Consider the following 55603-nt stretch of genomic DNA (forward strand, 5'->3'; position numbering starts at 1 on the left):
AGCGTGAACTGCTGCAGGTGCTGCTGGACAACGTCCCGCAAGAACGCCGCGACGAAGCCAACAGCCTGCTCAACGGGCCGCAGATCAGTCCGCAAGGCAAGACCGACGTAGTGACCAGCCAGGACCAGGTCGACGACCTGCTGGCCAGCCTGGGCTTCTAGCCGGGAGCCGCGCCGCCGGACAGGGACTCCGGCGGTGCATTTTCCGGGTGGTGCCGCCCGCGCATGAAGGTAGTCCCTAAGGGCGCAAAGCTCGCCTCGTGGATAGACTCCCCTCCAAAACAATAATCAGGGGCCGTGCAGCGTGAATCATGGCGCGCAATGCGCGCCAGGCAACGGATGCCCATAGAAGGCGATCCGGGCCGGCACAAGGAGATTGATCATGGCCAGATCCGTATTCCGCCTGGGCGGCATGTGGCGGTTGTTGCGGCGGCTCAATCGCGGCGACGCGACCCTGTCGGAACGTACGCTATCCATCAGCCCGGCCGTTTGGCCGCTGTACGGTTTCATGGCGCGCATACGCAGCCGCATCATGACCGTACGCCAATCCAGCATCGAAATCGCGCTGAACGCCGCCCGCACGCAGTTCCAGGCGGGCCATTGTTCGATCCTGGCACAGGAGCAGGCGCTGGCCGCGGAAGCGCTCGCGGCCAGCGGCGCGCAAATCGCCGCGTTGTCGACGTCAACCTCCACCCATGCGCGCGAGATTGCCGAGGTGTCAGGGCAAAATCTGCACGCGGCGCAGCAGGCGCTGGCCGAACTGTCCGACGTCAAGGCGCGGGTGGAGCGCATGACGCGGGAGATGGCTTCATTCACCGAGGTGGTCGGTCAACTGACAGACCGCGCCCACTCCGTTGGGGACATCAGCAAGCTGATCAAGGAGATCGCCTTGCAGACTCAACTCCTGGCCTTGAACGCCGGGGTCGAGGCGGCCCGGGCGGGGGATGCGGGGCGGGGATTCGCCGTGGTTGCCAGCGAGGTCGGGCGGCTGGCCGAGCGTGTGAACTCGGCTACCAGCGATATCGGCCGGCATACCGCCGAGATGTTGGAGCTGGTGGAGACGACCCAGCATCAGACCGGCACATTGCGCGAGGACGTCAACGCGTCCGGCGCAGTGCTGGATCGGACATGCTCCGGCTTTGAGCGTTTCGTGCGGGACTTCGACAGCATGAACCGCCAGGTCGGCGACGTTGTCCAGGCCATAGGCGAGGTGGACTCCACCAACCACGGTATGAGCGAGGAGGTGGGGCGGATAGCGGCGTTGAGCGCCGACGTGTTGAATCGCGTCGGCAACATGTCCAGCGAAATCGACCGCATCCGTCGCCAGACGGAGAGCGTGCAGGAGGTGCTGGCCGACATGCGCACCGGCAATACCGCCTTTGACGGCCTGTCCCAGGCTGTCGAAGCCTTCCGCGACGCCGCTGTCAACCTTCTGGAAGACGCCAGAAGCCGTGGTGCCGATGTGTTCGACCGCCATTACCGGCGCATTCCCGGCAGCGAACCTGCACGCTACCACACCAGTTACGACCGGCAGATCGATGAGACCGTGACGCAGTTGCTTGATAGCGTGCTGGATGGCGTGCCGGGCGGAATCTACACGATCCTGGTGGACGGCCGGGGTTACGCGCCGGCCCACAATCGCCGCTTTTCGCAAGCGCCTACCGGGGATCCGAAGCAGGACATCCTGCGAGTGCGCAACAAGCGCATCTTCGATGATCCGGTGGGCTTGCGCCTGGCGACCAATACCGGCGGGATGCTGCTGCAGACCTATTCCCGCGATACGGGCGAAATCGTCAATGACATTTCCATCCCGGTCTATCTGGGGTCGGAACATTGGGGCGCGGTGCGGATCGGCCTGGACTTCAACCGCTTCCAGGCGGCGGCCGGAGAGGGCGAGGCAGACCGGCTGGCGGTCGCCACAGGCCACTGACGTGGCTGGCCTGCCCGGGCCTGGGGGCGTTCCGGGCGGGCCTGGAGCGCGCCGCCTGAAACGCATCCGGGAATAGCGCCGCTTTCCCCCCGTTTCTTGGCTTATCGCCAGACCCCGGGGCCTCCTAGAATCTCGGCGGGCAGCTCGTAATTTCAGAATCCGCGAGCCGCAACGACACCGCAGAGCATGGCCGAAGAAAGCGACCTCGAAAAAACCGAAGCCGCCTCTCCCAGGCGCCTGGAAAAGGCGCGCGAGGAGGGGCAGATTGCGCGTTCCCGCGAGTTGGGAACGTTCATGATGCTGGCGGCGGGCGTGGGCGCCATCTGGGTGGGCGGCAGCTCGCTCTACCGGACCCTGAGCGGCGTATTGCGCAACGGCCTGGCGTTCGATCAGCGCATCGTTCTCGATCCCGGCGTGATGGTCGAGCGTGCGGTGGAGGGTTTCGGCCAGGCCCTGCTGGTGCTGTTGCCGATTTTCGGGCTGTTGGCTGTCATCGCCGTGTTGTCCAGCGTGCTTTTGGGCGGCATCGTCATCTCGGGCAAGCCCCTGCAGTTCAATTTCTCCAAGCTCAGCCCCATTTCCGGGGTGAAGCGGATGTTCTCGTCACAGACGGTGGTGGAGCTCATCAAGGCGCTGGCCAAGGCCGCGCTGGTCGGCGGCGTGGCGGTCTGGGTCATCTGGCGCTACCACGACGACATGCTCAGCCTGATGCACGTGGCGCCATCGGCGGCGCTGATCAAGGCGCTGACGCTGGTGGCGATGTGCTGCGCCTTCATCGTGGCGTCGCTGATGATCATTGTCATGCTGGACGTGCCGTGGCAGATCTGGAGCCACCTGAAGAAGCTGCGCATGTCCAAGGAAGACGTGCGCCAGGAACACAAGGAAAGCGAAGGCGACCCTCACGTGAAGGCGCGCATCCGGCAGCAGCAGCGCCAGGCGGCGCGCCGCCGCATGATGGCAGAGGTGCCGAAGGCGGACGTGGTGGTCACCAACCCCACGCACTACGCCGTGGCCCTGAAGTACGACGAGGAAAAGAGCGGCGCGCCGCGGGTGCTGGCCAAGGGTACGGGCCTGATCGCAGCCAAGATCCGCGAGCTTGCCGCCGAGAACCGCATCCCCACATTGGAAGCGCCGCCCTTGGCGCGCGCATTGCATCAACACGTGGAGCTTGGGCAGGAAATCCCGTCCGAACTCTACACCGCGGTGGCAGAAGTGCTGGCGTGGGTCTTCCAGCTGCGCTCCTGGCGGGCCGGTTGGGGCGCCGAGCCGACGGCCCCGACCCGGTTGCCCGTGCCGGTCGAACTGGACCCGCAAGCCAAAACCGCAGCACAAGGAGCTTAAGGAATGAGCGCTTTGCTCACCATGTTGAAAAGTAACGGGGCCACGCATGCGCGGCTGCTGGCAGGGCCCATCCTGATCGTGATGGTGCTGGGCATGATGGTTTTGCCCCTGCCCACGTTCCTGCTCGACCTGCTGTTCACCTTCAACATCGCGTTGTCCGTGATGATCCTGCTGGTGGCCATGTTTACGCGCAAGCCGCTGGATTTCGCGGCATTTCCGGCCGTGCTGCTGTTCGCCACGCTGCTGCGCCTGTCGTTGAACGTCGCTTCCACCCGCGTGGTGCTGCTTCATGGCCACACCGGGCCCGACGCCGCGGGCAAGGTCATCGAGGCCTTCGGCCACTTCCTGGTCGGCGGCAACTTCGCCGTGGGGATCATCGTCTTCGTGATCCTGACCATCATCAACTTCATCGTCATCACCAAGGGCGCGGGCCGTATCGCCGAAGTGGGCGCGCGCTTCACCCTGGACGCGATGCCGGGCAAGCAGATGGCGATCGACGCGGACCTGAACGCGGGCCTGATCGGCGAAGACGAGGCGCGCAAGCGACGCGCGGAAGTCTCCCAGGAATCCGACTTCTTCGGCTCGATGGACGGCGCCAGCAAGTTTGTGCGCGGCGACGCCATCGCCGGCCTGCTGATCATGGCGATCAACATCATCGGCGGCCTGATCGTGGGCGTCGCCCAGCATGACATGTCGATGGGTGATTCGGCGCGCGTCTACACGCTGCTGACCATCGGCGACGGCCTGGTGGCCCAGATCCCGGCGCTGGTGATCTCGACCGCGGCGGGCGTGGTGGTGTCGCGGGTATCCACCGACCAGGACATCGGCCAGCAGATTCTCAGCCAGCTGTTCTCCAACCCCAGCGTGCTGTTCCTGACCGCCGGTATCGTCGGCATCATGGGCCTGATCCCCAATATGCCGCACGTTGCATTCCTGACCCTGGCCGGCGCGCTGGCCTGGGGCGGCTGGATGCTGTACAAGCGACAAACCGCGGCAGCGGCCGCGGCGGCCGAGGTGCCGCCACAGGCGATTACTCAGGCACAGGCCGCGGCGGCCGAGGCCAGTTGGGACGACGTGTCCATGGTGGACCAGCTAGGCCTTGAGGTCGGCTACCGCCTGATCCCGCTGGTGGACCACGCCCAGAATGGTGAACTGCTGCACCGCATCCGCAGCCTGCGCAAGAAATTCGCGCAGGACGTAGGCTTTTTGCCCCCGGTCGTGCATATCCGCGACAACCTGGAGCTCAAGCCCAACGATTACCGCATCCTGCTGTCCGGCGTGGAGGTCGGTCACGGCGTCGCCATGCCTGGCCAGTGGCTGGCCATCGACCCGGGCGGCGTGACCGTGCAGATCAAGGGCACGCCCACGACCGATCCCGCCTTCGGCTTGCCGGCGCTGTGGATCGACGGCAGTCTGCGCGATCAGGCGCAGGTGGCGGGCTACACAGTGGTTGATGCGGGTACCGTGGTCGCTACCCATCTGAATCACCTGATGCATCGTCACGGTTCCAATCTGCTGGGCCGCCAGGAAGTGCAGCAATTGTTGGACCGCATTGGACGCGATGCGCCCAAGCTGGTCGAAGATCTGGTGCCCAAGACCCTGTCGCTCACGGCATTGCAGAAGGTATTGCAGGGCCTGCTGTCGGAAGAGGTGCCGATCCGCGATATGCGCACCATCATCGACACCTTGTCCGAGCACGGTCCGCGCCTGGCGGCGCTGGCCGCGGGTACGGGCAGCCAGCCCGACATCAACGAACTGATCGCGCTGACGCGCCGTTCGCTGGGCCGCGCCATCACGCAGCAATGGTTCCCTGGAGAGGGCGAGCTGCGGGTGATTGGCCTGGACGTGAAGCTTGAGCGTGTGCTTTCGCAGGCGATGACGACCAGCGGCGGCCTGGAACCCGGGCTGGCAGATACCTTGCTGCGCGAAGCGCAGGCTGCGGTCGAACGCCAGGAATCGCAGGGCAACGCGCCGGTGCTGCTGGTGTCTCCAGTCTTGCGTGCGCCTTTGTCGCGCTTCCTGCGGCACCATCTGCCGCAGCTGGGCGTGTTGTCGAATACGGAAATACCCGATGAGCGCATGGTGCGTGTGACCGCGCTGATCGGCGGAGGTAATGGGGCATGAAGATAAGCCGATTTTTTGGAGCGAATAGCCGCGATGTGATGCGCCAGGTCCGGCAGGTGCTGGGCCCGGACGCGCTGATCGTGTCGAACCGCAGCGTCGATGGCGGTGTGGAGGTGCTGGCCACCGTCGAAGGCGCTTTTGACGATGCCGGCCATGAGGCCGCGCCGCGCCAGGACGCCGCGCCCGTCCGGCCGCCCGAAGCGCTGCCGCCTGCGGGCATGCGCTTCGATCTGCCTGAGCAGGCAGGGCGCGCGTCCACGCCTGTAATGCCGCAGGGCGGATATGCGACGCCGTCGCGTTCGATCGCCGCATACCAGACCGCCTACGCCTCTTCGACGCAGCCTGAAGATGAGACACCCCAGGTTGCTCCGATAGCGCCCCAGCCGGTGGCGCCCGTGCGGGTTGAATTGCCATCGCTGCCGCCGTTGCGCCAGGTCCCCGCAGATCAGTCCGCCGCATCCGCTGCCGCGCCTGGCGCTCCTGCCGCATCGTCCGCATATGCTTCCGCGCCGGCAGGGTTGGTCCCGGCGGTACCTGTAGCCTATGCGGGCCAGCCGGCAAGCGCGGCTCCAGCGCCTGCGGCCTATACGCCGTCCGCGCCCCAACCGGCACCCGCGCCTGCCATGGCCCGCATGCCGGACGCGCCGTTGCGCCAGCCGCCAGTTTTGCCCTCTGCTGCGATGCCGGCCGACGCCGCAGCCGGACTGCAGGACGCCATCAGCGCGCTGCGCGGCGCTTTGGAAAGCCGCATGGATGGCCTGCTCTGGGGCGGCCGCCAAGGGCCAGGTCGGGAACCCGCGGGCGCGGCTCTGTTCCGCAGCCTGCTGGATGCGGGGTTCAGCACCAAGCTGGTGCGCACGCTGGTGGAGCGCCTGCCGGAAGGAATGACGCCGGAAGCGGCGCTGAGCTGGGCCCGCAACGAACTGGTGACCCACCTGCCCGTGCTGCGTTCCGAGGATGAGTTCCTGGCTGGCGGCGTATATGCCCTGGTCGGTCCGACCGGTGTGGGCAAGACGACCACGCTGGCCAAGCTGGCCGCACGCTGCGTGGCGCGCGAGGGCCGCGAGCAGGTCGCGATGCTGACCACCGACAATTTCCGGATCGGCGCGCTGGAACAGCTGCAGATCTACGGACGCCTGATGGGCGTGCCCGCCCACTCCGTGCGCGACGCGGGCGAGTTGCGCCGCATCCTGGCTGAATTGGGCAGCCGCAAGATCGTGCTGATCGATACCACCGGCATCAGTCAGCGCGATCGCCAAGTGGCGGAACAGGCAGCCATGCTGTGCAACGCGGGCAAACCCGTGCGCCGGCTACTGGTGCTCAACGCGGCCAGTCAAGGCGACACGCTGGACGAAGTGGCGCATGCGTACCGTAATGGCGTGGGCGAGGATGTCGCCGGATGCATCATTACCAAGCTGGACGAGGCTACGCGCCTGGGTGCGGCGCTGGATACGGCCATCCGTCACCGCTTGCCCATCCATTACATGTCGGTCGGGCAGAAAGTGCCGGAACACATGGAGCTGGCCCGCGCCGACGTGCTGATCGACCGCGCCTTCTCGATGGTCGAGCGCGCCCGCGCGCTGTACACCCCTAGCGAGGCAGACCTCGCGACGCTGGTGTCCGCGTCGCGGGAGCCGGAAAGCGTGGATCCAGCGCGCAAGCGGCAATTGCTGGCGTCCGCCATCCTGCGTCCGCAAGGCGGTGCGGGGTCCATCGAGGCCGCGCAGAACCTGGACGACGCGATCGCCTGGCTGGAAAGCGATCCCGCCTGCGTGCAGGCTCGCGCATCCTGGCGCGGCTATGTTGGCGACAGTTCGGGCGCGAGCGTAGCCGCCCTGGGCGATGACCCCTTGGCGATGGTGCGTCGAGAGTTTTCCGCGGTTTGCGGACGGCACCTGCTTGCCATGCATGGCAAGACCGCCATGAAGGGGGAGGGCCTCCCGGGCGGGGCCTTGCTGGGCACGCTGCTGATGAGTGATCGCGGCACGGCTTTGGCGGCACCGGCGCAGCAATTGGTGCTGCCGCACGGCCTGTTGTCCTCCTTTGCGCCAGCGGCGCCGGCGCAGCCGGACGCGGCCCTGGCGCTAGAGGCGCGAGTGGCCTGGCTGGCCGAGAAACTGGCGCGCGTCCCGGTCGTACATATGCTGGAAACCGGTACTTCCGCCTTGTGGCCAGCTTTGAACGAGCAGGGCGTTGCCTGGGTTGCGCGCAGCGCTGGCGGGCAGCGCGTCATCCAGGATGACTGCCCGACCAATCTGAATGCCGTGGGCAAGAGCGTGGGCTATCTGCCCGTCGGCCAACCTGGCGATATGCCGGGGCTGCACAGCGTCCAGGGCAGCAAGCGCGTGCCCCTGGCGTTGTGGGCCTCAGGTACGGAAGTGATCCTGCCGGGCCGCAACGGTGGCGAGCTCGTCCGGCTGGTCTGCGCCCGGCTGATCGACACGGTCAGTGGCGAGGTGGCCGGACAGTTGTTCGGCATGACCAATCTGCCCGCGTCCCAAGCGGATGCCGCCACCGTGGCGCGCTGGCTGGTGCTGCAGGATGAGGCCAAGGCGGGGTTCCGCTATATGGCGAATGCGTGGCAGGCTTTGCCGGCGGTGGACGGCGCTCATGCCTTGGCGCGCCAATCGCTAATGGCCGGCCAGATGGGCGCGGCATGTTGGCAGCTGGCGCATACGCCGGCAGCGGAAGTGCTGCGCGGCCCCCTGTCGGGCATCATGGGAACGGATCGCAAGCTGTCCGGGCGCATGTTGCCTGTGGCTTTGCTGAAGATGTATGCGATGTTGGAAATGACGGCGGGGTGACGACGGCCGTTGTTGCAGTGGCTTTGCGCAAATATGTGATGGGTTGCGCGCGATAGCGAGGTGGGATCTTGCGCGCGAACTGGCGCGCTTTACCCATCCTGCCAAGTTCAACCAGCCACGATGGGCTTGCGGCCCGGGCCGCTGCGTGCGCCACGCCCGCGGGCGTCGTAAGTGGACACGGTGCCACCCGCCGCGCCCAAGCCGCGCAGGGCGTCCAGCGACTGCTGCGTGTAGCGCAGATGCACGTCGATGAGCGCGCCGTTGCGCAGGTTGATTTCGTTGGCGGATGCCGATTTGCTGAGCAAAGCCTGCCAGACGCCGGACAGTTGCGGGTGCAGAACAGCCGCCTGCTCGGTGCCGGTGTGCCCGGCGGGCAGGCCAATTTCCGCGAGCAGGGAGTCCCGGACCTGGCTCAGGTCCACAAGCTTGCGGGCGACGTCGCCCTTGCGCTCGGTGATTTCCTGCAGCGTGCCGACGCTCCCCAAGCCCACCAGCACCTCGGTCTCTTCTTCCAGAATGGCGGAGAACTCGGTGATCAGGGCATCTTCCTGGCGCATGCAGGATTGCAGGGATTCGACGGTGCTCATGGTCATGCTGTTGGACTCGGGAGATTCGGGGTTACTTCAGCAAATCGCGGGCGCTGGCAATCAGACTGTCCGCGATGCGGCCGGTGTCGATCTTCAACTGACCCGATGCGATTGCCGCACGGATGGCGGCGACGCGTTCAACGTTGATGTCATTGGAGCCGTCCTGCAGCGCCAACAGTTTGCGCGACGCCGAGCTCAGCGCCACCTGCGAGCTGCTGGAGCCGCTGGCGCTACTGGCGCCATAGGCCTGGGCAACCGCCGAGTCGGCGCGGGGCGCGACGGCGTCAGCCGATAGGGGGCGGTTGGTGGTCGAATTGATCTTCAAGATTTTCTCCGCAGGGCGTCCTGGGTCGGTTGTGCGACGGTTTCGCCTACTTATGCCTCAGTAACGGCAGGGCCGGACGGAACTTTAGGGGCAGGCGGCGTGTTGGTGCAATGCGACATGTAACAACAATTACAGTTGTATTTCCACCAGGCCGGCGTTGCGCACCACGCCGCTGACCACTTGGCCGCCTGCGGTGCGGACCTGCACGGTTGCGCCAGGTGCGGCGTTGTCGAGCGCCTGGCCTTCGCTGCTGACGACGAAGCCCTTCCCGCGCGCGTTGATGCGGACGTTGGCGCCGCGCACCACCGATTGTGCGTTGCGCAATCCGGAACCCCGCACCGCTTGCCCCGCATTGATCCGGTGCACGGCCGACATGCCCACCACGGTTTGCGGATCTGTAATCGCGCCAGGGGGCAGGGAGACCAAATCGCCGTCTCTTGGAGCGAGGTCGTCCGGCGTCAGGGCCTGCCCCGCAGCAATCATGCGGGCGGCGACGTAGTAGTGGCCCGGCACGCTCACCGTCGCCTGGACATACGCCGTCCAGGGCTTGGGCGCGTTGCAGCGCACCCCGACCGTCATGCGTGAACGCAGTTTCATACCCGAGGGCATAAACGGGGACATGGCGTCGCAAGGCGCCAGGCGTTCCGCGCGCGGCGGGTCTATCGCGATCGAGGGCTGCCCTGGAAGGCCGGCCAGTTGATCCAGCAGATAGGTTTGCGCGGCAAGAGCGATCGCCTCGGGTGCCTGGACGGCGGCTTCCTGCCCCTGCGCGGCGGCCAGGGGCAGCAGCAGGGCTGCCAGGCAGCCTGCGCGCGCGCGGAGTCGGAGTGCGGATATTTTCATGATGGAGGAATTGTAGAAGTCCGCGGCATTCGGCAATACGTGAATTGGATGAGAAATGACGGGTTATTTGGCTGATTGTGTTGAGCCCCCGGCCCCTATGATGCCGTCATCCAATGGGATAACGGTCTGTCCGGCGTCCCTGGCTTTATCTGAATTGCAACGCACCAAGGCGCCCCGATGCTAGACAGGCTTAATGAAGATTTTCGGTTCTTCCAGCAGTCCCTGGGACTGCGCGCGCAACGCCAGGAAGTGCTGTCGTCGAACATCGCCAATGCCGATACGCCCAATTACAAGGCGCGCGATTTCGACTTCAAGACGGCCATGGCCAACGCCATGGAAGGCACGAAACGCCTGCCCGACACCGCGCTCACGCTGACTGCCGCTCGCCATATTCCGGCCAAGGCCGTATCGCAAGGTCCGACGGAACTCCTGTACCGCCTGCCGTACCAGCCGAGCATGGATGGCAACACGGTGGACATGGACATCGAACGCGTGCAGTTCGCGGATAACACGCTGCATTACCAAAGCACGATGCAGATGCTGTCTGGCCGTATCCGGACCATGATGGCCGCAATTCAGGAATGATTCTTTAAAGGGAGCGGCAGGCAATGTCCTTGTTGAGCATTTTCGATATCGCCGGTTCGGCGCTCAGCGCGCAATCGCAGCGCATGAACGTGGCGGCCAGCAACATGGCCAACGCCGACAGCGTGGTTGGCCCCGACGGCAAACCCTACCGCGCCCGTCAGGTCGTGTTCCAGGTGAATCCCCCGGCCGGCCAGGCGCTGGGCCAGGAAATCGGCGGCGTGCGCGTGGCTGGCGTGGTCGAAGACCAGTCCCCCTTGAAGCAGGTCTATGACCCGCAGCACCCCATGGCCGACGCGCAGGGTTACGTCAGCATGCCCAATGTCGACCCGGTGGCCGAAACCGTGAACATGATCGCAGCCTCGCGCTCTTACCAGGCAAACGTGGAAGTGCTCAACACCGCCAAGGCCCTGATGCAGAAGACCCTGACCATCGGCCAGTCCTAATTTCCGGAACCAGTTAATCCATGACCACTATCGACCAATCGACGAGCAAGACCGGCTTGGGCCTGGCTCAAACGGGCGCCAATAGCAGCAGCACGGCGCAAGGCCTGCAGGACCAGTTCCTGAAACTGCTGGTCACGCAGCTGCAGAACCAGGATCCCCTGAACCCGATGCAGAATGCCGAGCTGACATCCCAGCTGGCGCAGATCTCCACGGTGGAAGGCATCACCAACCTGAAGAACACCATGCTCGCCATCAGCGGCCAGATCGACGTGTCGCAGTCGATGAATGCCGTGGCCATGATAGGCAAGGGCGTGCTGATTCCCGGCTCCAAGATCAAGTCTGGCGTGGATGCGGCAAATCCCGAGGCCCGCGTCGTCACGCCTTACGGTCTGGACCTGCAGGGCGATGCCCAGAAAGTGCAGATCCGCATTTCCGACGCCAATGGCGCGGTCGTGCGCACGATCGAAACGACAGACCAGAAGCCCGGCGTGTACACGCTGTCCTGGGATGGCAAGAACGATAACGGCATTGTGCTGGAACCGGGCGCGTACACCGTGTCCGTCCTGGCTACGGATGCCGATGGCAAGAAGGTGAATGCGGAAGTCCTGAGCTACGGCCAGGTCAAGAGCGTGGCGTACTCCACTGAAGGCCTGAGGCTGGATCTGGGCCTGGAAGGCCAGACCAGCATGCTGGACGTGCGCAAGGTGATCGGCGCCTGAAGCGGGCGCAATGTATCGGTGCCGGCGCAAGGGCGGCGGCTTCCCCTAGTTAAAGATTAGCGAGAACAAACATGGGTTTCGGACAAGGATTGAGCGGCTTGAACGCCGCAGCGCAGAACCTGGACGTCATCGGCAACAACATCGCCAACTCCGGCACGGTCGGCTTCAAGTCCGCCACCGCGTCGTTCGCCGACGTTTACGCCAGTTCGCGCGTCGGCCTGGGCGTGAAGGTTGCGGCCATCAACCAGCGCTTTACCGTGGGTACGGTGAACGGCGGCGGCGGCGAATACGACATCGCCATTGACGGCGCCAAGGGCATGTTCCGCGTAACCGACCAGAGCGGTGCGGTGATGTACACCCGCAACGGCGAATTCCTGGTCGACAAGAACAACTTCATCATCAACGCACAGGGCTATCGTCTGACGGGTTATCCGCCGGGCTCCGTGGGCGCGAATCCGGTGGAATTGCAGTTGCCTACTGCCAACGTGGCACCGAAGGCGACTTCCACTGGCACCACCGTGGCCAACCTGGATGCCAACGCGAAAGTCATTTACGAAACGGATACGCAAACCAAGGCACCCGTCCTTGGAAGGGTCACGTTGGGCACGGCGCCCGCCACTGTGTACACCTTCAGCCGTGATGCTACGGGAACGGCAACGCTGGAGGATACCGTGCCGGCCGGTCTCGGGCTGCCGGCCCCGGGCTCCACCTTCACCGTCGGTACGGAAACGGTGACCGTGGGCGCAGGCGGCGTTATTACGGCTGGTGACCTTTCGAAGATGGGGGGGTTCACTGAGTACACGGCGGCTGTCGTCGAAACTGGCAAGCCGTTCGACCCGAAGCTGTCCAACTCCTATACCAACGCCTCGCCGATGACGGTGTTCGACTCGCTGGGCAATTCCCATCAGGTCATGCAGTACTTCGTGAAGCGCCCCGCAGCTACTGCGGATACCAGCACGTACGACGTTTACTACACGATCGACGGGCAGGCCATGGCGCCGACCACCGAAGCGGGCGGAGTCTGGGGCAACCCGCAGAAGTTCACCTTTAACAAGGCCGGCGTGATGACCAGCGCACCTGTCGTCAACCTGTCCTTCGCCAACCCGGGCGGCGGCACCACGCCCGCAGATCCGATCAACATTGCGATGAACTACGCCGGCACCACACAGTTCGGCAGCGCCTACAAGCTGGTAGCCAAGCCGGACGGATATGCTTCCGGCGAGTTCAGCGGCATCAACATCAGTGGTGACGGCAGCATAGTGGCGAGCTACACCAACGGCGAGACCCAGGTCGTCGGCACCATCGTGCTGGCTGACTTCTCCAACCTGCAGGGGCTGCAGCCCGTGGGCAACAACGCCTGGACGGAAACCTCCGCCTCCGGCCAGCCCATCCTGGGCCAGCCCGGCACCAACGGCCTCTCCAAGGTCGTGGGTCAGGCCACGGAAGCGTCCAACGTCGACATGAGCAAGGAACTGGTCAACATGATCATCGCCCAGCGCACCTACCAGGCCAACTCGCAGACCATCAAGACCCAGGACGAAATCATGCAAGTCCTGATGAATCTGAAGTAAGCCGGACAGGCACGAGACGACACCGACGGAATAGGCAATGGACCGTATCATCTACACCGCCATGAATGGCGCGGCGCGCATCACCGAGCATCAGGCCGCGCTTTCCAACAACATGGCCAACGTGAACACGGCGGGTTTCCGCGAGCAGATCGCGCTGTACCGCTCCGTGCCGGTCACGGATGGGACGAGTCTGCCCACGCGTGTTTCGACGGTGGCGTCCACGCCGCGCAACAGCTTCCAGATGGGCAATATGCAGACCACGGGCCGGGACCTGGACGTGGCGCTGTCCAGCGAGCGTGGCTGGATCGCCGTGCAGACGCCGCAGGGCGAGGCGTACACCCGCGCCGGCAGCCTGCAGGTCGGCATCAATGGCTTGTTGCAGACCTCGTTGGGCCAACCCGTGTTGTCGGACCAGGGCGGCCCCATCGACGTGCCCGACCAGGCCGCGCTGACCATCACCGCGGACGGCACCATTACCGCCATCGGCGCAGGCGACGCGCCGAACAACATCCTGAACCTGGGCCGGATCAAACTGGCCAGCCCGCAGAACGAGCAGCTGGTGCACGGCGACGATGGCGTCTTCCGCATGGCGCCCGTCAATGGCCAACCCGCGCCTCCGGTGCCTGCCGACCCCAGCCTGCGGTTGTTGTCGGGCGTGCTGGAAGGCAGCAACACCAATCCGATGGCGGCGATGGTCGGCATGATCGCCAACGCCCGCCGCTTCGAGCAGCAGATGCAGGTGATCCAGCAGTCGGACCGCAACGCCGAGCGCGCCAACGGCATCCTGTCGGTAAGCGCGTGATACGGCGACTGAACTAGAAACATTTTTTGCGCGCGGCAGGGCCGCGGCACCAGGAGTACTTCATCATGATGCGTTCGTTGTGGATCGCCAAGACGGGTCTGGAAGGTCAGCAGACCTCCATGGACGTGATTTCGAACAACTTGGCCAACGTTTCGACCAATGGCTTCAAGCGCGGTCGCGCCGTGTTCCAGGACCTGATGTACCAGACGCTGCGTCAGCCTGGCGCCCAAGTCGGCGACGCTACCCAGCTGCCGTCGGGCCTGCAACTGGGTACCGGTGCGCGCGTGGCCGCGACCGAGCGCATCCACACCGCCGGCAATCTGAACAACACAGGCAGCGAGATGGATATCGCCATCAATGGCCGTGGTTTCCTGCAGGTCGAACTGCCTGACGGCACCCAGGCCTACACCCGCGACGGCGCACTGCAACGCGACCAGAACGGCCAGTTGACGACCGTCAGCGGCTACGTGATCCAGCCGCCGATGAACATCCCCGACAATGCGCTGTCGATCTCCATTGGTAACGACGGCATCGTTTCGGTGACGCAGCCCGGCGCCGCTGGCATCAACGTGCAGATCGGCCAGCTGCAGATCGCCACGTTCATCAACCCCACCGGCTTGCAGAGCGTCGGCGAGAACCTGTACCTGGAGACCGACGCTTCGGGACCCGCCAACCTGTTGCAGCCTGGCGTGGACGGCGCCGGTTCGATCATGCAGAAGTACGTTGAAACCTCCAACGTCAACGTCGCTGAAGAGCTGGTCAACATGATCACCACCCAGCGCGCCTACGAAATGAACAGCAAGGCCGTCAAGACCTCGGACGAAATGCTGGCCCGCCTGACCCAACTGTGATGCCCATGTCTGTCCTGCGCCTGGTATCGAGTGCGGCCCTGGCTATGCTGGTGGCCGGTTGCGCCATGATCCCGCCCGAGCCCATCGTGACCGGGCCGACGACGGCGGCGCCGCCGCCGCCGCCCACGCCCATGGCGCAGCCCACGGGCTCGATCTATCAGCCGACGACCTACGGCAACTATCCCTTGTTCGAGGACCGCCGGCCGCGCAACGTGGGCGATATCGTCACCATCGTCCTGAACGAAAAGACCAACGCTTCCAAGAACGTCGCCACCAACACCAACCGCAGCGGCAGCGCTTCCCTGGGCATCGCCGCCGCGCCGTCCTTCATGGATAGCTGGGCCAATGCCAACCTGAACACCGACGCCAAGGGCGGCAATGTGTCGCAGGGCAAGGGCGACAGCACGGCGAACAATGCCTTTACCGGCACCATCACGACCACGGTGGTGGGGGTGATGTCCAACGGCAACCTGCAGGTCGCGGGCGAAAAGCAGATCGCCATCAACCGGGGCAGCGAATTTGTGCGCTTCTCCGGCGTAGTCGATCCGCGCTCCATTACCGGCACCAACACCGTGTCGTCCACGCAGGTGGCCGACGCCCGCATCGAGTACCGCAGCAAAGGCGTCATGGACGAAGTCCAGACCATGGGCTGGCTGCAACGCTTCTTCCTGATCGCTTCGCCGTTCTGAACATGAAACAACCGAATCCGATATCCGCCTTGGTGTCCTTGTTGGCGCGCGTCTGCATTTCGGTCGGGCTGATGGCCGGCGCGGGTGCGGCGCACGCCGAACGGCTCAAGGACCTGGCGTCGATCCAGGGCGTGCGGGGCAACCAGCTGATCGGCTATGGCCTGGTCGTGGGTCTGGATGGCAGTGGCGATCAGGTGCGGCAGACGCCGTTCACGCAGCAAAGTCTGACCAATATGTTGTCGCAGCTGGGCATTACCGTTCCGCCCGGCAGCAATATGCAATTGAAGAACGTGGCCGCGGTCATGGTCACGACCACGCTGCCGGCATTCGCCCGGCCGGGCCAGACGCTGGACGTGGTGGTTTCGTCCATGGGCAACGCCAAGAGCCTGCGCGGAGGCACACTGCTGATGACCCCGCTCAAGGGGGCCGATAGCCAGGTCTACGCGATCGCCCAGGGCAACATCCTGGTGGGCGGCGCGGGCGCCTCCGCCGGTGGCTCCAGCGTGCAGATCAACCAGTTGAATGGCGGGCGCATCAGCGCGGGCGCCATCGTAGAGCGCGGCGTGCCCACCACGTTCGCGCGTGACGGCTACGTTTATGTGGAACTGAACAATACCGATTTCGGCACGGCGCAGAATGTGGCCATGGCGTTGAACCGCAAGTTCGGCCAAGGCACCGCCACTGCGCTGGACGGACGCGTGGTGCAGGTGCGCACACCGATGGATCAGGCTTCGCAGGCGCGCTTCCTGTCGCAGCTCGAAGACTTGCAGGTGGCGCGCGCGCCCACGGTGGCCAAGGTCATCATCAATGCGCGCACGGGTTCGGTCGTCATGAACCGCACCGTCATGATCGAAGAAGCCGCCGTGGCCCACGGCAATCTGTCGGTCATCATCAATCGCCAGAACCAGGTATCGCAGCCGGACACGCCTTTCACCGAAGGGCAGACGGTGGTGGTACCCAATACGCAGATCGAGGTGCGTCAGGAGAACGGTTCCCTGCAACGCGTGAGCACCAGCGCCAATCTGGCGGATGTGGTCAAGGGCTTGAATGCCCTGGGCGCCACGCCGCAGGACCTGCTGGCGATTCTGCAGGCCATGAAGACCGCCGGCGCCTTGCGCGCCGAACTGGAAATCATCTGACGGCCATGGCGTACACCAATGATGCGGCGCGCGGCGCCAGCCGGCAGGATTCGGTTTTCGACATGGGCCGCTTGTCTGACCTGAAGCGCGATGTCAAAAAGGATCCTGAGGGGACCGAGCAGCAGAAGCAGGTTGCCAAGCAGTTCGAGGCCCTGTTCCTGCAGATGATGGTCAAGCGCATGCGCGAGGCAACGCCTAAGGAAGGGCTGTTCGACTCGCAGCAGACGCAGATGCTGCAGTCCATGGCGGACGAGCAGCTCGCCCTGCATCTGGCGTCGCCTGGTATCGGCCTTTCCGGCGCCATTCTGGCGCAGATGCAGCAGGGCAAGCCCGGCGAGTTGGGCGCGGATGCGGTCAAGCGCCTGGGAGAGGGCGCGGACCTCGACTTCCGCGCCGCTGGCTCGCGCGAAGTGTCGGCATTGCTGAACGTGATGCGCAACAACAGCGCGCAGAACCGGGCACTGGCCGCTGCGGAAGGCGCGCCCGACCACGTGGTCGCCTTCGTATCAAAGATGTCGCGCGCAGCCAATCTCGCTTCCCAGCAAAGCGGCGTGCCGGCCCGCCTCATCATGGGCCAGGCGGCGCTGGAGTCGGGCTGGGGCAAGCGCGAGATCAAGCACCAGGACGGCAGCACCAGCTACAACCTGTTCGGCATCAAGGCGGGATCCAGCTGGAAGGGGCAGGTTGTCAACGTACTGACTACTGAATACGAAGACGGCGTGGCGAAAAAGGTGACGCAACCTTTCCGCGCCTACGCGTCCTACGAGGAATCGTTCGCGGATTACGCCCGTCTGATCGGCAACAGCCCGCGCTACGAGGCCGTCACGCAGGCCCGCAACGAGATCGAGGCGGCGCGCCGGATCCAGGACGCGGGTTATGCGACGGATCCCCAGTATGCGCAAAAGTTGATCGGCGTGATGAGCCAGCTGCGGGGCGCGGCATCCAAGGTGGAAATTTCTCGCCAGATGTTGGAAGGACTCTAAATTCGGATCACCTCCTGCCGTTAATTGGATATCCAGGTATATCAGCGGTTAAATACGGGGCATTGTCAGCATGAATATGTATAAATTGGCGCTGGGCGGGCTGAACGCCGCTCAGGCAGGGCTGGCCACCACCAGCCACAATATCAACAATGCCACCACGGTCGGTTACAACCGCCAGCGCGTCATGGTTTCGACTGCCGGTGCCCAGGCGACCAGCAACGGCTACATAGGCCGAGGCGTGCAGGTCGACACGGTCGTGCGCAGCTACGACAGTTTCCTGTACAAGCAACTGGTCGGCGCTCAGGGCAGTGGCGCCCAGTTGCAGACGCAATACAACCAGGTCTCGGCAATCAACAACCTGTTCGCCGACCGCACCGTCGGCATCGCGCCGGGCCTGACCAATTTCTTCACCAGCATGAATGCGGTGGCCAGCAAGCCTGCCGACCCTGCCGCGCGCCAGGATTTGCTGGGCAAGGCCAATAGCCTGGCCACCCAGATCCGTTCGGCCTACACCGAGATGCAAAACCAGCGCATCGGCCTGAACACGCAGATCACCACGACGGTCGAGCAGGTCAACAGTTATCTGACGCGTATCGACGATCTGAACCAGCAAATCTCGCTGGCTACGGGCAAGGCGGGCGGCAGTCCTCCGAACGATCTCCTGGATCAGCGCGACCAGGCCGTCATGGAACTGAATCAGCTGGTAGGCATCACCACCTACGAACAGGGCGACAAGATCAATATTTCGCTGGCCAATGGCGGCCAGGCGCTGCTGTCCGGCAGCACCATCTATCCGCTGCAAGCGGTGGCTTCCTCCAAGGATACGGGACGCACCGCCATTGCCTACACGCTGCCGGCCGGCTCGGGTAAGACGGTCGCCGTGGAGCTGGATGATGCGGAAGTGACCGGCGGCTCGCTGGGCGGCCTGTTGCAATTTCGCGCGACTTCGCTGGATGTCATGCAAAGCCAGCTGGGTCAGATGGCCGTCGGCCTGGCGCTGTCCTTCAACGAGCAGCACAAGCAGGGCCTGGACCAGAACGGCAATCCCGGCACGGACTTCTTTGGCATCGGTTCGCCGCAGGGCGTACCGAATGCGCAGAACAAGAGCAACGCGTCGCTTTCGGGTCAGTTCACGAACCTGAACAACATCAACGCCAAGGAATACGAGATTTCCTTCGACGGCACGAACTACCGCGTGCTGCGCATGCCGGAAGGTTCGCAGGTCTACAACGGTCCGGCCACCGGGACGCCGGGCACGCTGAATCTCGACAGCGAGATGGGTGTGACCCTGACCATCAGCGCGCCGCCCCAGGCTGGCGACAAATGGTCGCTGGCACCCACGCGCGATGCGGCACGCGATCTTACCGTTCTGATCTCCGATCCTTACAAGATCGCGGCGGCCGACTTAGAAGGCGGTGACGCCAACGGCAAGAACGCGCTGAAACTGGCTCAGCTGCAGAACAGCAAGGTGCTTGGTAACGGCACGATGAGCGTGAACGATATGTTCGGCCAGGTGGTGAATACGGTTGGGGTGCAAACCGCTCAACTCAAGTCCGCGGCGACCGCGCAGGCAAACCTGATCACGCAGAAGACTGCGGCGCAGCAGGCTGTCTCGGGCGTCAACCTGAACGAAGAATACGTCAGCCTGTCGCTGTACCAGGAACAATATCAAGCCAGTGCTCGCATCATTGACGTGGCCAGCACCATGTTCGACACGCTGCTGGGTCTGCGCGGCTGATCGGATCGTTGAATCGTGACAAATAAAGAAAATTTCGGAGCTTCACCATGCGCCTGAGCACCTCGATGATGTACTCGAACGGCCTGAAGGGCGTTCTCTCTCAGGAATCCGATATGAACCGCCTGGTTGAGCAGGTCGGTAGCGGACGCAAGAACCTGAGCCCTGCCGATGACCCCTTGGCGGCGGCGCAGGCCATCAGCGTCGCACAGACGCAGAGCATGAACAGTACGTATGGCATGAACCGCCAGACGGCCAATACGAACCTGGGTCAAGAGAACAACACCTTGACCGCCGTCACGAACGCTCTGCAGGAAGCGAGAACACGCATCATCCAGGCGGGTGGCGTGCTGTCCGATACGGATCGCCAGACTCTCTCCGCGGCACTCAAGAGTACCCGTGAAGCGATGCTGGGCTTGGCCAATACCACCGATGGCAATGGCCAGTACCTGTTCTCCGGTAATGATGGCAGCGTCATGCCGTACGCGAAGAATGCTGCCGGTCAGATTGTTTACAGCGGCTCGGTCGGCGAACGAACCATTCAGGTTGATCAAAGCCGGCAACTGTCCACCAGTGACCTGGGCAAGGACATTTTTGCCCGAGCCAATCCGGGTTCGCAGGCTTTCGTCGCATCGGCTGCAAGCGCCAATACCGGGACTGCCCAGTTCGGCGCGCCTTCCGTTGTGCCCGGATCTGCCAACAACGGAAAGAGTTTTGCCGTGCAGTTTGAGGCCGATGCGGTTACGGGCGCTATCGGTTACCGGGTTACGACGACCAATCCCGACGGATCTAGCTCCACAGTACCGGCTGCGGGGTTGCCTGCTACCGGGTATACCGATGGTGCGACCATTGATTTTGGCGGCGTGTCGGTGGCAATCAAGGGTGCTCCCAACGCAGGCGACGTGATCAATGTCGAGAGCGTTCAGGCCGCCGATATGGATGTGTTCGCAGCCCTGGACGATGTGATCGCTGCTCTGGATGCGCCCAGCAGCGGCGATCCGGTGGCGACGGCAAAGTTGAACAATGCACTCGCTACCGCCAACAAGAAGTTGGCAAATACCTATGACAACGTGCTGACGGTACAAGCTTCGGTCGGCGCTCGCATGAATGAACTGGATGCGCTGGATGCCACCGGTACGCAGAAGGGGCTGTCCTATTCCAAATCTCTCTCGGATCTGGAAGAACTGGACTACTACCAAGGCGCCAGCCAGCTCGCGTTGCGCCAGGTCGCGCTGCAAGCGGCGTCGGCAGCATTCATGACCATCCAGGGATCAAGTCTGTTCAGCCGCAAGTAGCAATGCGGTAGGTACAAAAACGCGCCATCGGGTGCGTAGGGTTGCGCCTTTGCGGACGCTACTGGCCAGGGGCCGGGGCGTCCGTGTGTGCGTGCAGAGTAGGAAATAGTCGTTTCACATTGCTTAACGCTCGGATATTCCATGCTTGTCAACTTGAAAGTCCGCACCTGTCTCGTTCTGGTGTTGCTGCTCTTCACGGGCGCCATGTTCATCTCAAATGGCGTGGCGTGGATGGGGCTGAACTCGAGCAATGAGAAGCTGGAGCGGGTCAACGACGCCTATTCCACGCAGGCCTCGCAGCTGAACCGGGCCTACATCCTGTTCCTGCGCGGCCGCTTGCTGTTGGCGACGTCGCTGATGGATCTGCAGCAAGGAAAGACCGAACAGGCGACTTCGCAGGCCAAGCGCGCGGAAGGTTTGATGCAGGAAGGCGCTCAGGCGCTGGACGCATACCGCAAGGCACCGCGCCTGGAAGGCTCGGAGGCGTTGAATCAAAAGCTGGAAGGCGCCTACAAGCAGTTCAGCGACGTGGTCAGGCGTCAGGCGGCTGCGTTGTCGACCATGGCCGTGCAGGACTACCTGGATCTGAACGACGCGGGAAGCGCGGCGAACACGGCTCTGAGAGAGGCCGTCGGCGGCGTGCTGGCGCATATCGACTCCAGCACCGATGAGCTGGTGGTGCAGGCCGAAGCGGCCCACGGCGTTTCGCGCACGGTCACGATAGTCATGCTGGCGATCTCCCTGGCCTTGGCATTGGGCTGCTGGCTGTTCATCAGCCGGACCGTGCTGCGCCCGTTGCGGGAAGCGGGCGACCATTTTGAAAAGATCTCGGGCGGCGATTTCACCGGGCGCATCGACGTGCGCAGCACCAACGAGATTGGCCAATTGTTTGGCGCTATCAAGCGTATGCAGGAAAGCCTGACCCGCACCGTGGCGCTGGTGCGCCGTGGCGTGGACGAGATCAACGTGGGCTCGCGCGAGATTTCCGCCGGCAACACGGACCTGTCCAGCCGCACCGAGCAGCAGGCGGCCTCGCTGGAGGAAACCGCGGCGTCGATGGAAGAACTTGCGTCGACCGTGAAGCAGAACGCGGACAATGCGCGCCAGGCCAATCAGCTGGCGGCCAGCGCTTCCGATGTGGCCGAGCGCGGCGGTTCTGCGGTGTCGGAAGTGGTCAGCACGATGCAAGGCATTTCGGCCAGCTCGCGCAAGATCTCCGAGATCGTGTCGGTGATCGACGGCATTGCCTTCCAGACCAACATCCTGGCGCTGAATGCGGCGGTGGAAGCGGCGCGCGCGGGTGAGCAGGGCAAGGGCTTTGCGGTGGTGGCCGGCGAAGTGCGCTCGCTGGCGCAGCGCAGCGCCCAGGCGGCCAAGGAAATCAAGGGCCTGATCGAGGATTCCGTGACCAAGGTCAGCGCGGGCTCGCAGCAGGTGGAGCGCGCAGGGTCGACGATGCAGGAGATCGTGGCCTCGGTGAAGCGGGTGACGGACATCATGGGCGAGATCTCGGCGGCGTCCGAAGAACAGTCCAGCGGCATCGACCAGGTGAACCGCGCGGTGTCGCAGATGGACGAGGTGACGCAGCAGAACGCGGCGCTGGTGGAAGAGGCGGCCGCGGCCGCGGGTTCGCTGCAGGAACAGGCGCAGCGCCTGGCCGAAGCAGTGGCCGTGTTCAAGATCAATGCGGGCGAAGTGATCGAAGTCCCCGCGCAGCAATTGGCATCGCAACGCAGCGCGCCCCGCATGCCGGCGCCGCCCACACAGCCGCAGGCTGCGGCAGGCAAGGTGCCCGCCGAACCCGCTAACGCTGAAGCGCCTCAGCCGGCGGAACCTGCACCCAAGGCGGCGCCTGCGCCACGCCTGACTCAGGTCGCCCGGCCCAAGCCAGCGCCGGAAGCGGCCACCACCGTTCGTCCGCTACGCCGGCCAGCCAGTCGCCCGGCGAGCGCCAAGGATGCCGCGCCTGCGGCGCCAGCCTCCAGCCGGCGCCTAACGCCTGCGGCGGATGACGATTGGGAGTCTTTCTGACGGAGGGATCCGTCAGCGCAGCACAGGCAGTAAAGCTACCCCCCCTATTTACGGCCTGGCGGCAAGAGTGCCGCCGGGACGACTACCGGAATATACGGAAATGTTTAGCAATCTGAAGGTGCGTACGGGCTTGATGCTTGCCCAGTTGGCCGTAGCGCTGGCCGCGCTGGTTTCCATCGTCCTGGGCTGGAACAGCATGCGTTCCAACTCCGAGGCGATCAATGCACTGGATAGCTTGAGCGTACAGCAGGCGAATCTGATCAAGGACGCTTACACGCAGATGCTGCGCGCGACCATACGCGCCGACATCGCTGCCGCGCAGCGGGCCACGGGCGACGCCAATGGCGCCAGCGAGAACACCCGTACGGTGCAACAGCTGGTCGCCGACGCCAAGAAGAAGATGGAGACCTTCAAGGCCATCCCGAAGACCACGGCGGTAGGAAAGAGCGCCGAGGGTGACCTTCTTTCCTCGTTCAACGGCTTTGCAGACGCATTGCAAGCCATGATGTCGGCGTTGGACAAGGGCGATTCGGCGGCTTACCTGGATTTGAAAAACACCAGGGCCGGCGCCGCGAGCGGGGCGTTCTCGAAACAACTGGGCGAATTCGCCAAAGACATTACCTCCTACAGCGAAGAGATGGTGTCGTCCTCGCGCTCGCAGGCGGCGACGATGGCCATTGTGTACGCCGCGTTGGCGGTGCTGATCGTGGCGGTATGGCTGGGCGCCTTCCTGTTCATGAATCGTGTCGTTCTGCGGCCTTTGCGCGCTGTTAGCGACAGCTTCGACAAGATCGCTGGCGGTGATCTGACCGTCCGCGTAGACGTGACCTCGACCAACGAGATCGGCACGTTGATGGCTGCGGTCAAGCGCATGCAGGAAAGCCTGACTCGTACCGTATCTGCGGTGCGCCGTGGCGTGGACGAGATCAACGTGGGCTCGCGCGAGATTTCCGCCGGCAATACGGACCTGTCCAGCCGCACGGAAGAACAGGCCGCTTCGCTTGAGGAAACCGCGGCTTCGATGGAGCAACTGGCATCGACCGTGAAGCAGAATGCGGATAACGCGCGCCAGGCCAACCAGCTGGCGGCCAGCGCGTCCGACGTGGCCGAGCGCGGCGGTTCGGCGGTGTCGGAAGTGGTCAATACCATGCAGGAAATCTCGGCCAGTTCGCGCAAGATCTCCGAGATCGTGTCGGTGATCGATGGCATTGCCTTCCAGACCAACATCCTGGCGCTGAATGCGGCGGTAGAAGCGGCCCGCGCGGGTGAGCAGGGCAAGGGTTTTGCCGTGGTGGCGGGCGAAGTGCGCTCGCTGGCGCAGCGCAGCGCCCAGGCGGCCAAGGAAATCAAGGGCCTGATCGAGGATTCCGTGTCCAAGGTCGGCGCGGGTTCGGAGCAGGTGGAGCGCGCCGGCTCGACGATGCAGGAGATCGTGGCCTCGGTGAAGCGCGTGACGGACATCATGGGCGAGATCTCGGCGGCGTCCGAAGAACAGTCCAGCGGCATCGACCAGGTCAACCGTGCCGTGTCGCAGATGGACGAGGTGACGCAGCAGAACGCGGCGCTGGTGGAAGAGGCTGCCGCGGCCGCGGGTTCGCTGCAGGAACAGGCGGAACGCCTGGCCGAAGCAGTGGCTGTGTTCAAGGTCAATGCGGGCGAAGTGATCGAAGTCCCCGCGCATCAGTTGGCGGGTCAACGTCCGGCGGCGCGCGTGGCTGCCCCGGTCGCGGCCGCAGTGCAGGCGGACGCGCCCGCGGCGGAGGCCAAGGCAGTGCCGGCCGTGCGCTTGACGCATTCCACCCGGACCAAGCCGGCTGCGGCTGAAGGGGCGACAGCGGCGCGGCCGCTGCGCCGTCCCACGGTACGTCCGGCTGCTGCACCGGCGGCCAAGCCCGCCGCGACGGCTGGCCGCCGATCAGCGCCTGCGGATGACGACTGGGAATCTTTCTGACACCGGCGTTGCCGGTAAATGGGTAGGGTATGCGAGGCTATATACATCTTCTGGCGACGGCCGTGGTGGCGGTTCTTCTGGTCGGCTGCGCGGCGTCCGGGCACAATTTCGACCCGGACAAGCTGTCGACCTTGACCCCTGGGCAAACGACGCTGGAAGAGGCTTCACGTGCACTGACCGCCCCGCCCGACAAACTCTACAAGCAGACCGACGGTACGCTGCTCGCGCTCTGGGCCTTCAAAATCACTTTCGTCGCGGACGGCTTGTACAGCCGCAAGGAAGCGCTGCTGCAATTCGGTCCGGACGGCCGACTGCTGCGCCTCGTCGACAGCACCAATATCTTGCTGGAACCCTGGGAACGCCAGAAGCTGCTGGGACCCGCGCCTATGCCTGACCTGCGTCAGGACATGGCGCCGCCCGCCGCGGCCCCCGAGGTGCAGACCATCTACATACCGGGTCCGGGTGAACCGGCCGGATTGCAGCCTCAGGGCAAATAGCGCCCTGTAGTCCAGCGGGGAGCATCGCGGCGCGAGCCGCGATGTACGTCGCCCGGAGTGCATGTCTCGTGTAACAAGGCATGTCCATCGGGTGGTTTTTTATTTGGTCAGAGTAGTTCCTGAGGGATGGGGAAATAATATGGAAGCGAGTCTCGAGTCCGGTACGAAGTCCGGAAAGGTCGGCAAGAAGAAGGCCGCGCGCGCACCCAAGGTGAAGCGCAAGCTGCGGTTGCGCGATGCCCGCGTCGGCACCATGTTGCTGTGGGTCATGGCGTTCTTCGCCGTGTTGATCGCGGCGGTGGGCGGTCTGGCCGCGTATTTCCTGCAGAACAACTATGAGTCGATTCGCGAGGTCAATGCACTGACCGAACGTTCGAAGCAGGTCGAAGTGATCAACAGCGACATGTTGCGCGCGCGGGTTGCCTTGATGGTCGCCGCGCGCCACCTGCAGGAATCCGGCTGGGGCAGCGGCGAGAACTCGGCCCGCGATGCCGCGGCGGCCTTGAAGGGCGCCACGGACCTGCTGACCGGCGTGCGCAGCCGTTTCGCCGATTTCCAGAAGAACATGCTGCAGGACGATACGGGCCGCCAGCTGTCCATGAACCTGGTCCGTCGTTATCGTTCCTACATCGACGACGGCGTGGATACCATGGTCGAAGCCCTGCGCAGCGAAGACTATTCCACCTTCTACATGGTGAACAACGAGTACGGCACGCCGCGCAGCGCAGCCTTCATCGAGGCGCTCAGCGAGTTTGGCAAGTACATCGGTGACCAGCAGCAAGCCACGATCGAAAAGGCCGAAGCCAATTTCAACCTCGCCATGGTGGCGGTGGGTGTCGCGGTCGGCCTGGCTGTGCTGCTGATGATTCTGGCGCGTCTGGTGTTCGGCCGCCTGGTGGTGCGCCCCTTGGTGGAAGCCGGCCAGCATTTCGACAAGATTGCAGCCGGAGACCTGACCAGCCGCGTGGAAGTGCGTTCTCACAATGAGATCGGCCAGTTGTTCGCCGCGCTCAAGCGCATGCAGGAAAGCCTGACCCGTACCGTATCCGCGGTGCGCAGCGGCGTGGACGAAATCACGGTGGGTTCGCGCGAAATCTCGGCCGGCAATACGGATCTGTCCAGCCGCACGGAAGAGCAGGCGGCTTCGCTGGAGGAAACCGCGGCTTCGATGGAAGAACTTGCGTCGACCGTGAAGCAGAACGCGGACAATGCGCGCCAGGCCAACCAGCTGGCGGCCAGCGCGTCCGATGTGGCCGAGCGCGGCGGTTCGGCGGTGTCGGAGGTGGTCAGCACGATGCAAGGCATTTCGGCAAGCTCGCGCAAGATCTCCGAGATCGTGTCGGTGATCGATGGCATTGCCTTCCAGACCAACATCCTGGCGCTGAATGCGGCGGTGGAAGCAGCGCGCGCGGGTGAGCAGGGCAAGGGCTTTGCCGTGGTGGCGGGCGAGGTTCGCTCGCTGGCGCAGCGCAGCGCCCAGGCGGCCAAGGAAATCAAGGGCCTGATCGAGGATTCGGTGAGCAAGGTCGGCGCGGGCTCGCAGCAGGTAGAGCGTGCGGGTGCGACGATGCAGGAGATCGTGGCCTCGGTGAAGCGGGTGACCGACATCATGGGCGAGATCTCGGCCGCTTCCGAAGAGCAGTCCAGCGGCATCGACCAGGTGAACCGTGCCGTGTCGCAGATGGACGAGGTGACGCAGCAGAACGCGGCGCTGGTGGAAGAGGCGGCCGCGGCCGCGGGTTCGCTGCAGGAGCAGGCCCAGCGCCTGACCGAAGCAGTGGCCGTGTTCAAGATCAACACGGGCGAAGTGATCGAAGTTCCTGCGCACCAGTTGTCAGGCGGTTACGCCGCGCCGACGCTGACGCAGGCTTGATGCCCGTCGTCTGACGTCAGTAACAGGACCGCGGCCGCGCTGATGCGCGGCCGCGGTCCATATGCTTTGCGCCTTGGCGTGCGCAAATTCATGCGCACGTTAAGTTTTCGAAAATTTGGTCGTTAACAACAATAACGCCTGAAAAGGGCGGTGAACAGTGTTCGAAAATGCGGGGCCGTGCCGTCCCGGAGCCTGACGAACCTGGCGGGGGAACACGTCTATGCGGGGCGTCAGATCCGGTTTGCTCGCCGATATTCATTCGCTGCTCGACATGATGTATCCGGAGGCAAGCTGTGCGCGTCAACCTACCCGTCCACAATGTAGAAACCAAGCTGCGCGAGGATCAATACCTGATCTCGCGTACTGATACCAAGGGCCGGATCGTCTATGCGAACCCGGCTTTTGTCGAAGTCAGCGGTTTCTCCCGCGAAGAACTCATCGGCAAACCGCACAACATCGTGCGCCATCCCGACATGCCGCCCGAAGCCTACGAAGACCTGTGGGAAACGCTGCAGGCCGGAGAGTCGTGGCTGGGCCTGGTGAAGAATCGGCGCAAGGACGGCGGTTACTACTGGGTGCTGGCCAATGCAACGCCCATCGTCGAAAACGGCGACGTCGTGGCGTATTCCTCGGTACGGGTGCGCCCCTCCGAAGAACAGATCGAAATGGCTGAGGATTTGTATGCCCGAATTCGCGAGGGCACGGCCAAGGGCGTGCGCATCCTGCGCGGGCGTCCCGTGCGGGCGGGCTGGCGGCGCGGCTTGGACGTGCTGGCATTTCCATTCCGGCGCAATGTCCGCAGCCGCATGCTGCGCCACGCGCTGCTGTCATCCGCAATCATGGCTGGCGCGGGCATTTACGGCCTGCGGGCCAATTGGGCGGAACTGGGCACCTTGGGCGCGAGCGTTGGCTGCGCGGCCATTGCGCTGGGCGTCATCGCCATCTTTGGCATGGGCTGGCGCCTGTCGCGCTCGCTGCTGGATCCGATGGTGGATGCCGCCAATATGGCGCGTCAGGTGGCCGCGGGCAATCTGACCACGCAGATCGTGGCGGATTCTGACGATGAAGTCGGAAGTTTGAAGTTCTCGCTGGAAGTGATGCGCAAGAGCCTGATCGGGATTGCACAGGACGTGTATCGCGGCATTGAAGGCACGACCCATGCCGCAGCGCATATCGCGCGCGGCAACCAGGAACTCGCGGGCCGTACCGAAGGCCAGGCGGCGTCCTTGCAGCAGACCGCGGCCAGCATGGAACAGCTGACCTCCACGGTGCGGCAGAACGCCGACAACGCGCGCCAGGCCAACCAGCTTGCGGCCAGCAGCATGGAAGTGGCGCGCAAGGGCGGCGTGGCGGTCGGGCAGGTGGTCAGCACCATGCACGGCATTTCGGACAGCTCCCGCAAGATCGCCGACATCGTCAGCATCATCGAAGGCATCGCGTTCCAGACCAACATCCTGGCCCTGAACGCCGCTGTGGAAGCGGCCCGCGCCGGGGAGTCCGGCAAGGGCTTCGCGGTGGTGGCAGGCGAGGTTCGCAGCCTGGCGCAGAAGAGCGCGCAGGCAGCCAAAGAGATCAAGGGCCTGATCGAAGACTCGGTGGAGCGCGTGACCGAAGGCTCCCAGCAGGCCGAGCAGGCGGGCGCGACGATGCAGGACATCGTGGCCGCCGTGCATCGTGTCACCGACATCATCGGCGAGATCTCGCAGGCTTCGCAGGAACAGTCCAGCGGCATCGAGCAGGTGGATACGGCGGTGTCGCAGATGGACGTGATGACGGTGCAGAACACCGCGCTGGTTCAGGATCTGGGTGGCGCCGTGATGCAGCTGGGCAACCAATCCGGCGCGCTGCGCGAGACGATCCGGGTGTTCCGCCTTACCGGGCAGCAGTAAACGGAAACGGGCGGTGTCACGCACCGCCCGGCATCCACCACCTGTCCAGTCCTATTTGCCCGCCAGAGCGTCGGCGACCCGGCTCATCGCCGTGAGCCCAGATTCGAACAGCGATTCCAGGAAGGGCCCGGCGTGCGGCAGCACGACCGTCAGAATGGTGACGCCAATGATGAGCGTTACGGGAAAGCCGATAGAGAACACTGACAGCTGCTGCGCCGCGCGGTTCAGGATGCCCATGGCCAGGTTGATGGTCAGCAGCGCGCAGATCAGGGGCAGGGCCAGCAACAGGCCCGATACGAATATGGTCTTGCCCCATTCCACCACCACGCCAAAGCCGTTCTGATGCAACTGGATCATGGCGACGGGCAAGGTGTCGAAAGAGCGAACCAGCGCAGCCAGGACCAGCAGATGGCCGTCCAGGGCCAGAAAAGTCAGCATCGCAATGATGTTGAACAGGCGCGACAGCACCGCGGTATTGGCGCCGGAGCTCGGATCGAAGAACGACGCGAACGACAGGCCCATCTGCAGGCCAACGAATTCGCCGGCGGTCTGCACGGCGGCGAACACCAGGCGCATCGTGAAGCCCAGCGAGATGCCGATCAGCACTTGCTGCATGACCATCCACAGCCCGGTAAACGAACCGGGCGCAATGGGCGGCACGGGATCGAGCGCCGGACTGATGGCGACGGCCAGGACGAAGGACAGCCCGACCTTTACCTTGATGGGAATCAGCGATTCGGAGAACAGCGGGGCGGTGCCCACGAGCGCCAGGATGCGCACAAACGGCCAGAGAAACTGGCCGATCCAGCCGTTGAGCTGCTCGAGCGTGAAGGCGATCATGGGGGAAGGTCCGGTGTCCGGCGGCGGGCGCCGCTCAGGACACCAGCATGGGGATCTGGCCGATCAGCTGCCGTATGTAGTCGACCATGACGCCAATAAGCCACGGGCCCAGCAGCACCAGCACGCCGCACATGGCCAACAGCTTCGGAATGAACGACAGCGTCATTTCGTTGATCTGCGTGGCGGCCTGGAAGATGCTGATGACCAGGCCGACCACCAGCGTCACGAGCAGCAAGGGCCCGGCCATCGCCAGCACGATCTTCATCGCCTGGTAGGTCATGGTCATGACGGTTTCGGCGGTCATGGCGATTTTCCTCCAGGCGTTATTGGTAGAAGCTCTGGGCCAGGGAGCCCATGAGCAGATTCCAGCCGTCGGCCAGCACGAAAAGCATCAGCTTGAAGGGCAGGGCCACCGTTACTGGCGGCACCATCATCATGCCCAGCGCCATCAGTACGCTGGCGACGACCAGGTCGATGATGAGAAAGGGGATGAAGATGGTGAAGCCGATCTGGAACGCGGTCTTGAGTTCGCTGGTGATGAACGCCGGCACCAGGATGCGCAGGGGCACCTGAGTAGGGTCTTCCAGCGCCGGCTGCTTGGCCAGGTTGGCGAACAGCGACAGATCGTTCTCGCGCGTCTGGTGCAACATGAAGGTGCGCAGCGGCGCGGCGGCACGCTCGACTGCAGCCTCGAACTGGATCGAGCCTTCGGACAGCGGCTTGTAGGCGTCGGTGTAGATCTTGTCGAACACCGGCGACATCGTATAGAAGGTCAGGAACAGCGCCAGGCCGATCAGCACGTGGTTGGGCGGCGACATGGCCGTGCCCATGGCGCTGCGCAGCAGGCCCAGCACGATGATGATGCGGGTGAAGCCCGTCATCATCAGCAGCGCGGCAGGCAGGAACGACAGCGACGTCATCAGCAGCAGGGTCTGCATGCTGAGCGAATAGGTTTCGGAACCGTTCGGACCCGGCGTGGCGGTCAGCGCTGGCAAGGTGGCCTGCGCGACGACACCCGCGGGAAACAGGGTAAGGCCCAGCAGGGCGGCGGCGCCGAGCAGGTGCAGTGCGCCGGGCCGGGCGCGGACGGGTGTCGTGCTTGTGGGCAAACTCATGGGTGTCGCTTGGAGGGCGCGGCAGCGCTAGCGGCGCTTGAGCGCCTGGCCCAGCTTGGCCGCGAAGGCGGCCGCGGGCAAGGTCGAAGCCTCCGGCAACTGGCCGGCGGGCAGGGTATGCAGGGTATTGAGCTGGTTCGGGCCGACGCCCACCACCAGCCAGGTGTTCTCGACTTCCACCACCACGATGCTCTGGCGCGGACCGACGGGCAGGCTTGCGACCTGCCGCAGCAGGTTGCCGCCGCCGCGTTGTGTCAGCCCGGCGCGGCGCGCCAGCCAGGCCGAGGCCAGGATGGCGGCCACGACCAGGATCAGGCCGGCAACGACGCGCAGGAGGGCGGTATCGTCCATGGCGCCAGGGTCAGCGGCGGTTGTTCAAGCGGTTGATCCGCTCGGACGGCGTGATGATGTCGGTCAGGCGGATGCCGTACTTGTCTTCCACGACCACGACTTCGCCCTGGGCGATCAGGTAGCCGTTGACGAAGATGTCCATCGGCTCGCCTGCCAGGCCGTCCAGCTCGACCACGGAGCCCTGACCCAGCTGGAGCAGGTTCTTGATGGTCAGGCGGGTGCGACCGAGCTCGACCGTCAGCTGGACGGGTACGTCCATGATCAGGTCGATATCCGCGCCCGCGCCGCCGGTGGCGCCGGCCAGGGGTTTGAATACGGATTGGGCGGCAGATTGGGCGGCTGCGGCAGGAGCTGCAGGTGCCGCCGCGGCAGGGGCCGGCGCGGCAGCGGGTGCCGCCGCACTGGTCTGCTCGGCCATGGCGGCCGCCCAGTCGTCCTGGGGCTTCAGGCCGTCGGCCTGGGTGGGCGGATTGGCGCGGGATTGTTCGGCGAGCGCGTCGGCCCAGTCGTCGGCCGGGGACGAGCCGGTTCCGGGCTCGTTCTTGTCAGTCATGGTCAGAGGCCTCGTTGGATTCTGTATCGTGGGTAAACATGTTCTGTACGCGCAGGGCGTACTGGCCGTTGAAGACGCCGTAGCCGCATTCCATCAACGGCACGCCGTCGACGCTGGCGACTATGGTTTCGGGCACGGTTACGGGAAGGACGTCACCGACCTTCAGGCTCATCAGTTCGCGGATCGACGAGGGGATGCGGGCGAATTCCGCAACCACGTCGATGTCGGCGCTACGCACCTGACGCGAGAGCTGCTGCGCCCAGCGCTGGTCCACTTCCTCGAGCGTAGTTTCCTGCAGCGGGCGCGTCAGCAGATCGCGCACCGGTTCGATCATGGAATAAGGCAGGCAGATGTTCAGGTCGCCGCCGGTCGCGCCGAATTCGATGTGGAACGAGGTGACGACCACCACTTCATTGTTGCCGGTGATACTGGCGAACTTGGTGTGCATTTCCGAGCGCACGTACTCGAATTCGATCGGATAGACGGGATCCCAGGACTTGCCGTAGCTTTCCAGGGTCAGGTTGAGCAGGCGCCGGATGATGCGCTGTTCAGTCGTGGTGAAGTCGCGGCCTTCGACGCGCGTGTGGTAGCGGCCATCGCCGCCGAACAGGCTGTCGATGACCAGGAACACCAGGTTCGGGTCATAGGTGAAGAGGGCCGTGCCGCGCAGGGGCTTCATCTGAATCATGTTCAGATTGCTCGGCACGGGCAGGTTGCGTTCGAAATCCGCGTACTTCTGGATCTTGATCGAACCTACGGTGATGTCCGCGCTGCGGCGCATGAAGTTCAGCAGCACGTGGCGCATCTGCCGGGCGAAACGCTCGTTGATGAGCTCCAGCGTCTGCATGCGGCGGCGCACGACGCGCTCGGGCGAACTCAGGTCGTAGGCGCGGGCGCCGGCGTTCGGGTCCGCGGCGGTAGCTTTGCTGTCGCTTTCGCCGGTGACGCCCGCCAACAGCGCATCAACCTCGTCCTGCGAAAGAAATGCCTCGTAGGCCATGCTTATTGCACCACGAACGCCGTGTACAGTACGTCGGTGACATACTGGCCGTCCGGCAGGGGCGAGAAGGGGCGATTCACGGCCTGCTTGATGGCGTTGGCCATGTCGGTCTTGCCTTGTTGAGTCTGCACGCCGGTGGGCGATTGCGACGACAGCACCATCAGGATGCGGCTGCGCACTTCAGGCATGTACTTTTCGAGGCGCGAGCGGGTCTGCTCATCGCTGACGCGCAGCGTCAGGCCCACATGCATGATGCGTTCCGTATCCGGATTCTGCAGCGTGACGGTGAAGGGTTCGATCGGTACGAAGATCGGGGCGGGCACGGCGACCGGGTTGGCCGGCGGCGCGACGAAGGTGGTCTGGGTGGCTTGCTGGCCTTGTTCGGGCTGGCCGGGTTGGCCAGGCTGTCCTGCCGGCACCTGACCAACGCCGAGCTGCACGGTTGCGCTGTTCTGCGGCTGCATGCGTTGGGTGATGAACCAGGTTGCGCCGGCGCTGGCCGCGGCAACGATGAGCAGGACCAGGATTGCCAGCAAGGGGCGAAGAATACGGCCCATGCCGCCGGAGCGGGAAGAAGGCGCGCCGCGCGCAGGCATGGGTGAAGGTTTGGAAGTCGCCATCTCGGTGTCGATGCGTGTTTTGCCGCTGATGAAAACGGGTTCTTAGTGGATGAAAGCATTCTGCCCCAAATGCCGCTTCCGCTTGGAGGCGAAAAACAGGGCGAAAGCCGCGTATCTCAAGCTATTGCTGCACCGCCCGCAGCCGTGGCCGGGAGCGATGCGTTGCTTTGTCAGGCGAAGGTGTCCACCAGCGCGTTGGCGTTGCGCGGGGCCGTTACCGCAGCCGGTGCTTCAGCCACGGCTTCGGCGCCAGTCTGGGCGCCTCCGGCATGGCGTTGCGAGCCGTTGCCGCCTTGTTGCGCGAACTCCTGTTGGGCGGCTTGTTCACCCACGCTGGTCTGGCCCAGCGAGATGCCGGCCTGGGCCAGCGCTTGCTGCAGTTGCGGGATGGCGGTTTCGATCGCCTGGCGCACCGAGGCGTGGGCCGACACGAACGAAGCGCTGGCGACGCCGTCCGACAGGTTCAGGCTGACGCGCAGCGGGCCGAGATCGGGCGGATCGAGGCGCAGTTCGGCAGTTTGCATGCCTTGGCGCGCGTTGTGGCTCATCATGACGACCTGTTGGCCGAGCTCCGTGCCCCAGTGGGTGCCGCCGACGGGAGTGGCGACTTGCAGCACGACCGGCACGACCGGTGCGGCGACTGCTGCGGGGTTTGCAATGGGAGCGGCGGCAGGACGCTGCGCGGCTGCGGCAAGCGCCTGGGCCAGATGGTCCTGGGCCGAGGCGCCATGCTGGGGCGCCTGGAATTGCTGTTGCGCGCTGGCCAGGGCAGGGGTCTCGTCGGTCTGTTCTGGCCTGGTGCCATGGTCCGCGGCGGGGCGTGCGTCGCGCGCGGGACGGGGCAGCGCGACCTCCGCAGCGAGTCGCGGCGTTTCGGCCTTGACGGGCGCGGTAGCGGCCGGGGTGCGGACCGGCGTTTGCGCGACGGCCGCGGCGTCAGTGCCGGGCTTGGCTGCCGCGGTGACGACCGGTACGGCGATTTCTGCCTCGCGGGCGGCCAGCGCGGCGGCAGCCTCTGCCTGCGGAGCGGTCAGGCCGACAGCGCCAGAGGCTGCGATGGCAGCGGCCTGCGCCTGCGTCGCGGGTGCCGCGTCGGCGGCATTCAATGCGGCGGTCAGAACGGCGGCGCCGCTGCTCATCGCTGCGGCGGCAGCGGTGGCGTTGCCGCGCGCGAGCTGCACTTGTTCTGCGGCCTGGGCCGCGATTTCGAGGGCTTGCTGCGGGAGTATGACCGCGGGTTGCGCGGCCGCAACGGCGAGTGCGCCTGCCTCGGCCTGCGCGGCGGCTTGCACCGCCTCGTCGATGGCGCCGGCGGCGGCGCCTTCGGCGCGGGCGGCTGGGTCGCTGGATGTCTTGCCATCAGCCGGCGTCTTCGCGCCGTTGTTCGCGGGGCGCGAGTCGGCGGCCTGGTTGGGGCGTTGTTGCGCGGGACGCTGCTGGGCCAGCACGTCGGAGAAGCTGGGGCCCTTCTTGTTGTTTACAGGCGCGCTCTTGGCGCCGAGCGCGTCGGCGATCGACGAGGGGGCGGCGGGCGCGATGGAGGGCAGGGGCAGGGGAGCGTTCATCTGGGGCTTCCTGTTAGGTATTGCTCAATGCATGCCGGTCTGGCGCTGGACCAGACGGGCGGAATATTCATCGTTGGCGCGCTGTTCGCGGCGGGATTCCACCACGGCCTGGGCGCGCAGTTCGCGCTGCGCCAGGGCGTCGTAGGAGTTGAGCTTGCGCTTTTCCTGTTGCCAGTAGAGCCGGCCCTTGGCGAGGTTGTCGTCGGCTTGGCGCAACACGCCTTGTTGTTGGCTGATGGCGTCGTCCAGCGTGCTGATGAAGCGCTGGTAGTTATGGCAGTCGCTGGCGGACATTCCGCTGGTCATTGCCTGTTGCAACCGTTCCAGGTAGTCCTGACGGTAGTCGTGCAGCATGGACAGCTGGCGTTCGGCGTTGGTGCGTTCGGCGCTGAGCCTGCCGAGGAGGCGGGCGGCTTCGTCCGTGCTCTCTTTGGCCAGGTTGATCAGCATGTCCAAAGGCAATTGGCTAGGCATAAGCGTCCCTCAATTCGAAACTGGCGCGCAATTGGCTGACGGCGGCTTCATAGCCGACGTTTTCGCCGATGTCTTGTTGCAGGAAGGCTTCCAGGCGTGGATAGCGGGCGATGGCCTCGTCCAGCTGCGGATCGTTGCCGGCAGCGTAGGCGCCCACCGCGATCAGATCGCGGTTGCGCTGGTAGCGCGACAGGCTTTGCTTGAAGCGGCGCACCACGGCGAACTGCTCGGGCGTGATCAGCGAAGTCATGGCGCGCGAGATCGACGCTTCGATGTCGATGGCCGGGTAATGGCCTGCTTCGGCCAGGTGGCGCGACAGCACGACGTGGCCATCCAGGATGGCGCGAGCCGAATCGGCGATCGGATCCTGCTGGTCGTCGCCTTCGGCCAGCACGGTGTAGAAGGCGGTGATCGAGCCGGCCTTGCCGGATGGTCCAGGCGCGCCCATGCCGGCGCGCTCGACCAGCGTCGGCAGCTTGGCGAAGACCGAGGGCGGATAGCCCTTGGTTGCCGGCGGCTCGCCGATGGCCAGCGCAATCTCGCGCTGCGCCATGGCGTAGCGGGTCAGCGAATCCATGATCAGGAGCACGTCCAGGCCCTGATCGCGGAAGTGTTCGGCCAGACGCGTGGCGTAGGCGGCGCCTTGCAGGCGCAGCAACGCCGACACGTCCGCCGGCGCAGCCACCACGACGGAGCGCGCCAGACCCTCCGGGCCCAGGTTGTGTTCGATGAATTCCTTGACTTCGCGTCCACGTTCGCCGATAAGGCCGACGACGATGACGTCGGCCTTGGTGTAACGAGCCATCATGCCGAGCAGCACGCTCTTGCCGACGCCAGACCCTGCGAACAGGCCCATGCGCTGTCCGCGGCCGACGGTGAGCAGGCCATTGATGGCGCGCACGCCGGTGTCGAGCACCGTATCGATGGGGGCGCGGGATAGCGGGTTGATCGGTTGGGCGGACAGGGGGGCCAGTTCGGCGCCCGTGAGCGGGCCCAGTCCGTCCAGCGGGCGGCCGGCGCCGTCCAGGACCCGGCCCAGCAAGGCGTTGCCCACCGGCAGGTGGCGGCCCAGCTGCGGCTTGGCGTTGCCGTTCAGTTCGGCCTTGCGCGGCAACGGAATCTGGCGTTGCACGGGGGGCTCGCCAGGCACGACGCGGGCGCCGGGCGGCAGGCCCGAGATATCAGCCTGCGGCATCAGGTAGAGCGTGTGGCCGTCGAAACCCACGACTTCGGCATCCGCCCAGTGGTCGTGGCCGCGAGCGATTTCGATGCGGGCGGCTGCTCCGACGGGCAGACGCAGGCCGGTCGCGTGCAGCACCAGACCTGTGGCGCGCGTGATCTTGCCGCTGACGAGCCACGGATCGGTCGAGCCCGCGCGGATGGAGCCGATTTGCAGTTGGGTCTGCCAGCGGTCGATGACCGGAACCGTAATAGCGGGCGCAGCCGGTTGGCCTGGCTGGAGGGAGGCCGGATTGGCGCTCACACCGGTTCCTCCCAGGATACGTTGCGGCCCAAGGAGGCCGCGACCCGGCGCCAGCGCGTCTGCAAGGTGGCGTCGATGTCACCAAAGGGCGTTTCGGCGCGGCAGCCTCCGCGCGAGATGGACTCGTCGGCCAGGACGCGCCAGTGGCCTTCCTTGAGCTCATCCGCCAGATGCAGGCGGATCAGTTCGATGTCTTCGGGGTTGGCCCACAGGCGCATCGGGCCACCGGCGGTGGGGTTGATGTGCAGCACTTCCCGCACCGCGTTGATAACGGTTTCCGGCTGGTCTGCGAGCGTGGTGCGCACTACCTGCTGGGCGATGTCCAGGGCGAGGGTCAGCAGGCCCTGGCCCATTTTTTCTTCGAGCGAGCCGAGGGAAGCGGCGCAGGCTTCGACCAGCGCATGCAGGCGCTGTGCTTCCGCGGCGCCCTGTTCACGCGCCTGGACGAGACCTTCTGCGTAGCCTTGTTCGCGGCCGGCGGCCAGGCCGGCTTCGTAGCCAGCCTGTTGGCCAACTTCCAGGCCGGCGGCATGGCCCTGCGCGTGGCCTTCCTCGCGGCCTTCGACAAGCGCCTGGGCGCGCAGCTGGGCCATCACCACTTCGGGATCCGGTCCGGGGTCGGGTTCGGGTTCCGGCTCCGCCTCGACGACCGCGGGCTCGTCGAACGACAGCATCTGCCAGCGCCGCCAGGCGGCGCTGCGCGAGATGAGCGTCGTGGCGCCGCTGTCCACCTCAGACATAGGTGTCGTCTCCCTGGTTGCCCAGGACGATCTGGCCGCTTTCGGCCAGGCGACGCGCGATCTGCAGGATCTTCTTCTGCTCGGTCTCGACCTTGGACATGCGGATCGGACCTTGCGCGTCCAGGTCTTCGCGCAGCATTTCGGCCGCGCGGCTGGACATATTGCGCAGGAACTTGGCGCGCAGCTCTTCCGGCGCGCCCTTGAGCGCAACCATGAGCGTGTCGTTGTCGATTTCCTTGAGGATGAGCTGGATGGCGCGATCCTCGACGTCGAGCAGGTTGTCGAAGACAAACATCTCGTCGATGATCTTCTGTGCCAGATCGTTGTCGCGCTCGCGCAGGCTGGCGACCACGGTTTCTTCCTGGGTCGAGTTCATCATGTTCAGGATCTCGGCCGCGGTGCGCACGCCGCCCATCTTGCTGCGCTTTGCGCCCTGGCCGGCCAGGACCGAATTCAGGACTTCCGTGAGCTCGGACAGCGCTGCGGGCTGCACGCCGCCGAACGTGGCGATACGCAGCATCACGTCGTTGCGCAGGCGGTCCGTCAGGAGCGCCAGTACGCCGGCGGCGCGGTCGCGCTCCAGGTGCACCAGGATGGTCGCGATGATCTGCGGGTGTTCGTCGCCGATCAGTTCGGCCACGGTGTTCGGATCCAGCCAGTTCAGCGCATCGATGCCGCTGCCGCCTTCGCCGGCTTCCAGGATGTCTTCGATCAGGCCGGCCGCGCGGTCGCTGCCCAGTGCCTTGGTCAACACGGTACGGATGTAGTCGTCCGAGCCCAGCGTGACGGCCATGAATTGGTCGGCTTCCTGGCGGAACTCTTCCAGTACCACCGCAACGTCGCTGCGCGTGACCTGTTTCAGGCTGGCCATGGCGGCGCCGACCTGCTGGACTTCACGGGCGCCGAGGTATTTGAAGACCTCGGCCGCCGCATCTTCGCCCAGCGACATCATCAGCACGGCGCTGCGCGTCATGCCGTCCAGCGGGGTGGAATCATTTTTCATCTTTATTCATCCAGGTGCGCAGAACCATCGCGACGGCGCGCGGATCCTTGTTGGCCATCGTGCGGGCGCGTTCGAGGTTGTCCTGGTAGCGGTCCACTTCCTTGGCGCGGGCCGCGTCCTGGGCCTCGCGTGCAGCTTCGATGCGTTCGGCTTCAGCCTGTTCCGGATCGACCGGCGGGTAGAGGTAGTCGCCCACCGTGCGGCGCAGCAGGCGATACAGCCACAGTGCCAGCACGCCACCGACCAGCCAGGCCAGGATCGTCTTGAACAGCGAGATCATTTCCGGATCGCGCCACATCGGCACCGGCGGCGGGCCATCGTTGAACTGACTGTTGACCAGGTTGAGCGAGTCGCCACGGGTCTCGGAGTAGCCCATGGCTTCGCGCACGAGGTTGGTCAGCTTGTTCAGCTCTTCGGCCGGCAGGGGCTGCAGTTCGCCGTCTTTGTCGCGCATGTAGTTGACCACCACGGCCACCGACAGGCGCTTGAGGTTGCCTACCGGCTGCTTGATGTGGCTGATCGTGCGATCCACTTCGTAGTTGGTGGTGGCGTCGCGGCGTTCATTGAGGTTGCCGGTGACCGCTTGCGTGCTGGTCTGCTGCTGGGCGTTGGCCGGTTGCTGCGGCTGGCCGGGGCGGGGCGGCTGGGGTTGCGGCGGGTTGGCGATGGGGGCCTGGGGGTTGGCCGGCGCCTGGTTCGACAGCGCGCCGGGCACGCCTTGCGCGGGGTTGATGCCGCGCTGGGTCGAGTCGCTGGTTTGCTGGCTGCGCACGGCGGCCTGGCCGGGCTCCTGGTTCGGGCGGTAGACCTCGGACGTTTCTTCGCGGCGGGCGAAGTCGACGTCGGCGCTGGCCTGGGCGTGCACGTTGCCGGGACCAACCAGCGGATTGAGGATGGTGAGGATGCGTTCGACCGTGCGCTGTTCCATTTCGCGCACGAAGCGCATCTGGTCGGCGTCCATGCCGCGGCCTTCGCCCATCGGCGCCGACAGCAGGCGGCCGTTCTGGTCCACGATGGATACGTTCTCGGCGGTGAGTTCGGGGACGCTCGAGGCCACCAGCCAGGAAATCGCGGAGACCTGGGCGTCGCTCAGGCTGCGTCCCGGATGCATGTTCAGCAGCACCGAGGCAGTGGGCGCCTGGCGTTCGCGCACGAAGAGAGACTGGCGCGGCATGGCCAGGTGGACGCGGGCGTGCTGCACGGTGTGCATGGCTTCGATCGAACGCGCCAGCTCGCCTTCCAGGCCGCGCTGGTAGTTGATCTGTTCCGTGAACTGGCTGGCGCCGAAGCGGGCGTTGTCCATCAGTTCGAAACCGACGGAGCCGCCGCGCGGCAATCCCTGGGACGCCAATTGCAGACGCGCGTCGTACACGCGGTCGGCCGGAACCAGCACGGCGGTGCCGGTTTCGTTATAGCGGTAGGGCACGTTCATGGTCCCGAGCGCTGCCACGATGGCGCCGCCGTCGCGGTCGTCCAGGTTTGAGAAGAGCACCTTGTATTTGGGTTCGCTGCTCCACATCGCCACGGCGACGATGACCGCGACGAGAGCCGCCGCCGCGCCCAGCAGGACAGGCTTGGGCAGTGCGCGCACCTTCTCCAGCACGGGGAACTTCGTCAACAGCGACGAACTCAGGGTGGCCTGCTGGTTCATTGGCGGCCCCCGCTGGCCACGCGGAGCTGGAATTGGGACTTCATGTCTGGGTAGGGCAGATTACACATGCAACGTGCTTCTGGTCTGGGGAGAGCGTGGATTATTGCCCCTGAGACGTCCATCCCAATCGTTGAAAACAGCCGGTTTTTGGCGTTACTTATCTCCTATGTCCCCGACAAGGCGAACCGAGCCGCCGTCGCCCTGGCTGCAAGCGGCTGCATTCGTGGAAATGTCGGGTTTTTTGGCGGTTCTTGTCAGCTATGAACCGGCGGGGTTGGCGTTACGCTGGGCGCACTATTGGTGTAATCCCAAACAGCAAGGAAATCAGGTAATGGCTGTATCAGGCTTGTCCGGCATCGAAAGCATGCTCCAGCAGATGCGCGCGGTAGTGAGCAAGGCGGAGACCGGTAACCTCAGCGCGGGTGAAATGGTCGGTCAGCCGGATGGCTTCGCCGCGGAACTGCAACGTTCCATCCGTCGCGTCACTTCCGCCCAGAACGCCGCCACGGCCCAGGCCAAGGCGTTCGAGCTGGGGGCTCCCGATATTTCCCTCAACGACGTCATGATCGACATGCAGAAGGCCAGTATTGGCTTCCAGACGGCGGTGCAGGTGCGCAACAAGCTGGTTGCGGCTTACAAGGAAATTTCTTCGATGGCGGTCTGAGTCCCATCGCGGGAACTGCGCTTGCATATACACCGCAAGCGCAGCAGGCATCAGGCGAGGCGCTTGCAACGCGTGGCCCCGCGTCTATCCATCAATTGCGCTGGGCGCCTCTTTCCAGGCGCCAGACCACCTGCTGCAGCCAGTTTTCCTGGCGCGCATCGAGATTCAGGAAGATGGCCCCCAGATGGCTGACCGGCGGCTCGCCAGTCAGCGAAACGTGCTTGGCCGGCGGTTCGTCCGGATTGGCGGACGAAACCATGGGCTGCCCCGAGACGGGATATACATTGCGCACTTCCAGGCTGGCGTTGAGCTTGCCATGGTCGCCAAAATCCAGTTGCACGTTTTCCATCACGGTACCGCGCTCCGGCAGGGCGGGAACCGCCAGCCCGGCACGCAGGCCTACGCCGTCCACCGAGATGTCGCGTATCGTGAACGAATAGGGCTTGTCGTTGAGGGTGGCTTGCCAACTGGCGCGGCATACATTGGCGGCCGCGATCAGGGACGCGCGGAACATCTTGCGGCGCTGGATACGGGCCAGGCGTTCTGGAAACGGCGATACCAGCGCGGCGCTGCCGTCGTCGAAATGAATGATCTGGGGGCGCTGCACACGAAAGCGGATCTGCACGCCGCCGTAGGCGGTGGCATGGAAGTGGAAGGTGGTGCCGCTCAGCAAGCCCATGGAGTCGGACTGCTCGAAGTCTGCCCCGGCGTAATCGCGCGGCCTCCAGAAGAACTCGCCCGCCTGCTTGTCCACGCCGAGGATCAGCACGGCCATCTCCCGGTCCGCGGCGTCGCGCACCAGGATGTGGCTGTCAGGGTGCGTCAGCTCGAACAGGGCCGAACGCATCTCGTCAGGCCGGGTCAGCAGGAACTCCGGATCGCTGGCATCCAACACTTTGGTCTTCCTCAGGTAATAGGGTCAGGCGGGCGTAGCGGGTTCGGGGAACTCGCGCGATTCCAGGCGATAGAGCCAGGCCAGCAATTCTGCCACCGCTACATAGAGTTGGGGAGGAATATGTGCGTCCAGGTCCACCTGCATCAGCAGGCCGACCAGTTCACGCGACTCGTGGACGTAGAGGCCGTTTTCCTGCGCGGCCCGGACGATGGTGTCCGCCAACTGGCCGTAGCCCTTGGCGACGACGCGCGGAGCGCCGTCCTTTTCTTCGTACGAAATGGCTACCGCCGCGTTGCGGCCGGCGTTCGGATCCGATTCCGGATGGGGGGGCAGGCGGCTCATCAGATATCGGCGGGAATGTCGGCGCGCGGTTCGACCACGCTCACCGTCAGATTGCTCAAGGTCAGGCCCGCGGCCAGCAGGCGCGAACGCAGCGTGTCCGAGGAGTCATTGATCTCGGCCGCGCTGTGCGGCGCAATGAGTTGCAGGACGATCTGATCGCCGGCCAGATTCAGTCGGGCATCGACCAGGCCCAGGCGGGGCAGGTCCAGCTTCAGGCGCGTGGCCCAGGTGGAAACTGCGGAGTCCGGATCGCCGCCGTAAGGGTCGCGCTCGACCTCCCATTCCATGGGCGTGCCGGGCCAGGCTTCACCTTGCCAGGTCAGCGTCTGGTTGGCCAGCACGTCCAGTTGTTGGCGAACGAGTACGGTCAGGTCCTGGTGTATGCCGGTGATGGGCGTGCCGGGAGCAGGCGTGCCGGAGGCGGGCGAGCTGGCGGAGCCTGCGCCGCCGGGTGTGGCGTCGACGCCGGTGCGGCCGCTGGGGGCTGCGCTCGCCCGCGGCCGCGAAGGCGCGGCATCCTGCGCGGGCGGATTCTTGCCGAGCACCGCCTGCGGCTCGTTGCGCAATTGCTCGGGGTTGGCGCGGCCGAAGACCATGTCCGTCAGATGGGACTCGTAAAACAGGCCGCTGCCTTGGAGCGCCTGACGCAGAGCCTGTCCCAGCGCGCGCGCCGAAGGTCCGCCAGCCGCCAGGGCGGCATGCGCGGCAGCGTCGGGTCCTTTGGTGGCGCTGGGATTGACGCCCGGTCCGGCCGGCCGGTCCTGTTTTGCGCCGGTTGCCGGAGTGTCGCCGGCAAGCGCCGCCGCGGGCGAAGCCGCGAGCGCGCCGGCTTGCTGGGGAAGGGCCGGCGCCGGCGTTTGGCCAGGCAATGGCTGGGATGCTTGCGCAGTGGCCTGTGCCGTTTGTTGGCCTGCTTGCGCTGCCGGCATGGGGCCGGCGCTAGCGCCACCGCCGGATTGGCCCGGCTGCGCATGCGCGGTCCATAAGGGCGCACGGCCCTGGACCGCAGGTGCGGCCTCTGGGAATTGGGCGAGCAAGGCAAGAATCGTACGCGCCGTCGTGCCCAGCGTGGTCGGGGCCGAGGCGGTGGTGTCGCTGCTGGTCACCAGGCCGCGGGCGGCCAGCGCCAGCGCTGCAGCGGTTTTGGGGTCGACGACAGTATTCGGACGGTCGCCGCGGGCGCCGCCGGGCTGTATGCCTTGCCGCGGGTCGCGTGTTGATCCATCCGAGGCGCCGGGCTTTTCCAGGCTGCCGGGCTGGCTGACTGCGTCGGGGCGGGCGCCGGATACCTGGTTGGCGCTGGCGGCGGACATCGTCGTGCCCAGCACGGCGTCCAGCCGCTGCACCAGGACGTTGCCGAGTGCGGCGGGACCTACGCTCATTCTTCAGGCGCCTGCTGGTAACCGTAGGCGGACAGCAGGGTCTGCTGGCGCTTCATGCGTCCCAGAAGGTCGCCTAGACGGGCCAGCTGCGGCAGCGCCAGATCCCGGGTGAGCGCGTCGTTTTCCAGGATGCGCACGAGCAGGTCGTATTTCATGGCGCGGCCGGCTTCGTCCAGTGGCGCCGAATGTTCGGTCTGGCGCAGTCGTTCCACCAGTTCGCAATATTGCTGTCCATGGACCATGGCGCCGTCCCAGTCGCCGGCTTGCGCCGCCACTAGCATTTCTCCCGTGATGAGAGCGATCTCCTGGTAGTGTTCCAGGATGGGGGAGGTGTACTGGGTCGTGGACGTCATGGAAATCTCGGGCGTTCGATGGCTGGCTGGGGCTTATGCGATGCCGTCAAGGCTGCACGCCCCCGGCAGGGCGATCAATGGATGTTTGCCAGGCCTCGGCCAGATCGGCCAAGAGGCGGTCTGCCGTTTCGAGCGCTTCCGCGTCTGCTTTAAGGTTAGCCATCAACAGCGTGCGGACGATGTAGTCGTATAGAAGAGCGAGATTTGCGGCGATTTCGCCGCCCGCCTCCATATTCAGTCCGGTTTTCAGGCCTTCGTCGACGATTCTGATGGCTTTCGAGATGGCAGCTCCTCGGTCCGTGGTTCTGCCCTCCTGCAAGTGCAGGCGTGCCTGCCCGATCGCTGCCCGGGCTCCCATGTACAGCAGCGAAATCAGTCGCTCAGGGCTGGCTCCCAGGATTTGGGTCTCCAGACCGATATCGGTGTAGGAGCGTACGGAATGGGATCCGGTTGGGCGTCGGGCGGCGTAAGTCATCAATACATCTTCTATAAATTACTTGGACTTGCTCATGGCCGCGAATTGCTGGGTCAGGTAGTTGGCGGTAACAGTCTGCTGCGAAACGAACTTGTCGAGCGCGACGAACTGGGCACGCATGGCTGCCATGGATGCTACGCTCGACGCCTTTGCGCGGACCAGTTGCTCCTTCACGTCCTTGATCGATTCGTTCAGGCCATCCTGGCTGATCTTGATGGAGCCATTGCTGCCGAGGATGCCCTTGGCGGCGGCGTCAAACTTCGCGGCGAGTCCATCGGACGAAGTCATGATGCGCTTGACGTCGGCCGGGTTGGTCGTCAAAGCCTTATCGAGTGCGGTTTGATCGAGCTTCAGGACGCCGGTTTTGGGATCCATGGAGATGCCAAGGTCGGCAATCGAACGCAGCGAGCCTTCACCTGTTATGACCTGTAGGGCGCTCGACATTGACGACTGTATGCTGCGTGTCGTGCTGTCGCCCGTCAGCGCCTGATTCGTTTGTGCGGTAACGTCAAACGCAGTCAGTTTGGAGATCGTGCTTTGCAGCGAGTTGTACGCGCTGACGAAATCCTGGACTGCCTTGCTGGCGACACTGGTGTCGCTTTGCAGCTTCAGGGTCACCGTCTTGTCTGCCGGCGTCGTGGCCGTGAGGTTTAGCGTGACGCCGTCGATTGCGTCGGAAATATTATTGCTGCCGCTCTTGACCACGATGCCGTTGATTTCGACTTCAGCATCAGCTGCCTGGGTTTGCTGTGTCAGCTGAGCGCCGGTGCCTGAGTTGTAGCTCAGGATGTCCTGCAGTTTCTGGTCGCCCGTCACCGTGATGGAGCTTACCGATGCTTGCACGCCCGTGTCTTTGGCGCTGAGCATCAGATAGCTGCCGCTCTCGTTGGTGATGATGGTCGCCCGAACGCCGGCTTTGTCATCACTGTTGATAGCTTTGGCGATACCGTTCAGGGAGGTGTCGTCCGTCAGATTGACGGTGTGCTTATCGCCATTGGTCAGCTGAATTTCGAATGAGCCAGTGGCGCCGTTGGAGGCGGTGCGGTCGGCGACCTTGCCAGATTGCAGGGTTTGAGCTGCCGCCAAAGTCTTTACCTTGATGGTGTACTCACCCATCGTGGCACCATTTTCGCCGATGGTCGCCGTCAGGCCGTCGCCGATCACATTGGGTTTTACGGCGTCCAGCGTGGACGACTTACCCAATGCCGCTGCTGCTTTCTGCAGGGCTTCAACCGCGCTTTGAATCTGGCCAAAGGCGCTTACACGGGCCTCGTAACTGGCTTGGCGATTCGTGTACAGGCTGAGCTTCTTGTCCTCGGCCGCCTGGAGATCGGTCAGGATCTTTTCGAGGGGCAAGCCGGTGGTCGAGCCGAGGTTGGTGATAGAGGCCATGTGAAATTCCTTCCTAGCGATGCGATTCTGTCAAAAATACGGTGGCGGCGATTGGCCGGGTAAGGGCATTAGGCGGGCCTAATTCGACGCTTCCATGGCTGGCCCGCTTGATGGCGGTGGCCGGCGCTTGAAATCGGGGTCGAATCAGGCTGTGGTTTTGATGCCGTTTCCTTGCATGTTCACGATCATTTTGGCGATTTTCAGCAGGGTTTCGCTGGGGATCGTGCGTATGACGTCGCCTGATTCCGCGTCGATCACCGATACCACTACCTGATGCACATTGGGGTCGATCTCGAACTGGAGCTGCGTGGACCAGGCCTTCATCTGGTCGTTGATTTCGTCCAGAGCCTTGTCCAGGGGAAGCTTTTGCGAATCGGACTGATCCGATGTCGCGCTGTCCGAAGCTCCGCTGTTCGTTGCGGCAGCTGCGGGCGCCACACTCACGGAGGGGTCCGGCGCAACCGGCGCGGCCGCGACCGGCGCTGGTGCAAACGATGCGGGGGCTAGGGGGGTTACGGCCATGATCACTCCAACGGCGATGTGGGCGTCTCGGAGGAACGCGCTGTTTTCAGGGAATTCTCAGCTACCATTACGGCAGGCCCGCAGGGAACTTTAGCCGCCGGCGAGCCAGATGTTTCACGTGCTAAACAGTTCGGACCAGGTAATGAGTGTCAAGACGGCGCTGCGAGTTATCGAAATCATCGAAACCTATGCCCGCGAAAAGCGCGCGCTGCCGCTATCGGAACTGGCCCGGTTGCTGGATGTGCCGGTGTCCAGCTGCCTGGCCCTGATCCGCACCCTGACCGGCCTCGGTTATCTGTATGAAACCGGCCGGCGCCAGGGCTACTACCCGACCGGCAGGCTATTGGCCATGGCGCAGCGCATCGCCCGCGCCGATCCGGTGCTGGACCGGGTCTATCCCAGCCTTACCGAATTAAGGGACGCCACCCGCGAAACGATTGTTTTCGCCAAGCTGAGCCAGGACGGCCGGGTGGTCTACCTGGATGTGCTGGATTCCCCGCATACGATCAGATACGCGCCGGTTGCGGGTGAGTTCAAGGACGTTCACGCAAATTCGCTCGGAAAGGCGCTGCTGTCCCTGTTGGACACACCGGCCCGCGACGCCATGCTCGCGGATATGACCATGACCCGCCACAACGAGCGCACCCTGGTGACGCGCGAGGCGCTGCTGGCGGACCTGGAGCTGTCGCGCCAGCGCGGCTGGTTCATGAACAGCGGCGAGTCCATTGCGGACGTGGGCGCCATCGCCTGGCCCGTTACGCTGTCCGGCGAACACTACGCGATTTCGGTGGGCGGGCCGATCTACCGGATCGAGCCGCAGCAGGAGGCCTACGCGCGCATCCTGCGCTCGGCCTGCACCGCGCTGGAGCAGCAGGCCTGACGGGCAGGCCTGGGCGCCTATCGAACGCCGTCGCTCAGTAGGACTTGGGCAGTCCCAGCACTTTCTCCGCGATGAAGCACATGATCAGCTGCGGACTGACCGGCGCGATGCGCGGAATGAAGCTTTCGCGCAGCAGGCGCTCCACATGGTATTCCTTGGCGTACCCCATGCCGCCCAGGGTCATGACCGCGGTCTGGCAGGCGTTATAGCCGGCCTCGGCCGCCAAGTATTTGGCCGAGTTGGCGTAGGGGCCGCAGGGCTTGCCCGCGTCATACAGGCTGGCGGCCTTGAATACCATAAGGTCGGCGGCTTCGAGCTGCATCCAGGCCTGGGCCAGGGGGTGCTGGATGCCTTGGTTCTGGCCGATGGGACGTCCGAATACGGTGCGTTCTCCGGCGTATTTCACCGCCCGGTCCAGGGCGGCTCGGCCAATGCCCACCGCCTCGGCCGCGATCAGGATGCGCTCGGGGTTCAGGCCGTGCAGGATGTACTCGAACCCCCGGCCTTCCTCGCCGATGCGGTCGGCCACGGGGATGCGCAGACCGTCGATGAACAGCATGTTCGAGTCCACTGCCTTGCGGCCCATTTTCTCGATTTCGCGCACTTCTATCTTGCTGCGGTCCAGGTTTGTATAGAAGAGCGACAGGCCCTGCGTGGGCTTTTCGACGTCTGACAGCGGGGTGGTGCGGGCCAGCAGCAGCATCTTGTGGGCGACCTGGGCGGTCGAGATCCAGATCTTGCGGCCATGCACCACGTACTCGTCGCCCTGGCGCACCGCGCGGGTGCTGAGCTTGGTGGTGTTCAGTCCGGCGTCGGGTTCGGTGACGGCGAAGCAGGCCTTTTCGCGGCCCGCGATCAGGGGTGCAAGCCAGCGCTGGCGCTGCTCGTCGCTGCCGAAGACCACTACCGGGTTCAGGCCGAAGATATTCATGTGGACCGCCGAGGCGCCGGTGAAGCCCGCGCCGGAAGCCGCGATGGTCTGCATCATCAGCGCCGCTTCGGTCATGCCCAGACCCGCGCCGCCATATTCCTGCGGCATGGCGATGCCCAGCCAGCCGTCGCGCGCCAGATCGGCATGCAGGGGTTCCGGAAAGCCGCCTTCGCGGTCGCGTTCCAGCCAATATTCGTCCGGATAGCGTTCGCAGATGCGGGACACGGCGTCCCGCAGGGCCAACTGGTCGGGGGTGAATTCAAAGTCCATCAGTCGTTTCCATCCAGGGTGATGCCGCGGGCCGTCATGGCGTCGATCCGGGCAGGGTCATAGCCGGCTTCGGCCAGCACCTCGCGGCTATGCTGGCCCAGCCTGGGGGCGGGGCGGCGTATCGAGGTGGGGGTGTTTTCGTATCTGCCCAACGGCGCGGTCGTGCGGATCCGGCCTTCGCTGGGGTGGTGCATGGGCCGGATGAAGCCGGTCGCGGCCAGGTGCTCGTCCTGCAGCAGATTGTCCACGGAATAGAGCGGCGAGGCGGGAATGTCTGCCCGCGCCAAGCCTTCCAGCCAGTCCTGGCTGCTCCGGGTGGCGATGACGTCGGCGACAAAGGCGTAGACCTCGCCGATATAGGCGGCGCGCGCGCCGTGGGTGCTGAAGCGCGGATCCCGCGACAATTCCGGGCGGCCGATCAGGTCGAAGAAGTTGCGCCAGTGCTTGTCGTTATAGATCAGCAGGCTGATATAGCCGTCGGCCGTGGCGTAAGGGCGGCGATGCGGCGCCAACAGGCGCGCGTAACCCGTGGGGCCGAGCGGAGGATCGAAGGTGGCGCCGCCGAGATGGTCGCCCAGCACGAGGTGGGCCATGCCCTCGAACATGGGGATTTCCACCTGCTGGCCTTGTCCCGTGCTGCGGGCGTGCAGCACCGCGGAGACGAGCGCGATGCCGACGTGCAGTCCGACCGCGCGGTCGGCCAGGGTCAGCGGCGCGTAGCGCGGCACATCTCCACTCTGCTGGGCGGAGAGGGCGGCGATGCCGGTCTGGCCCTGGATCAGGTCGTCATAGGCGGGACGTCCGGCGTACGGGCCGGCCTCGCCATAGCCGTAGGCGCCCAGGTAGACGATGCGCGGATTGCGCGCCGCGACCGTTTCGTAGGACAAGCCCAGCCGGGCCATCGCCTGCGGGCGGATGTTGTAGAGCAGGGCGTCGCAGCTTTCGGCCAGTTTCAGGCAGGCCTCAAGCCCCTCCGGCGTCTTCAGGTCCAGCACCACCGATCGCTTGTTGCGGTTCAGGTGCAGATAGATATGGCCCATGCCAGGGTTGCGCATGGGGCCGACGGCCCGCATGTTGTCGCCTGCCGGCGGCTCGACCTTGATGACGTCCGCCCCCAGGTCGGCCAGGACCTGGGTGGCATAGGGGCCCATCACGACGGTGCTCAGGTCCAGGATGCGCACGCCCGCCAGCGGGCCGCCGGGAGTTTCGGATTGCGGCCGGTCGCTCATTGCTGCTCGATTCCCGCGTCGCGGATCAGTTTGCCCCACAGGTCCAGCTGCGAGCCGACGAACTGGGAAAAGGCCTCGGGCGTGCTGGAAAAGGCGTCGAAACCCAGGCCGGCCAAGCGCTTTTGCACGTCAGGCTTGGCGACCACCTGATTGATCGCGGCATTCAGCTTGGCCACGATCTCCGGGGGCATGCCCGCCGGGCCGAAGTAGCCGTTCCAGGAGTTCAGGTCGAAGTCCTGCACGCCGGATTCGGCCATGGACGGCAGGTCCGGGACGATGGCGCTGCGTTCGGCGGTCGACACGGCCAGCGCGCGCAGCTGGCCCGATTGCACGAAGGGCAGGCCGGAAGCCAGGTCGGTGAACATGAAATCGACCTGCCCGCCGACCACATCGGTCAGCCCTTGCGGCGTGCCTTTATAAGGTACGTGCAGGATGTCGATCTTGGCGCGGTTGGCCAGCGTGGCGCCGGCGACGATGCCCGTGCTGTTGCCGCTGGCGTAGGTGATGCGGCCGGGACGCTGGCGCGCGTCGGCCACCAGTTCGCCCACGGTCTTCCACGGGCGTTTCGGGTTCACGACCAGGATGAAGGGCAGGTTGCCGCCGCGGGCGATGGGGGTGAAGTCCTTGACCGGATCGTAGGGCACGTTCTTCATCAGCCAGGGCGCGGCCGAATGCGAGGTGTTGGTGGTGACGAAGAGCGTGTAGCCGTCGGGCTTGGCGCGCGCCACGTAGTTGGCGGCGATGGTGGCGTTGGCTCCGGGCTTGTTCTCCACCACGACCTGTTGGCCGAGGATGTTGCCCAGCTCGGCGCCGAAGATGCGGCCCACGGCGTCGGTGCCGGATCCGGCGGGAAAGGGGACGATCAGGGTGATGGGTTTCGCGGGATAGTCGGCGGCGTGGGCGGCGGGGCCGGCGAACAGCGCTGCGCCGCCGATGAGGGCGGCGCCCAGCAGGCTTAGGGGTCTCATGGGTTTGTCTCCTGTGTGCTTCGGGTCCAGGCGCGGTTTCTGCGTCCGCTGCCCGGGGCTGCGCCGCGTCAAGCGGCTGGGGATGGCGCCGGAAAGCCGCGTATCACGCGGTCTGGGGATTCTTCATAAGGGGGTGTATAGATCACCAGCAGGCGGGCGGGCTCGTCGCTGGTGACGGTGAAGACGTGCGGAATGTCCGGGGGGAAATAGCAGCAGTCGCCGGGTCCCATGTCGGCCCATTCGTCCTGCACCTGCGCGCGCGCCGTGCCGGACAGCAGATAGCAGACCTGCTCGATGCCGGGGTGGGCGTGCGGCAGGGCGCCCTTGCCCTTGTCGATCACGCCCAGCAGCACTTCCACGCCCCGGGAGCCGACGGTGTCCGGGCCGATCAGGCGCCGGTTCAGGGTGCCGGTGTGATTGGCGGGGTGGTAGCCGGGCACGTCGGCCTCGCGCACCAGCCAGGCGGGAGTCTTGCTTTGCGTCATGGTTGATCCGTTTAAATTTTCATACGTGAAATTATTTTTATGTATGAGAAAAATAGTGGCAAGCAGTTTTTCGCTGCGGATACCTTGCCGCTCCCTGGGGGATTAGGGAAAACACCGGGCGCGGACTGCTAAAATCGAAGGCTGATCTCACTACCGGCTTTGTCATGTCTTCTGCCCGCACGCCCGACGTTTCCGCCACCCTGTCCGATTGGCTGCAGTACCTGGAATCGATCCACGCCACCGCCATCGACATGGGTCTGGACCGGGTGCGCGAGGTGGCGGGGCGCCTGGGGCTGGAGCTGTCCGGCGTGAAGTTCGTCGTCGGCGGCACCAACGGCAAGGGTTCCACCTGTGCCATGCTGGAGGCAATCCTGCTTGCGGCCGGCTACAAGGTCGGGCTGTACACGTCCCCGCACCTGATCAATTTCAACGAACGCGCCCGCATCAATGGCCAGATCGCCACGGACGAGGCCTTGATTGCACAGTTCCAGGCGGTCGAAGCCGCGCGCGGCGACGTGTCGCTGACGTACTTCGAGTTCACCACGCTGGCAATCCTGCGACTGTTCTCGCAGTCGAAACTGGACGCCGTGGTGCTGGAAGTCGGCCTGGGCGGACGGCTGGACGCCGTCAATATCGTCGATGCGGATTGCTCCGTCGTCACCAGCGTGGACCTGGACCACACCGACTGGCTGGGCGATACGCGCGAGAAGATCGGCTTCGAGAAAGCCCACATCTACCGCAGCGGCCGGCCGGCGATCTGCAGCGATCCCATGCCGCCGCAATCGCTGCTGGACCACGTCCAGGAAATCGGCGCGGACCTGTGGCTGTTCGGACGCGACTTCAACTATTCCGGCGACCGCCAGCAATGGGCCTATGGCGGCCGCGAACAGCGACGCAACTCGCTGGCCTATCCGGCGCTGCGTGGCGCCAACCAGCTGCTGAACGCGTCGGCCGCGCTGGCTGCGCTGGAATCGGTGCGCGACCGCCTGCCGGTGCCGCAACAGGCCGTGCGCCTGGGCTTGCTGCAGGCGTCGCTGCCGGGCCGTTTCCAGATCCTGCCGGGCCAGCCCGCGGTCATCCTGGACGTGGCGCACAATCCGCATGCCGCGGCGGTGCTGGCGCAGAACCTGGACAACATGGGCTTTCATCCCTACACCCACGCGGTGTTTGGCATGCTCAACGACAAGGATCTGGCCGGCGTCATCGCCAAGCTCGGCACGCGCATCGACAACTGGTACTGCGCCGGCTTGCCGGGGCCGCGCGGCACCTCTGGAGACGCGCTGGCGGAGCAGGTCGCCGCCGCGCTGCCGCCCGCGCCGGCGGATGGCGAAAAACCAGGTATCTCCGCTTACCCGGATCCCGCCCAGGCCTTTGCGGCAGCGCGCGAACGGGCAGGGGAGAATGATAGAATCGTGGTGTTCGGCTCGTTTCTCACCGTAGCCTCGGTTTTGCAGGCTCTGGGTCGCAAGGCATAGGCAGCAGCGGGTCAGTCGCGTCCGGCGGCCCGCCGCCATATCGCCGCAAGGAATTCTCCTCCATGGGTTTTTTCAAACGCAAAGATCCTGCCGACCAGGCGCAGTCCTCCAAGCGGGCGGCTGTGCCCAGCGAGGTGCAGGCTGCGGAGCTGCGCGGTCGCGCGCGGCGCAGGCTGGCAGGCGCTGTCGCGCTGGTGCTGGCAGCCGTCATCATCCTTCCCATGGTGCTCGATTCGCAGCCCACGCCTGTGGACGACAACATTCCCATCAGGGTGCCGGAGCGCAATACGCCGTTCCAGCCGCAAGTGACCGAACCGCAAGTCGCCGCGCCGCAGACGCCCGCGCCGGGCAGTGCTGCGCCGACGGATCCTTCGGCCATCCCGACGCCGCCTCCCGTGACGTCCGTGCAGCCGCCGGCGACGACGACGCCTCCGGCCGCGCAACCTGCGACGCCGCCCGCGACGGCGGCCGTCACGCCGCCCAAGCCCGAGCCCAAGCCGGCTACGCCGCCCAAGCCGGACCCCAAGCCCGCGACGCCGGCCAAGCCCGATAACCGATCGGATGACGGCGCGCGCGCGCTGGCCTTGCTGGAAGGGCGTTCGGCGCCTGCGGCTTCGGCGCCCGCGCCCAAGCCCGCCGCCAAGGGCAATTTCGTGTTGCAGATCGCCGCCTATACGACCTCCGAGGACGCCCAGTCGCGGCGCGGCAAGCTGCACCAGGCCGGCGTCACCAACGCATTCGTGGAACAAGCCACCATCAATGGCAAACAGCAGTACCGTCTGCGGGTGGGGCCGTTCCCCTCGCGCGAGGCGGCGCAGGCGGCCCAGGCGCGGTTGCGCACCCTGGGCTATGACAATGGTTTCATCGCCGCCCAATAGTGACCGGCTTCGACTTCGTCGTGCTGGCCATCCTGGTGGTTTCGGGTGTGCTGGGCCTGGTGCGCGGCCTGCTCAAAGAGGTGCTGTCGCTGGTCGCCTATCTGCTGGCCTTCGTGGCGGCGATATGGTGGGGGCCCACGGTCTATGCCTGGCTGGAGCCCTATATTGAAACGACGCTGCTGCGCATGGGAGTCTCGTACGCCGCGGTGTTCATCATCGTGCTGCTCGGCGTGGGCCTGGTCAACATGACGCTTGCCGCCCTGATCCGCAGCACCGGACTGAGTCCCGCCGACCACGGCCTGGGCGGGATGTTCGGGCTGGCCCGTGGCCTGTTGATCGTGCTGGCGCTGGTCGCCGCCGCAGGCTACACGCCGCTGCCGCAGGAGCCGTGGTGGAAGGACGCCATGTTTTCGCATTCGGCCATCGAGGCCATCAAACATATCAAGACGTGGCTGCCGCCGTCCCTGGCGACGTGGCTGCCGTATTGATTAGCTTTAAATCAACCAGGAAATCTCACCATGTGTGGAATCGTAGGGGTCATCGGGCGCGGGCCGGTCAACCAGCTGCTCTATGACAGCTTGCTGCTGTTGCAGCATCGCGGGCAAGACGCCGCGGGCATCGCGACATCGCAAGGTAACCAATTCAATATGTACAAGGCTCACGGCCTGGTGCGCGACGTCTTCCGCACGCGCAACATGCGCGCGCTGCCGGGTACGTCGGGCGTCGGCCAGGTCCGCTATCCCACCGCGGGCTCCAGCGCCAGCGAGGAAGAGGCCCAGCCGTTCTACGTCAACGCGCCGTTCGGCATCATGTTGTCCCACAACGGCAACCTGACCAACTGGCGCGAACTGCGCGAATCGCTCTACCGCGTCGACCGCCGCCACATCAACACCAACTCCGATTCCGAAGTCCTGCTGAACGTGCTGGCGCACGAGCTGCAATCGGCGGCCAGCGGCGTGTCGCTGGACGACGACGCCATCTTCCGCGCCGTATCGGCCCTGCACAAGCGCGTGCGCGGCGCCTATGCCGTGGTGGCGCAGATTTCTGGTTACGGCCTGCTGGCCTTCCGTGATCCCAACGGCATCCGTCCGCTGTGCATCGGTCGCCAGGAAACCGAAGAGGGCGTGGAGTGGATGGTCGCGTCGGAATCGGTGGCGCTGGAAGGCAGCGGCTTTGCCTTCGTGCGCGACGTCGAGCCCGGCGAAGCCGTGTTCATCGACCTGGACGGCCGCTTCGTCAGCCGCCAGTGCGCCGACAATCCGCAACTGGTGCCCTGCATTTTCGAGTACGTGTACTTCGCGCGTCCGGACTCCCTGATCGACGGCGTGTCGGTGTATGACGCCCGTCTGCGCATGGGCGAGTACCTGGCCGACAAGGTCGCGCGCAACATGCGCCTGGGCGATATCGACGTGGTCATGCCGATTCCGGACTCCTCGCGTCCCGCAGCCATGCAGTTGGCCGCCCGCCTGAACCTGGACTACCGCGAAGGCCTGATCAAGAACCGCTACGTGGGCCGCACCTTCATCATGCCGGGCCAGGCCGTGCGCCGTAAGTCCGTGCGCCAGAAACTCAATGCCATCGGCATGGAATTCAAGGGCAAGAACGTGCTGCTGGTGGACGACTCCATCGTGCGCGGCACGACCAGCCGCGAGATCGTGGACATGGCTCGCGCCGCAGGCGCCAACAAGGTCTACTTCGCCTCGGCTGCTCCCCCGGTGCGTTTCCCGAACGTCTACGGCATCGACATGCCTACGCAGAGCGAACTCATCGCCACCGGCCGCAGCGACGAGGAAATTGCCCGCGCCATCGGCGCCGACTCGCTGGTCTACCAGGACCTGCACGACATGCAGCAGGCGGTGCGGGACATCAACCCCAAGCTGTCGCGCTTCGAGGCTTCGTGCTTTGACGGCCAGTACGTCACGGGCGACATCACCCCTGAATACTTGGCTCGCCTGGGCCAGTCCCGTGGCGAACCCGGTGAGGAAGGCGGGGCCAGCGGCCTGCAGTTCAACATGGGCTACGCCGCCAGCGACGCCTGACGCGTTTGTCTGATAGCAAGAA

The 55603-nt window shown here is 65.0% G+C and carries 54 protein-coding genes (1 of these 54 cut by a window edge); 27 read left to right on the forward strand and 27 right to left on the reverse strand.

Translation table 11 applies throughout. From position 1 onward, the window contains the following. The 5 genes from cheZ to flhF all read left to right on the forward strand — a co-directional run. On the forward strand, window positions 1-161 hold the 3' end of the coding sequence (cheZ, locus tag AC1RHV_RS01040; protein WP_054456663.1) for a protein phosphatase CheZ. It extends 472 nt beyond the left edge of the window; the window shows 161 of its 633 coding nt (coding positions 473-633); its start codon lies beyond the left edge, outside the window; the stop codon is at window positions 159-161. Window positions 162-381: 220 nt separating this feature from the next. Continuing rightward, window positions 382-1929, forward strand: coding sequence for a methyl-accepting chemotaxis protein (locus tag AC1RHV_RS01045; protein ID WP_306653271.1), 1548 nt, complete (start codon window positions 382-384; stop codon window positions 1927-1929). A 186-nt stretch (window positions 1930-2115) separates the two neighbouring features. After that, window positions 2116-3270, forward strand: a complete 1155-nt coding sequence (gene flhB / locus AC1RHV_RS01050; RefSeq protein ID WP_054456664.1) for a flagellar biosynthesis protein FlhB — start codon at window positions 2116-2118, stop codon at window positions 3268-3270. A gap of 3 nt (window positions 3271-3273) precedes the next feature. Further along, window positions 3274-5394: a flagellar biosynthesis protein FlhA gene (gene flhA / locus AC1RHV_RS01055; RefSeq protein WP_119452092.1), complete on the forward strand. Its 2121-nt coding sequence runs from the start codon at window positions 3274-3276 to the stop codon at window positions 5392-5394. Further along, entirely contained in the window at window positions 5391-8198 is a 2808-nt protein-coding gene (gene flhF / locus AC1RHV_RS01060) for a flagellar biosynthesis GTPase FlhF (RefSeq protein WP_306653270.1), read from the forward strand. The genes flhA and flhF overlap by 4 nt, the downstream gene beginning before the upstream one ends. Before the next feature lie 107 nt (window positions 8199-8305). Here the strand turns inward: flhF and AC1RHV_RS01065 are convergent, their stop codons facing one another. From AC1RHV_RS01065 to flgA, 3 genes are all read right to left on the reverse strand, one after another. Next, entirely contained in the window at window positions 8306-8785 is a 480-nt protein-coding gene (locus AC1RHV_RS01065; RefSeq protein ID WP_054456868.1) for a flagella synthesis protein FlgN, read from the reverse strand. Between the two features lie 31 nt (window positions 8786-8816). Continuing rightward, window positions 8817-9110 (reverse strand): flagellar biosynthesis anti-sigma factor FlgM, encoded by a 294-nt coding sequence (flgM, locus tag AC1RHV_RS01070; RefSeq protein WP_054456667.1) that lies wholly within the window; start codon window positions 9108-9110, stop codon window positions 8817-8819. A gap of 129 nt (window positions 9111-9239) precedes the next feature. Next, complete coding sequence (gene flgA, locus AC1RHV_RS01075; protein WP_125473406.1) at window positions 9240-9953, reverse strand: flagellar basal body P-ring formation chaperone FlgA; 714 nt, start codon at window positions 9951-9953, stop codon at window positions 9240-9242. A gap of 177 nt (window positions 9954-10130) precedes the next feature. On the opposite strand from flgA, the gene flgB reads away from it, so the two are divergent. The 16 genes from flgB (at window position 10131) to AC1RHV_RS01155 (ending at window position 29006) form a co-directional block, all read left to right on the forward strand. Further along, entirely contained in the window at window positions 10131-10538 is a 408-nt protein-coding gene (gene flgB, locus AC1RHV_RS01080; RefSeq protein ID WP_054456668.1) for a flagellar basal body rod protein FlgB, read from the forward strand. A 23-nt stretch (window positions 10539-10561) separates the two neighbouring features. Beyond that, window positions 10562-10981: a flagellar basal body rod protein FlgC gene (gene flgC, locus AC1RHV_RS01085; RefSeq protein WP_054456669.1), complete on the forward strand. Its 420-nt coding sequence runs from the start codon at window positions 10562-10564 to the stop codon at window positions 10979-10981. Window positions 10982-11001: 20 nt separating this feature from the next. Continuing rightward, entirely contained in the window at window positions 11002-11700 is a 699-nt protein-coding gene (locus tag AC1RHV_RS01090) for a flagellar hook capping FlgD N-terminal domain-containing protein (RefSeq protein ID WP_054456670.1), read from the forward strand. Window positions 11701-11771: 71 nt separating this feature from the next. Then, window positions 11772-13271 (forward strand): flagellar hook-basal body complex protein, encoded by a 1500-nt coding sequence (locus AC1RHV_RS01095; RefSeq protein ID WP_306653269.1) that lies wholly within the window; start codon window positions 11772-11774, stop codon window positions 13269-13271. A 37-nt stretch (window positions 13272-13308) separates the two neighbouring features. Then, a complete protein-coding gene (locus tag AC1RHV_RS01100) occupies window positions 13309-14073 on the forward strand; it encodes a flagellar basal body rod protein FlgF (RefSeq protein ID WP_054456672.1) in 765 nt (254 codons plus the stop codon). A gap of 65 nt (window positions 14074-14138) precedes the next feature. Further along, window positions 14139-14924: a flagellar basal-body rod protein FlgG gene (flgG, locus tag AC1RHV_RS01105; RefSeq protein ID WP_054456673.1), complete on the forward strand. Its 786-nt coding sequence runs from the start codon at window positions 14139-14141 to the stop codon at window positions 14922-14924. Continuing rightward, complete coding sequence (locus AC1RHV_RS01110; protein ID WP_119452089.1) at window positions 14924-15613, forward strand: flagellar basal body L-ring protein FlgH; 690 nt, start codon at window positions 14924-14926, stop codon at window positions 15611-15613. The genes flgG and AC1RHV_RS01110 overlap by 1 nt, the downstream gene beginning before the upstream one ends. Before the next feature lie 2 nt (window positions 15614-15615). Further along, a complete protein-coding gene (locus AC1RHV_RS01115; protein ID WP_119452088.1) occupies window positions 15616-16752 on the forward strand; it encodes a flagellar basal body P-ring protein FlgI in 1137 nt (378 codons plus the stop codon). Window positions 16753-16757: 5 nt separating this feature from the next. Further along, window positions 16758-17735: a flagellar assembly peptidoglycan hydrolase FlgJ gene (gene flgJ, locus AC1RHV_RS01120; protein WP_054456676.1), complete on the forward strand. Its 978-nt coding sequence runs from the start codon at window positions 16758-16760 to the stop codon at window positions 17733-17735. Between the two features lie 70 nt (window positions 17736-17805). Further along, window positions 17806-19473 (forward strand): flagellar hook-associated protein FlgK, encoded by a 1668-nt coding sequence (gene flgK, locus AC1RHV_RS01125; protein WP_192352002.1) that lies wholly within the window; start codon window positions 17806-17808, stop codon window positions 19471-19473. Window positions 19474-19520: 47 nt separating this feature from the next. Then, window positions 19521-20765, forward strand: coding sequence for a flagellar hook-associated protein FlgL (gene flgL, locus AC1RHV_RS01130; protein ID WP_054456678.1), 1245 nt, complete (start codon window positions 19521-19523; stop codon window positions 20763-20765). A 141-nt stretch (window positions 20766-20906) separates the two neighbouring features. Continuing rightward, window positions 20907-22796, forward strand: coding sequence for a methyl-accepting chemotaxis protein (locus tag AC1RHV_RS01135; RefSeq protein ID WP_306653268.1), 1890 nt, complete (start codon window positions 20907-20909; stop codon window positions 22794-22796). 100 nt (window positions 22797-22896) lie between these two features. After that, a complete protein-coding gene (locus tag AC1RHV_RS01140; RefSeq protein ID WP_192354182.1) occupies window positions 22897-24747 on the forward strand; it encodes a methyl-accepting chemotaxis protein in 1851 nt (616 codons plus the stop codon). A gap of 29 nt (window positions 24748-24776) precedes the next feature. Continuing rightward, window positions 24777-25244 (forward strand): hypothetical protein, encoded by a 468-nt coding sequence (locus tag AC1RHV_RS01145; protein ID WP_054456681.1) that lies wholly within the window; start codon window positions 24777-24779, stop codon window positions 25242-25244. A gap of 139 nt (window positions 25245-25383) precedes the next feature. Then, entirely contained in the window at window positions 25384-27117 is a 1734-nt protein-coding gene (locus tag AC1RHV_RS01150; RefSeq protein WP_492299616.1) for a methyl-accepting chemotaxis protein, read from the forward strand. A gap of 293 nt (window positions 27118-27410) precedes the next feature. Then, window positions 27411-29006 (forward strand): methyl-accepting chemotaxis protein, encoded by a 1596-nt coding sequence (locus tag AC1RHV_RS01155; RefSeq protein WP_306650938.1) that lies wholly within the window; start codon window positions 27411-27413, stop codon window positions 29004-29006. Between the two features lie 51 nt (window positions 29007-29057). On the opposite strand, the gene fliR is transcribed toward AC1RHV_RS01155, so the two are convergent. The 13 genes from fliR to fliF form a co-directional block, all read right to left on the reverse strand. Continuing rightward, window positions 29058-29846, reverse strand: a complete 789-nt coding sequence (gene fliR / locus AC1RHV_RS01160; RefSeq protein ID WP_306650940.1) for a flagellar biosynthetic protein FliR — start codon at window positions 29844-29846, stop codon at window positions 29058-29060. Window positions 29847-29880: 34 nt separating this feature from the next. Then, window positions 29881-30150 (reverse strand): flagellar biosynthesis protein FliQ, encoded by a 270-nt coding sequence (gene fliQ, locus AC1RHV_RS01165; protein WP_008163193.1) that lies wholly within the window; start codon window positions 30148-30150, stop codon window positions 29881-29883. Between the two features lie 19 nt (window positions 30151-30169). Further along, on the reverse strand, window positions 30170-30961 hold the full coding sequence (gene fliP, locus AC1RHV_RS01170; protein ID WP_054456685.1) for a flagellar type III secretion system pore protein FliP: 792 nt from the start codon (window positions 30959-30961) through the stop codon (window positions 30170-30172). A gap of 27 nt (window positions 30962-30988) precedes the next feature. Beyond that, a complete protein-coding gene (gene fliO / locus AC1RHV_RS01175) occupies window positions 30989-31312 on the reverse strand; it encodes a flagellar biosynthetic protein FliO (protein WP_054456686.1) in 324 nt (107 codons plus the stop codon). A gap of 10 nt (window positions 31313-31322) precedes the next feature. Further along, entirely contained in the window at window positions 31323-31865 is a 543-nt protein-coding gene (fliN, locus tag AC1RHV_RS01180) for a flagellar motor switch protein FliN (RefSeq protein ID WP_175180793.1), read from the reverse strand. Beyond that, window positions 31858-32865 carry a flagellar motor switch protein FliM gene (fliM, locus tag AC1RHV_RS01185; RefSeq protein WP_054456688.1) on the reverse strand — a complete coding sequence of 336 codons (1008 nt, stop codon included), beginning with the start codon at window positions 32863-32865 and terminating at the stop codon, window positions 31858-31860. Before fliM ends, fliN begins: the two co-directional genes overlap by 8 nt. A gap of 2 nt (window positions 32866-32867) precedes the next feature. Next, the gene (gene fliL / locus AC1RHV_RS01190; RefSeq protein WP_192352005.1) at window positions 32868-33485 is read right to left on the reverse strand and encodes a flagellar basal body-associated protein FliL; all 618 of its coding nucleotides are present in this window, start codon (window positions 33483-33485) and stop codon (window positions 32868-32870) included. A 170-nt stretch (window positions 33486-33655) separates the two neighbouring features. Further along, window positions 33656-35050, reverse strand: a complete 1395-nt coding sequence (locus AC1RHV_RS01195; protein WP_492299617.1) for a flagellar hook-length control protein FliK — start codon at window positions 35048-35050, stop codon at window positions 33656-33658. A gap of 24 nt (window positions 35051-35074) precedes the next feature. Continuing rightward, a complete protein-coding gene (fliJ, locus tag AC1RHV_RS01200) occupies window positions 35075-35524 on the reverse strand; it encodes a flagellar export protein FliJ (protein ID WP_054456691.1) in 450 nt (149 codons plus the stop codon). Then, complete coding sequence (gene fliI, locus AC1RHV_RS01205) at window positions 35517-37007, reverse strand: flagellar protein export ATPase FliI (protein WP_175180796.1); 1491 nt, start codon at window positions 37005-37007, stop codon at window positions 35517-35519. Before fliI ends, fliJ begins: the two co-directional genes overlap by 8 nt. Continuing rightward, window positions 37004-37747 carry a flagellar assembly protein FliH gene (gene fliH / locus AC1RHV_RS01210; RefSeq protein ID WP_492299618.1) on the reverse strand — a complete coding sequence of 248 codons (744 nt, stop codon included), beginning with the start codon at window positions 37745-37747 and terminating at the stop codon, window positions 37004-37006. Before fliH ends, fliI begins: the two co-directional genes overlap by 4 nt. After that, window positions 37740-38750, reverse strand: a complete 1011-nt coding sequence (gene fliG / locus AC1RHV_RS01215) for a flagellar motor switch protein FliG (RefSeq protein WP_054456694.1) — start codon at window positions 38748-38750, stop codon at window positions 37740-37742. Before fliG ends, fliH begins: the two co-directional genes overlap by 8 nt. Further along, window positions 38740-40401: a flagellar basal-body MS-ring/collar protein FliF gene (gene fliF / locus AC1RHV_RS01220; RefSeq protein ID WP_054456695.1), complete on the reverse strand. Its 1662-nt coding sequence runs from the start codon at window positions 40399-40401 to the stop codon at window positions 38740-38742. The genes fliG and fliF overlap by 11 nt, the downstream gene beginning before the upstream one ends. A gap of 331 nt (window positions 40402-40732) precedes the next feature. On the opposite strand from fliF, the gene fliE reads away from it, so the two are divergent. After that, complete coding sequence (gene fliE / locus AC1RHV_RS01225) at window positions 40733-41065, forward strand: flagellar hook-basal body complex protein FliE (protein WP_054456696.1); 333 nt, start codon at window positions 40733-40735, stop codon at window positions 41063-41065. Between the two features lie 91 nt (window positions 41066-41156). On the opposite strand, the gene AC1RHV_RS01230 is transcribed toward fliE, so the two are convergent. The 7 genes from AC1RHV_RS01230 to AC1RHV_RS01260 form a co-directional block, all read right to left on the reverse strand. Next, the gene (locus AC1RHV_RS01230; RefSeq protein ID WP_054456697.1) at window positions 41157-41960 is read right to left on the reverse strand and encodes a flagellar brake protein; all 804 of its coding nucleotides are present in this window, start codon (window positions 41958-41960) and stop codon (window positions 41157-41159) included. Window positions 41961-41984: 24 nt separating this feature from the next. Next, window positions 41985-42302: an EscU/YscU/HrcU family type III secretion system export apparatus switch protein gene (locus tag AC1RHV_RS01235; RefSeq protein ID WP_054456698.1), complete on the reverse strand. Its 318-nt coding sequence runs from the start codon at window positions 42300-42302 to the stop codon at window positions 41985-41987. Further along, entirely contained in the window at window positions 42302-43684 is a 1383-nt protein-coding gene (gene fliK, locus AC1RHV_RS01240; RefSeq protein WP_492299619.1) for a flagellar hook-length control protein FliK, read from the reverse strand. The genes AC1RHV_RS01235 and fliK overlap by 1 nt, the downstream gene beginning before the upstream one ends. Then, entirely contained in the window at window positions 43681-44037 is a 357-nt protein-coding gene (locus AC1RHV_RS01245; RefSeq protein ID WP_054456700.1) for a flagellar protein FliT, read from the reverse strand. Before AC1RHV_RS01245 ends, fliK begins: the two co-directional genes overlap by 4 nt. Window positions 44038-44083: 46 nt before the next feature. Next, a complete protein-coding gene (fliS, locus tag AC1RHV_RS01250; protein ID WP_306650950.1) occupies window positions 44084-44512 on the reverse strand; it encodes a flagellar export chaperone FliS in 429 nt (142 codons plus the stop codon). Window positions 44513-44530: 18 nt separating this feature from the next. Continuing rightward, window positions 44531-45904: a flagellar filament capping protein FliD gene (gene fliD, locus AC1RHV_RS01255; RefSeq protein ID WP_306650952.1), complete on the reverse strand. Its 1374-nt coding sequence runs from the start codon at window positions 45902-45904 to the stop codon at window positions 44531-44533. 144 nt (window positions 45905-46048) lie between these two features. Further along, window positions 46049-46426, reverse strand: coding sequence for a flagellar protein FlaG (locus AC1RHV_RS01260; RefSeq protein WP_054456703.1), 378 nt, complete (start codon window positions 46424-46426; stop codon window positions 46049-46051). A gap of 142 nt (window positions 46427-46568) precedes the next feature. Here AC1RHV_RS01260 and AC1RHV_RS01265 point away from each other — a divergent pair, with 142 nt between their 5' ends. Then, window positions 46569-47306, forward strand: coding sequence for an IclR family transcriptional regulator (locus AC1RHV_RS01265; protein WP_054456704.1), 738 nt, complete (start codon window positions 46569-46571; stop codon window positions 47304-47306). Window positions 47307-47340: 34 nt separating this feature from the next. Here AC1RHV_RS01265 and AC1RHV_RS01270 read toward each other — a convergent pair whose 3' ends face one another. The 4 genes from AC1RHV_RS01270 to AC1RHV_RS01285 form a co-directional block, all read right to left on the reverse strand. Continuing rightward, on the reverse strand, window positions 47341-48507 hold the full coding sequence (locus AC1RHV_RS01270; protein ID WP_492299620.1) for an acyl-CoA dehydrogenase family protein: 1167 nt from the start codon (window positions 48505-48507) through the stop codon (window positions 47341-47343). Further along, window positions 48507-49736, reverse strand: coding sequence for a CaiB/BaiF CoA transferase family protein (locus AC1RHV_RS01275; protein ID WP_306650956.1), 1230 nt, complete (start codon window positions 49734-49736; stop codon window positions 48507-48509). The genes AC1RHV_RS01270 and AC1RHV_RS01275 overlap by 1 nt, the downstream gene beginning before the upstream one ends. Continuing rightward, entirely contained in the window at window positions 49733-50704 is a 972-nt protein-coding gene (locus AC1RHV_RS01280; protein WP_175164531.1) for a Bug family tripartite tricarboxylate transporter substrate binding protein, read from the reverse strand. Before AC1RHV_RS01280 ends, AC1RHV_RS01275 begins: the two co-directional genes overlap by 4 nt. Window positions 50705-50772: 68 nt before the next feature. Then, the gene (locus AC1RHV_RS01285; RefSeq protein ID WP_054456707.1) at window positions 50773-51189 is read right to left on the reverse strand and encodes a cupin domain-containing protein; all 417 of its coding nucleotides are present in this window, start codon (window positions 51187-51189) and stop codon (window positions 50773-50775) included. A 164-nt stretch (window positions 51190-51353) separates the two neighbouring features. On the opposite strand from AC1RHV_RS01285, the gene folC reads away from it, so the two are divergent. From folC to purF, 4 genes are all read left to right on the forward strand, one after another. After that, entirely contained in the window at window positions 51354-52664 is a 1311-nt protein-coding gene (folC, locus tag AC1RHV_RS01290; protein ID WP_054456708.1) for a bifunctional tetrahydrofolate synthase/dihydrofolate synthase, read from the forward strand. A gap of 62 nt (window positions 52665-52726) precedes the next feature. After that, the gene (locus tag AC1RHV_RS01295; RefSeq protein WP_175213240.1) at window positions 52727-53542 is read left to right on the forward strand and encodes an SPOR domain-containing protein; all 816 of its coding nucleotides are present in this window, start codon (window positions 52727-52729) and stop codon (window positions 53540-53542) included. Continuing rightward, window positions 53542-54030, forward strand: a complete 489-nt coding sequence (locus AC1RHV_RS01300) for a CvpA family protein (RefSeq protein WP_054456710.1) — start codon at window positions 53542-53544, stop codon at window positions 54028-54030. The genes AC1RHV_RS01295 and AC1RHV_RS01300 overlap by 1 nt, the downstream gene beginning before the upstream one ends. A gap of 30 nt (window positions 54031-54060) precedes the next feature. Beyond that, the gene (gene purF / locus AC1RHV_RS01305; protein ID WP_054456711.1) at window positions 54061-55581 is read left to right on the forward strand and encodes an amidophosphoribosyltransferase; all 1521 of its coding nucleotides are present in this window, start codon (window positions 54061-54063) and stop codon (window positions 55579-55581) included. The last annotated feature ends 22 nt before the right edge of the window (window positions 55582-55603 follow it).

It is taken from the genome of Achromobacter sp. GW823-FHT04E03 (assembly GCF_058796095.1).

What these genes read in the sequence shown, in the direction of transcription:
- AC1RHV_RS01275 (WP_306650956.1), bottom strand. Translation starts at nt 49,736, where the DNA reads ATGAGCGACCGGCCGCAATCCGAAACTCCCGGCGGCCCGCTGGCGGGC.
- fliN (WP_175180793.1), bottom strand. Translation starts at nt 31,865, where the DNA reads ATGACTGACAAGAACGAGCCCGGAACCGGCTCGTCCCCGGCCGACGAC.
- flgL (WP_054456678.1), top strand. Translation starts at nt 19,521, where the DNA reads ATGCGCCTGAGCACCTCGATGATGTACTCGAACGGCCTGAAGGGCGTT.
- flgG (WP_054456673.1), top strand. Translation starts at nt 14,139, where the DNA reads ATGATGCGTTCGTTGTGGATCGCCAAGACGGGTCTGGAAGGTCAGCAG.
- AC1RHV_RS01195 (WP_492299617.1), bottom strand. Translation starts at nt 35,050, where the DNA reads ATGAACGCTCCCCTGCCCCTGCCCTCCATCGCGCCCGCCGCCCCCTCG.
- fliE (WP_054456696.1), top strand. Translation starts at nt 40,733, where the DNA reads ATGGCTGTATCAGGCTTGTCCGGCATCGAAAGCATGCTCCAGCAGATG.
- flgB (WP_054456668.1), top strand. Translation starts at nt 10,131, where the DNA reads ATGCTAGACAGGCTTAATGAAGATTTTCGGTTCTTCCAGCAGTCCCTG.
- AC1RHV_RS01295 (WP_175213240.1), top strand. Translation starts at nt 52,727, where the DNA reads ATGGGTTTTTTCAAACGCAAAGATCCTGCCGACCAGGCGCAGTCCTCC.
- flhB (WP_054456664.1), top strand. Translation starts at nt 2,116, where the DNA reads ATGGCCGAAGAAAGCGACCTCGAAAAAACCGAAGCCGCCTCTCCCAGG.
- fliR (WP_306650940.1), bottom strand. Translation starts at nt 29,846, where the DNA reads ATGATCGCCTTCACGCTCGAGCAGCTCAACGGCTGGATCGGCCAGTTT.
- AC1RHV_RS01260 (WP_054456703.1), bottom strand. Translation starts at nt 46,426, where the DNA reads ATGGCCGTAACCCCCCTAGCCCCCGCATCGTTTGCACCAGCGCCGGTC.
- flgJ (WP_054456676.1), top strand. Translation starts at nt 16,758, where the DNA reads ATGGCGTACACCAATGATGCGGCGCGCGGCGCCAGCCGGCAGGATTCG.
- AC1RHV_RS01265 (WP_054456704.1), top strand. Translation starts at nt 46,569, where the DNA reads ATGAGTGTCAAGACGGCGCTGCGAGTTATCGAAATCATCGAAACCTAT.
- AC1RHV_RS01270 (WP_492299620.1), bottom strand. Translation starts at nt 48,507, where the DNA reads ATGGACTTTGAATTCACCCCCGACCAGTTGGCCCTGCGGGACGCCGTG.
- AC1RHV_RS01235 (WP_054456698.1), bottom strand. Translation starts at nt 42,302, where the DNA reads ATGAGCCGCCTGCCCCCCCATCCGGAATCGGATCCGAACGCCGGCCGC.
- AC1RHV_RS01135 (WP_306653268.1), top strand. Translation starts at nt 20,907, where the DNA reads ATGCTTGTCAACTTGAAAGTCCGCACCTGTCTCGTTCTGGTGTTGCTG.
- fliF (WP_054456695.1), bottom strand. Translation starts at nt 40,401, where the DNA reads ATGAACCAGCAGGCCACCCTGAGTTCGTCGCTGTTGACGAAGTTCCCC.
- AC1RHV_RS01065 (WP_054456868.1), bottom strand. Translation starts at nt 8,785, where the DNA reads ATGAGCACCGTCGAATCCCTGCAATCCTGCATGCGCCAGGAAGATGCC.
- fliQ (WP_008163193.1), bottom strand. Translation starts at nt 30,150, where the DNA reads ATGACCGCCGAAACCGTCATGACCATGACCTACCAGGCGATGAAGATC.
- flgK (WP_192352002.1), top strand. Translation starts at nt 17,806, where the DNA reads ATGAATATGTATAAATTGGCGCTGGGCGGGCTGAACGCCGCTCAGGCA.
- AC1RHV_RS01150 (WP_492299616.1), top strand. Translation starts at nt 25,384, where the DNA reads ATGGAAGCGAGTCTCGAGTCCGGTACGAAGTCCGGAAAGGTCGGCAAG.
- fliM (WP_054456688.1), bottom strand. Translation starts at nt 32,865, where the DNA reads ATGGCCTACGAGGCATTTCTTTCGCAGGACGAGGTTGATGCGCTGTTG.
- fliJ (WP_054456691.1), bottom strand. Translation starts at nt 35,524, where the DNA reads ATGCCTAGCCAATTGCCTTTGGACATGCTGATCAACCTGGCCAAAGAG.
- fliG (WP_054456694.1), bottom strand. Translation starts at nt 38,750, where the DNA reads ATGAAAAATGATTCCACCCCGCTGGACGGCATGACGCGCAGCGCCGTG.
- fliD (WP_306650952.1), bottom strand. Translation starts at nt 45,904, where the DNA reads ATGGCCTCTATCACCAACCTCGGCTCGACCACCGGCTTGCCCCTCGAA.
- AC1RHV_RS01095 (WP_306653269.1), top strand. Translation starts at nt 11,772, where the DNA reads ATGGGTTTCGGACAAGGATTGAGCGGCTTGAACGCCGCAGCGCAGAAC.
- AC1RHV_RS01140 (WP_192354182.1), top strand. Translation starts at nt 22,897, where the DNA reads ATGTTTAGCAATCTGAAGGTGCGTACGGGCTTGATGCTTGCCCAGTTG.
- flhA (WP_119452092.1), top strand. Translation starts at nt 3,274, where the DNA reads ATGAGCGCTTTGCTCACCATGTTGAAAAGTAACGGGGCCACGCATGCG.
- flhF (WP_306653270.1), top strand. Translation starts at nt 5,391, where the DNA reads ATGAAGATAAGCCGATTTTTTGGAGCGAATAGCCGCGATGTGATGCGC.
- fliL (WP_192352005.1), bottom strand. Translation starts at nt 33,485, where the DNA reads ATGGCGACTTCCAAACCTTCACCCATGCCTGCGCGCGGCGCGCCTTCT.
- AC1RHV_RS01245 (WP_054456700.1), bottom strand. Translation starts at nt 44,037, where the DNA reads ATGACGTCCACGACCCAGTACACCTCCCCCATCCTGGAACACTACCAG.
- fliK (WP_492299619.1), bottom strand. Translation starts at nt 43,684, where the DNA reads ATGAGCGTAGGTCCCGCCGCACTCGGCAACGTCCTGGTGCAGCGGCTG.
- AC1RHV_RS01110 (WP_119452089.1), top strand. Translation starts at nt 14,924, where the DNA reads ATGCCCATGTCTGTCCTGCGCCTGGTATCGAGTGCGGCCCTGGCTATG.
- fliP (WP_054456685.1), bottom strand. Translation starts at nt 30,961, where the DNA reads ATGAGTTTGCCCACAAGCACGACACCCGTCCGCGCCCGGCCCGGCGCA.
- AC1RHV_RS01100 (WP_054456672.1), top strand. Translation starts at nt 13,309, where the DNA reads ATGGACCGTATCATCTACACCGCCATGAATGGCGCGGCGCGCATCACC.
- fliO (WP_054456686.1), bottom strand. Translation starts at nt 31,312, where the DNA reads ATGGACGATACCGCCCTCCTGCGCGTCGTTGCCGGCCTGATCCTGGTC.
- flgC (WP_054456669.1), top strand. Translation starts at nt 10,562, where the DNA reads ATGTCCTTGTTGAGCATTTTCGATATCGCCGGTTCGGCGCTCAGCGCG.
- folC (WP_054456708.1), top strand. Translation starts at nt 51,354, where the DNA reads ATGTCTTCTGCCCGCACGCCCGACGTTTCCGCCACCCTGTCCGATTGG.
- purF (WP_054456711.1), top strand. Translation starts at nt 54,061, where the DNA reads ATGTGTGGAATCGTAGGGGTCATCGGGCGCGGGCCGGTCAACCAGCTG.
- AC1RHV_RS01045 (WP_306653271.1), top strand. Translation starts at nt 382, where the DNA reads ATGGCCAGATCCGTATTCCGCCTGGGCGGCATGTGGCGGTTGTTGCGG.
- AC1RHV_RS01115 (WP_119452088.1), top strand. Translation starts at nt 15,616, where the DNA reads ATGAAACAACCGAATCCGATATCCGCCTTGGTGTCCTTGTTGGCGCGC.
- fliS (WP_306650950.1), bottom strand. Translation starts at nt 44,512, where the DNA reads ATGACTTACGCCGCCCGACGCCCAACCGGATCCCATTCCGTACGCTCC.
- fliH (WP_492299618.1), bottom strand. Translation starts at nt 37,747, where the DNA reads ATGTCTGAGGTGGACAGCGGCGCCACGACGCTCATCTCGCGCAGCGCC.
- AC1RHV_RS01280 (WP_175164531.1), bottom strand. Translation starts at nt 50,704, where the DNA reads ATGAGACCCCTAAGCCTGCTGGGCGCCGCCCTCATCGGCGGCGCAGCG.
- AC1RHV_RS01285 (WP_054456707.1), bottom strand. Translation starts at nt 51,189, where the DNA reads ATGACGCAAAGCAAGACTCCCGCCTGGCTGGTGCGCGAGGCCGACGTG.
- AC1RHV_RS01090 (WP_054456670.1), top strand. Translation starts at nt 11,002, where the DNA reads ATGACCACTATCGACCAATCGACGAGCAAGACCGGCTTGGGCCTGGCT.
- flgA (WP_125473406.1), bottom strand. Translation starts at nt 9,953, where the DNA reads ATGAAAATATCCGCACTCCGACTCCGCGCGCGCGCAGGCTGCCTGGCA.
- AC1RHV_RS01145 (WP_054456681.1), top strand. Translation starts at nt 24,777, where the DNA reads ATGCGAGGCTATATACATCTTCTGGCGACGGCCGTGGTGGCGGTTCTT.